The 57,671-nt window shown below is 71.2% G+C and carries 47 protein-coding genes and 1 pseudogene (2 of these 48 running past the window's edge); 26 read left to right on the forward strand and 22 right to left on the reverse strand.

The window, feature by feature from the left end; translation table 11 throughout:
* On the forward strand, window positions 1–488 hold the final stretch of the coding sequence (locus ACWCQ1_RS16180; protein ID WP_358600878.1) for a DMT family transporter. It extends 610 nt beyond the left edge of the window; the window shows 488 of its 1,098 coding nt (coding positions 611–1,098); the start codon falls outside the window, past its left edge; the stop codon is at window positions 486–488.
* Here ACWCQ1_RS16180 and ACWCQ1_RS16185 read toward each other — a convergent pair.
* Window positions 478–1,668, reverse strand: a complete 1,191-nt coding sequence (locus ACWCQ1_RS16185; protein WP_358600875.1) for a transglycosylase family protein — start codon at window positions 1,666–1,668, stop codon at window positions 478–480. The two genes, ACWCQ1_RS16180 and ACWCQ1_RS16185, sit on opposite strands and share 11 nt — an antisense overlap.
* Before the next feature lie 278 nt (window positions 1,669–1,946).
* Here ACWCQ1_RS16185 and gndA point away from each other — a divergent pair, with 278 nt between their 5' ends.
* A complete protein-coding gene (gene gndA / locus ACWCQ1_RS16190) occupies window positions 1,947–3,386 on the forward strand; it encodes an NADP-dependent phosphogluconate dehydrogenase (protein ID WP_451026730.1) in 1,440 nt (479 codons plus the stop codon).
* A gap of 1,029 nt (window positions 3,387–4,415) precedes the next feature.
* On the opposite strand, the gene ACWCQ1_RS16195 is transcribed toward gndA, so the two are convergent.
* The 14 genes from ACWCQ1_RS16195 to ACWCQ1_RS16260 form a co-directional block, all read right to left on the reverse strand.
* The gene (locus ACWCQ1_RS16195; protein WP_451026731.1) at window positions 4,416–5,048 is read right to left on the reverse strand and encodes an aspartate/glutamate racemase family protein; all 633 of its coding nucleotides are present in this window, start codon (window positions 5,046–5,048) and stop codon (window positions 4,416–4,418) included.
* Window positions 5,049–5,053: 5 nt separating this feature from the next.
* Window positions 5,054–5,407 (reverse strand): GNAT family N-acetyltransferase, encoded by a 354-nt coding sequence (locus ACWCQ1_RS16200; RefSeq protein WP_451026732.1) that lies wholly within the window; start codon window positions 5,405–5,407, stop codon window positions 5,054–5,056.
* 49 nt (window positions 5,408–5,456) lie between these two features.
* Window positions 5,457–5,876: an aspartate 1-decarboxylase gene (gene panD, locus ACWCQ1_RS16205; RefSeq protein ID WP_359017683.1), complete on the reverse strand. Its 420-nt coding sequence runs from the start codon at window positions 5,874–5,876 to the stop codon at window positions 5,457–5,459.
* Window positions 5,877–6,610: 734 nt separating this feature from the next.
* Complete coding sequence (locus ACWCQ1_RS16210; RefSeq protein WP_133046518.1) at window positions 6,611–8,425, reverse strand: FAD-dependent oxidoreductase; 1,815 nt, start codon at window positions 8,423–8,425, stop codon at window positions 6,611–6,613.
* Window positions 8,425–8,688: a UBP-type zinc finger domain-containing protein gene (locus ACWCQ1_RS16215; RefSeq protein ID WP_451026733.1), complete on the reverse strand. Its 264-nt coding sequence runs from the start codon at window positions 8,686–8,688 to the stop codon at window positions 8,425–8,427. Before ACWCQ1_RS16215 ends, ACWCQ1_RS16210 begins: the two co-directional genes overlap by 1 nt.
* 5 nt (window positions 8,689–8,693) lie before the next feature.
* Window positions 8,694–9,140: a thioredoxin gene (gene trxA, locus ACWCQ1_RS16220; protein WP_451026734.1), complete on the reverse strand. Its 447-nt coding sequence runs from the start codon at window positions 9,138–9,140 to the stop codon at window positions 8,694–8,696.
* On the reverse strand, window positions 9,137–11,776 hold the full coding sequence (gene clpB / locus ACWCQ1_RS16225) for an ATP-dependent chaperone ClpB (RefSeq protein ID WP_451026735.1): 2,640 nt from the start codon (window positions 11,774–11,776) through the stop codon (window positions 9,137–9,139). The genes trxA and clpB overlap by 4 nt, the downstream gene beginning before the upstream one ends.
* Window positions 11,767–12,141, reverse strand: a complete 375-nt coding sequence (locus ACWCQ1_RS16230) for a chaperone modulator CbpM (protein ID WP_451026736.1) — start codon at window positions 12,139–12,141, stop codon at window positions 11,767–11,769. Before ACWCQ1_RS16230 ends, clpB begins: the two co-directional genes overlap by 10 nt.
* Window positions 12,138–13,076, reverse strand: a complete 939-nt coding sequence (locus ACWCQ1_RS16235; protein WP_451026737.1) for a DnaJ C-terminal domain-containing protein — start codon at window positions 13,074–13,076, stop codon at window positions 12,138–12,140. The genes ACWCQ1_RS16230 and ACWCQ1_RS16235 overlap by 4 nt, the downstream gene beginning before the upstream one ends.
* 6 nt (window positions 13,077–13,082) lie before the next feature.
* Window positions 13,083–13,667 carry a nucleotide exchange factor GrpE gene (locus ACWCQ1_RS16240; protein ID WP_133046513.1) on the reverse strand — a complete coding sequence of 195 codons (585 nt, stop codon included), beginning with the start codon at window positions 13,665–13,667 and terminating at the stop codon, window positions 13,083–13,085.
* A 10-nt stretch (window positions 13,668–13,677) separates the two neighbouring features.
* Window positions 13,678–15,582: a molecular chaperone DnaK gene (gene dnaK, locus ACWCQ1_RS16245; protein ID WP_451026738.1), complete on the reverse strand. Its 1,905-nt coding sequence runs from the start codon at window positions 15,580–15,582 to the stop codon at window positions 13,678–13,680.
* 81 nt (window positions 15,583–15,663) lie between these two features.
* A complete protein-coding gene (locus ACWCQ1_RS16250; RefSeq protein ID WP_451026739.1) occupies window positions 15,664–16,191 on the reverse strand; it encodes a general stress protein in 528 nt (175 codons plus the stop codon).
* A 319-nt stretch (window positions 16,192–16,510) separates the two neighbouring features.
* Window positions 16,511–16,717: a DJ-1/PfpI family protein gene (locus ACWCQ1_RS16255; RefSeq protein WP_451026789.1), complete on the reverse strand. Its 207-nt coding sequence runs from the start codon at window positions 16,715–16,717 to the stop codon at window positions 16,511–16,513.
* Between the two features lie 125 nt (window positions 16,718–16,842).
* Window positions 16,843–17,292: a DUF1931 family protein gene (locus tag ACWCQ1_RS16260; protein WP_451026740.1), complete on the reverse strand. Its 450-nt coding sequence runs from the start codon at window positions 17,290–17,292 to the stop codon at window positions 16,843–16,845.
* Window positions 17,293–17,620: 328 nt separating this feature from the next.
* Here ACWCQ1_RS16260 and ACWCQ1_RS16265 point away from each other — a divergent pair, with 328 nt between their 5' ends.
* Window positions 17,621–19,045 (forward strand): NAD-dependent succinate-semialdehyde dehydrogenase, encoded by a 1,425-nt coding sequence (locus ACWCQ1_RS16265; RefSeq protein ID WP_451026741.1) that lies wholly within the window; start codon window positions 17,621–17,623, stop codon window positions 19,043–19,045.
* 26 nt (window positions 19,046–19,071) lie between these two features.
* On the opposite strand, the gene ACWCQ1_RS16270 is transcribed toward ACWCQ1_RS16265, so the two are convergent.
* The 5 genes from ACWCQ1_RS16270 to uvrA form a co-directional block, all read right to left on the reverse strand.
* Entirely contained in the window at window positions 19,072–20,853 is a 1,782-nt protein-coding gene (locus ACWCQ1_RS16270) for a PucR family transcriptional regulator (RefSeq protein ID WP_451026742.1), read from the reverse strand.
* 254 nt (window positions 20,854–21,107) lie between these two features.
* Window positions 21,108–21,272 (reverse strand): hypothetical protein, encoded by a 165-nt coding sequence (locus tag ACWCQ1_RS16275; RefSeq protein WP_165954985.1) that lies wholly within the window; start codon window positions 21,270–21,272, stop codon window positions 21,108–21,110.
* A 19-nt stretch (window positions 21,273–21,291) separates the two neighbouring features.
* Window positions 21,292–21,489: a hypothetical protein gene (locus tag ACWCQ1_RS16280; RefSeq protein WP_451026743.1), complete on the reverse strand. Its 198-nt coding sequence runs from the start codon at window positions 21,487–21,489 to the stop codon at window positions 21,292–21,294.
* A 32-nt stretch (window positions 21,490–21,521) separates the two neighbouring features.
* Complete coding sequence (locus tag ACWCQ1_RS16285; RefSeq protein WP_451026744.1) at window positions 21,522–22,184, reverse strand: SDR family oxidoreductase; 663 nt, start codon at window positions 22,182–22,184, stop codon at window positions 21,522–21,524.
* A 175-nt stretch (window positions 22,185–22,359) separates the two neighbouring features.
* Window positions 22,360–24,828, reverse strand: coding sequence for an excinuclease ABC subunit UvrA (gene uvrA, locus ACWCQ1_RS16290; protein ID WP_133046506.1), 2,469 nt, complete (start codon window positions 24,826–24,828; stop codon window positions 22,360–22,362).
* Between the two features lie 522 nt (window positions 24,829–25,350).
* Between uvrA and ACWCQ1_RS16295 the strand changes: the two genes are divergently transcribed.
* The 22 genes and pseudogenes from ACWCQ1_RS16295 to ACWCQ1_RS16400 form a co-directional block, all read left to right on the forward strand.
* Entirely contained in the window at window positions 25,351–27,501 is a 2,151-nt protein-coding gene (locus tag ACWCQ1_RS16295) for an FUSC family protein (RefSeq protein WP_451026790.1), read from the forward strand.
* Window positions 27,502–28,189: 688 nt separating this feature from the next.
* The gene (locus tag ACWCQ1_RS16300; protein WP_451026745.1) at window positions 28,190–29,668 is read left to right on the forward strand and encodes a sugar transferase; all 1,479 of its coding nucleotides are present in this window, start codon (window positions 28,190–28,192) and stop codon (window positions 29,666–29,668) included.
* 73 nt (window positions 29,669–29,741) lie between these two features.
* On the forward strand, window positions 29,742–31,058 hold the full coding sequence (locus ACWCQ1_RS16305) for a nucleotide sugar dehydrogenase (RefSeq protein ID WP_451026746.1): 1,317 nt from the start codon (window positions 29,742–29,744) through the stop codon (window positions 31,056–31,058).
* Entirely contained in the window at window positions 31,048–32,313 is a 1,266-nt protein-coding gene (locus ACWCQ1_RS16310; RefSeq protein WP_451026747.1) for a glycosyltransferase family 4 protein, read from the forward strand. The genes ACWCQ1_RS16305 and ACWCQ1_RS16310 overlap by 11 nt, the downstream gene beginning before the upstream one ends.
* On the forward strand, window positions 32,310–33,677 hold the full coding sequence (locus ACWCQ1_RS16315) for a YveK family protein (RefSeq protein ID WP_358600858.1): 1,368 nt from the start codon (window positions 32,310–32,312) through the stop codon (window positions 33,675–33,677). Before ACWCQ1_RS16310 ends, ACWCQ1_RS16315 begins: the two co-directional genes overlap by 4 nt.
* Window positions 33,674–35,194 carry a Wzz/FepE/Etk N-terminal domain-containing protein gene (locus tag ACWCQ1_RS16320; protein WP_133046501.1) on the forward strand — a complete coding sequence of 507 codons (1,521 nt, stop codon included), beginning with the start codon at window positions 33,674–33,676 and terminating at the stop codon, window positions 35,192–35,194. The genes ACWCQ1_RS16315 and ACWCQ1_RS16320 overlap by 4 nt, the downstream gene beginning before the upstream one ends.
* A gap of 2 nt (window positions 35,195–35,196) precedes the next feature.
* Entirely contained in the window at window positions 35,197–37,131 is a 1,935-nt protein-coding gene (gene asnB, locus ACWCQ1_RS16325; RefSeq protein ID WP_451026748.1) for an asparagine synthase (glutamine-hydrolyzing), read from the forward strand.
* An 18-nt stretch (window positions 37,132–37,149) separates the two neighbouring features.
* Entirely contained in the window at window positions 37,150–39,357 is a 2,208-nt protein-coding gene (locus ACWCQ1_RS16330) for a bi-domain-containing oxidoreductase (RefSeq protein ID WP_358600851.1), read from the forward strand.
* Window positions 39,354–41,309, forward strand: coding sequence for an alginate lyase family protein (locus ACWCQ1_RS16335; protein ID WP_451026749.1), 1,956 nt, complete (start codon window positions 39,354–39,356; stop codon window positions 41,307–41,309). The genes ACWCQ1_RS16330 and ACWCQ1_RS16335 overlap by 4 nt, the downstream gene beginning before the upstream one ends.
* Window positions 41,306–42,844, forward strand: coding sequence for a right-handed parallel beta-helix repeat-containing protein (locus tag ACWCQ1_RS16340; RefSeq protein WP_358600846.1), 1,539 nt, complete (start codon window positions 41,306–41,308; stop codon window positions 42,842–42,844). The genes ACWCQ1_RS16335 and ACWCQ1_RS16340 overlap by 4 nt, the downstream gene beginning before the upstream one ends.
* A gap of 1 nt (window position 42,845) precedes the next feature.
* The gene (locus ACWCQ1_RS16345; protein ID WP_358600843.1) at window positions 42,846–44,078 is read left to right on the forward strand and encodes an O-antigen ligase domain-containing protein; all 1,233 of its coding nucleotides are present in this window, start codon (window positions 42,846–42,848) and stop codon (window positions 44,076–44,078) included.
* 2 nt (window positions 44,079–44,080) lie between these two features.
* On the forward strand, window positions 44,081–45,325 hold the full coding sequence (locus ACWCQ1_RS16350) for a glycosyltransferase (RefSeq protein ID WP_358600840.1): 1,245 nt from the start codon (window positions 44,081–44,083) through the stop codon (window positions 45,323–45,325).
* Window positions 45,322–46,557 carry a class I SAM-dependent methyltransferase gene (locus ACWCQ1_RS16355; protein WP_133046494.1) on the forward strand — a complete coding sequence of 412 codons (1,236 nt, stop codon included), beginning with the start codon at window positions 45,322–45,324 and terminating at the stop codon, window positions 46,555–46,557. The genes ACWCQ1_RS16350 and ACWCQ1_RS16355 overlap by 4 nt, the downstream gene beginning before the upstream one ends.
* A complete protein-coding gene (locus tag ACWCQ1_RS16360) occupies window positions 46,554–47,348 on the forward strand; it encodes a glycosyltransferase family protein (protein ID WP_133046493.1) in 795 nt (264 codons plus the stop codon). The genes ACWCQ1_RS16355 and ACWCQ1_RS16360 overlap by 4 nt, the downstream gene beginning before the upstream one ends.
* Window positions 47,345–47,992, forward strand: a complete 648-nt coding sequence (locus tag ACWCQ1_RS16365) for a PIG-L deacetylase family protein (RefSeq protein ID WP_358600837.1) — start codon at window positions 47,345–47,347, stop codon at window positions 47,990–47,992. The genes ACWCQ1_RS16360 and ACWCQ1_RS16365 overlap by 4 nt, the downstream gene beginning before the upstream one ends.
* 3 nt (window positions 47,993–47,995) lie before the next feature.
* The gene (locus tag ACWCQ1_RS16370; protein ID WP_358600834.1) at window positions 47,996–49,021 is read left to right on the forward strand and encodes an NAD-dependent epimerase/dehydratase family protein; all 1,026 of its coding nucleotides are present in this window, start codon (window positions 47,996–47,998) and stop codon (window positions 49,019–49,021) included.
* A 32-nt stretch (window positions 49,022–49,053) separates the two neighbouring features.
* Window positions 49,054–50,313: a DUF4910 domain-containing protein gene (locus tag ACWCQ1_RS16375; RefSeq protein WP_358601007.1), complete on the forward strand. Its 1,260-nt coding sequence runs from the start codon at window positions 49,054–49,056 to the stop codon at window positions 50,311–50,313.
* A complete protein-coding gene (locus ACWCQ1_RS16380; protein WP_358600832.1) occupies window positions 50,310–51,617 on the forward strand; it encodes an MATE family efflux transporter in 1,308 nt (435 codons plus the stop codon). Before ACWCQ1_RS16375 ends, ACWCQ1_RS16380 begins: the two co-directional genes overlap by 4 nt.
* Complete coding sequence (locus tag ACWCQ1_RS16385; protein ID WP_451026750.1) at window positions 51,614–52,561, forward strand: glycosyltransferase family 2 protein; 948 nt, start codon at window positions 51,614–51,616, stop codon at window positions 52,559–52,561. Before ACWCQ1_RS16380 ends, ACWCQ1_RS16385 begins: the two co-directional genes overlap by 4 nt.
* On the forward strand, window positions 52,558–53,790 hold the full coding sequence (locus tag ACWCQ1_RS16390; protein WP_358600826.1) for a polysaccharide pyruvyl transferase family protein: 1,233 nt from the start codon (window positions 52,558–52,560) through the stop codon (window positions 53,788–53,790). Before ACWCQ1_RS16385 ends, ACWCQ1_RS16390 begins: the two co-directional genes overlap by 4 nt.
* On the forward strand, window positions 53,787–54,338 hold the full coding sequence (rfbC, locus tag ACWCQ1_RS16395; protein ID WP_133046487.1) for a dTDP-4-dehydrorhamnose 3,5-epimerase: 552 nt from the start codon (window positions 53,787–53,789) through the stop codon (window positions 54,336–54,338). The genes ACWCQ1_RS16390 and rfbC overlap by 4 nt, the downstream gene beginning before the upstream one ends.
* Before the next feature lie 44 nt (window positions 54,339–54,382).
* A pseudogene (locus ACWCQ1_RS16400) lies at window positions 54,383–54,625 on the forward strand (glutamate-1-semialdehyde 2,1-aminomutase); the annotation flags it as partial.
* A gap of 12 nt (window positions 54,626–54,637) precedes the next feature.
* Here ACWCQ1_RS16400 and ACWCQ1_RS16405 read toward each other — a convergent pair.
* Both ACWCQ1_RS16405 and ACWCQ1_RS16410 read right to left on the reverse strand, forming a co-directional pair.
* Window positions 54,638–55,336: a phosphatase PAP2 family protein gene (locus ACWCQ1_RS16405; protein WP_133046486.1), complete on the reverse strand. Its 699-nt coding sequence runs from the start codon at window positions 55,334–55,336 to the stop codon at window positions 54,638–54,640.
* A gap of 141 nt (window positions 55,337–55,477) precedes the next feature.
* Complete coding sequence (locus ACWCQ1_RS16410; RefSeq protein WP_358601004.1) at window positions 55,478–57,379, reverse strand: ABC transporter ATP-binding protein; 1,902 nt, start codon at window positions 57,377–57,379, stop codon at window positions 55,478–55,480.
* Window positions 57,380–57,553: 174 nt separating this feature from the next.
* Between ACWCQ1_RS16410 and ACWCQ1_RS16415 the strand changes: the two genes are divergently transcribed.
* Window positions 57,554–57,671, forward strand: the 5' end (the start) of a protein-coding gene (locus ACWCQ1_RS16415) for a lysylphosphatidylglycerol synthase transmembrane domain-containing protein (RefSeq protein ID WP_451026751.1). 863 nt of this gene lie beyond the right edge of the window; 118 of the gene's 981 nt are visible here — the first part of the coding sequence; it begins with the start codon at window positions 57,554–57,556; its stop codon lies off the right edge, out of view.

Consider the following 57,671-nt stretch of genomic DNA (forward strand, 5'->3'; position numbering starts at 1 on the left):
CCGGACTGCTGCTGTCGCAGGCCTCCTACCGGGGCGCCGGCCTCGCCGCCCCGCTGGCCACGCTCACCGTCGTCAACCCGGTGATAGCGGCCGCGGTCGGCATCACGATGTTCGGCGAGACCTTCCGCTACGGCAGCACCGGCACCGCCCTCGCGCTGAGCTGCGGCGTGGTGGCGGCGGGCGGCCTGATCCTGCTGACGACGGAGCGCATCGCCCGCACCGCCGCCGAGGAGTCCGCGCCGGCCCTGCCCGAGCAGACCGTCACCGGGCCGGTCCCCGCCGAGTTCCCCCAGGAGCCGGCGGCCGAACTCCCCGCCGGGATCGTGGTCCCCACCCAGGTGGGCCCCACGTTCCTGGCGGTGGCCTACGTCGAGAACGACGAGGAGACTCCCGACCCCGCCCGCTACCGCTTCTACGGCCCCTTCCACGGCGGCTCGTACGTCCCGGCGCCGGCCGTCGACCGGCACCGGGAGCGGGTCAAATCCTGACGCCGCCGGCCCTCAGATACCGCAGAGGGTCGATGTCCGAACCGAAACCGGGCCCCGTCCGCACCTCGAAGTGCAGATGCGGGCCCGTGGCGTTGCCGGTGGCCCCCGAGCGGCCGATGCGCTGGCCCTCGCTCACGCTCTGCCCGGCCCGCACGGAGATCGCCGACAGATGGCCGTACTGGGTGTAGCGGCCGTCCGCGTGCCGGATCACCACCTGGTAGCCGTACGAGCCGCCCCAGCCGGCGGTGACGACCCGGCCCGCCGCGACCGACCGCACCGAGGTGCCGGTGGGGACGGGGAAGTCGACGCCGGTGTGGTAGCCCTTCGACCACGAGGAGCCGGCCACGTGATAGCCGGTGCCGATCGGCCCGCCCACCGGGGCGATCAGGGAGTGGTGACGGGTGGTGGTCCGCTTCTCCTCGGTGGCCGGAGCGGCCTCCTTCGTCGACGACTTGGTCGACGCGGTGTGCGTCGTGGGCGTGTGCGAGGTGGGCGCCTTGGCCCGCAGGTCGAGCCGCTGGCCCGGCAGGATGAGGTCGGGGTCGGCCCCGATGGTCCGGCGATTCGCCGCGTACAGCCGCTGCCAACCGCCGCGCACGTGCTGGGTGTCGGCGATCTCGGAGAGGCTGTCGCCGTGCACCACGGTGTACATCTCGGCCGTGCCCGCCCTCGACTGGGGGGTGGACTGCGGCTGGACGTCCCGTACGGACGTCTTCTTCCTCTTCGACGTCTGCTCGGACGTCTGGTGGGCGGACGTCCGGTGGGTGGACGTGCCGTCGGTGTGCAGGTCCGGGGTGTCCCCGCCGCGCGTCAGCCCGGCCTGGACCGAACACACGGGCCAGGCGCGCGGCCCCTGTCCCCGAAGTACCTTCTCCGCGACGGCTATCTGCTGGTCCTTGGTGGCCAGATCCGCGCGCCCGGCGTACACCGTGCCGCCGTAGGCCGCCCAGGTGGACTGGGTGAACTGCAGCCCGCCGTAGAAGCCGTTGCCGGTGTTGATGCTCCAGTTGCCGGAGGACTCGCAGGCGGCGACCTTGTTCCAGGTGGACACGTCGGCCGCGTGCGCGGTGCCGGCGCCGATCAGCGGGATCGCCATGCCCGCGCTGGAGGCGGTGACGGTGAGTGAAGCTCGGTTGATCCTGTTCGGCTGATACCGGCGGTGCCGGCCGCGTACGGCCATGGAGATCCCCCTCGACATGCGTCAGGAGGGCCAAAAGTAAGCGTGCCGAACAGGCCATGACAAGACGGCAATCGGCCGCCCTGTCCCGCAAGGAATCAGGAATAGACGGCAGTTGCACAGTGGCTGAGACAGGCGGGGCCCGTCGTGCGTATCTGCCTGCGGCGCACCGGGCGACCCGGACATGCGCTCGGCGTACCGGCACGTCAGGATGGTCGGTGGGGCGATACTGACGGGCACGAACGGCACCACCGACACCGGATCCTCAAGGAGCCAACCGAATGAGCAAGACAGCCCAGATCGGCGTCACCGGACTCGCGGTCATGGGCCGCAATCTCGCCCGCAACTTCGCGCGCAACGGCTACACGGTCGCTCTGCACAACCGGACGGCGGCGCGTACGCACGCCCTGGTGGAGGAGTTCGGGAACGAGGGCGACTTCATCGCGGCCGAGACCGCCAAGGAGTTCGTGGCGGCGCTGGAGCGGCCGCGGCGGCTGGTCATCATGGTCAAGGCGGGCGAGCCGACCGACGCGGTGATCCATGAGTTCGCGCCGCTCCTGGAGCCCGGCGACATGATCATCGACGGCGGCAACGCGCACTTCGCGGACACCCGGCGCCGGGAGCGCGAACTGCGCGAGCAGGGCATCCACTTCGTCGGCATGGGCGTCTCCGGCGGCGAGGAGGGCGCGCTGAACGGCCCGAGCATCATGCCGGGCGGCCCGAAGGAGTCGTACGACTCGCTCGGCCCGATGCTGGAGAAGATCTCCGCGAAGGCCAAGGACGGCGCTCCCTGTGTGACCCACGTCGGTCCCGACGGCGCCGGGCACTTCGTGAAGATGGTCCACAACGGCATCGAGTACGCCGACATGCAGCTCATCGGTGAGGCCTACCAGTTGCTGCGCGACGTCGCCGGCTACTCCCCGGCGCAGATCGTGGAGATCTTCCGCACCTGGAACACCGGGCGCCTCGACTCCTACCTCATCGAGATCACGGCCGAGGTGCTGTCCCACGTGGACGCGGCGACGGGCAAGCCGTTCGTGGACGTGGTCGTCGACCAGGCCGAGCAGAAGGGCACGGGCCGCTGGACGGTCCAGATCGCCCTCGACCTCGGCGTGCCCGTGTCCGGCATCGCGGAGGCGGTCTTCGCCCGCTCCCTGTCCGGGCACGCGGCGCTGCGCGAGGCCTCGCGCGGTCTGGCCGGCCCGAAGGCGCAGACGCTGGGCGAGTCGGAGGCGGCGGCCTTCGCGGACCGGGTCGAGCAGGCGCTGTACGCCTCGAAGATCGTCTCGTACACCCAGGGCTTCCACGAGATCGCGGCGGCCCGCGAGGAGTACGACTGGGACATCGACCTGGGTGCCGTGTCGGCGATCTGGCGCGGCGGCTGCATCATCCGGGCGGCCTTCCTGGACCGCATCCGCGCCGCGTACGACGCCCGCGCGGACCTGCCGAGCCTGCTGTCGGACGAGACCTTCGCCCAGGAGATCGCGGCCGCCCAGGACGACTGGCGTGAGGTCCTGGTCGCCGCGACCCGCCAGGGCGTCCCGACCCCGGGCTTCGCCGCGGCCCTCGCCTACTACGACGCCCTGCGCGCCGAGCGCCTGCCCGCGGCTCTGACCCAGGGCCAGCGCGACTTCTTCGGCGCCCACACCTACCGGCGCACCGACCAGGACGGCTCGTTCCACACGCTGTGGGGCGGGGACCGCTCGGAGGTCTCCGCGTAACGGAGGACGGCACGAGGCGGCGGGCGGCCCGAGCGGCCGCCCGCCGTCGTTTGCGGACCCCCGGTTCAGGTCAACGGCGGTCCCGGCTCCGGACTCGGTACGGGTTCCGGGCCCGGGGGGAACGGGTCGGGTGGTGGGGTCGGAGTCGGCGGGGAGGGCGGCTGCGGGGGCGGGGTGGGTTCCGGACCCGGGGGTGGCTGTGGAGTGGGGACCGGGGAGGGATACGGGTCAGGGGGTTGCGGGTCCGGACCCGGCCCGGGGGTGGGCGGAGTGGGGTCGGGGTACGGCTCGGTCATGGCGCCCTCCGGCCAGTCGGTGACATCGGCTCTGGACTCTTCCCCGCCTACCCGACGGACGCCTCCCCACTCACTCCCCCGAGCGACCTCCCCGACCCACCCGGCCCCACCCACCGGACCCCGCTTCCGCGCCGGCTCCCTGAGCGCCGCCCCAGGTGCCCCACCTGTTCGGCACGTTCCCGACCCCGACCGACAAGCCGCTCACGACGCCCGGCACGCGTGAGGCCGTCGCCCTCGGACCGCACCGGTTCCTCGTCGCCGCCCCCGGTCCACGACCTCGTCACACCCGCCGCCAGTCCACGGCGCGGGTGGGGCTTGGGTCGTCGCCAAGGACTCCGCCGAGGCCATCGAGCCCTGGGCCAGGAAAACGCGTCAGCCTGAGCGACGAAGTCAACCGCGCCGACCACGAACCGGACGCCTGCCCATCACCGACTACCGGTCCCCCACCTTGTCAGACCCGCCGGTCCCGTCGGCCCCCGACCATCCGCCGCCGACTGCGTCAGCCTCGGCGACGTCACCCCCCAACCGCCCACGCAGCCATCGCCAGCCCCCGGCGCGGACTGCACACCACCGGGACCCAGGTCATCGCCAAGGACTCTGCCGGACCATCGAACCTGGGCCAGGACCATCGCCTCGGCCCGGCGACGCAGTCAACCGCGCCGACCACGAACCGGACGCCCGCCCATCACCGCCCCCCGGCCCACAACCAAGTCACACCCGCCGGCCCTGTCGGTCACCGAACCGCCCGCGCACCCGCCGCCAGTCCGCGGCGTGGGCTGGACAGGATCGGGATCGGGGTCGTCGACAGGTGCTTCGCGGGGGCCATCGAGCCCTGGGCCAGGACGATCGCGTCGGCCTCGGTGACGCGGTCGGCCGCGGTGGCGACGAGTGTCGCGCAGCCCTCGGTGTCGCCCGCCGCGAAGCGGTCCCAGGCGCCCTCGACCAGCCGCGTCCGCACCGCGGCGGTACGGCCGGAAAGTGCCGCCTCCTCCTCGATCAGGGACACCGTCGGGCCGAGCGTGCTCTCGACGGTGGCGAGGACGACGATCCGCGGTCCGGCCGCCACGGCGGCGGCCGCCATCGGACGGTCCGAGCGCAGGACCGGCACCCCGGCACCGGCCCCCGCCGCCTCCGCGACTCCGCCGATCGTCGAGCAGGTGCACAGCACGGCCCGGGCCCCGTAGGCGACCGCCCTGCCGACGGCCGCCCGCACCCCGTCCGCCACCGTCTCCGGGCCCTCGCGGCGGGCCCGGGCCAGCAGCTCCTCGTCGACCAGGTGCCGCAGCGCGAGACCGGGGTGGTGCTCGTCGCGCAGTGCCTCGAAGACGGGGACGTGGGCGGGCGAGGTGTGCAGGAGGGCGAGCATGCCGTTCAGAAGCGGCCCGGATGCGCGCGCAGCCAGTCCCGCGCCGCGCGCAGCAGCTCCGGGTCGGCCGCCGGGGCCTGGTCGGGGTGGCGCTCGGCCCACTTCACGACGTACGGGCACAGCGGGGCGACCACGACGCCCTCGCGCTTGGCGATGGCGTACAACTCGCGGGCGAGGGAGCCCGCGATGCCCTTCCCCTCGTGGGCCGGCTCCACGATCGTGTGGACGGGGACCAGGGCGCGCCCCGGCGATTCGAGGACGAAGTACTCGATGTGGCCGACGACTTCGCCGTCCGTCCCGTCACCGATCGCCTCCAGGCGGCCCGCCGCCCGGTCGTCGCGGATCTCGATGTCGCTCATGGGCACGCTCCTGGTCCGAAGGACGAGTGAAAGGACGAGTGATCGGCGATCAGGCCGGTACGGCCTGCGGGCTGCGCTCCTGGTCCGAGCCCGGCACCGGCTCGGACGGGTCGGCACCCAGGGCCACGATGCGGTTGTCGCGGTCCACGTGCACCACCCGGGGTTCGAAGGCACGTGCCTCGGCGTCGTCCAGCTGAGCGTAACTGATGATGATCACCAGGTCGCCGGGATGGACGAGATGGGCGGCGGCACCGTTGATCCCGATCACGCCCGAGCCGCGCTCGCCCTCGATGACGTACGTCTCCAGGCGCGCCCCGTTGGTGATGTCGACGATGTGAACGAGCTCGCCGGGCAACAGGTCGGCCGCGTCGAGCAGTTCGGCGTCGATGGTCACCGATCCCACGTAGTGCAGGTCGGCCTGCGTGACCGTGGCGCGGTGGATCTTGGACTTGAACAGGGTTCGAAGCATTCAGCACTCCCGAAATTCGCTCCCTGCCTGCTTTCTGCAGGTCAAGGGCTGTTATCCAAGGCTACAGCGGCTCACTCACCGGTTGGCACCGAGGAGCCGTCGTCCGATTCACGCTTACCGCATGCTGAATTTTCTGACACCTCGCCGGCCAAGGGCCCAAGGCCGCTCCAAGGCGGTTCCGCCGCACTCTCAACCAGCGATCGAGATCAGAATATGGATCGCGGTGCCGCAAGCGCAGCGAGATCTGCATCACGTCACACACCGGCGGAGCAGGGAGGGTCCGGTGCCTTCGTCCGGAGTGTCGGACACGGGGTGGGAGAGCGCGACCAGTACATGGTGGATCCCTGCTCTCGTACTCGTGGGGCGACCGAACCTGTGCATTCCTGACCTGCCAGACGCAGGTGTGGAGCCACCCGGTTCGCCACCCTGGCGAGTACTCGAGACTCCCCGTGTGCACCGGTGGAAAACCGGTGTGGGCCACCTGGTCCGGCCCCTGGTGCAGGCGGTGCCGGCCCTCCTCCTCGCACCGCGGCAGCACAGAACAGAACTTCGCCCGGCCATGGGAGCACCGCGCCGTCGGCCCGCGCTCACGCCTGCGCGTCTCGCACACCGAGGGGAGGGGTGGGTGCCCAGACGGGCCTTTCCTGCAGACCGCCACCGCGGTGGCGCCGGACGGGCATGGCCATGGCCATCGCCTCCTTCTTCCTTCTCGTGATCTCATCGCCCGCCATGTGTCATGCGAGCCATGCGGACTCCTTGTGACGTATGCGTGGGGAGACGTCCGAGCCACCCGCGACAGCCGACGTGCCCGTGGTGCCGGGTACGGCCGCGTGCCCCAGGTGCCGGTGCACGAAGTGGATGGCCATCGCGCCCTCGCCGGCCGCGGAGGCCACCCGCTTCACCGAGCCGCTGCGGACGTCCCCCACCGCGAAGACCCCGGGCAGGCCGGCCTCCAGGGTCATGCACGAGCGCCCGCGGCCGTGCCACACCTCGGGGTAGGCGCAGGCTTCCTGGGCCTCCGGCCCGGTGAGGACGAAGCCGCGGGAGTCGAGGGGGACGGTGCCGGCGAGCCACTCGGTGTGAGGTTCGGCGCCGGTGAAGACGAACAGACTCCGTGCCGCGAGACGGCGGTGTACGCCCGTGCGGTTGTCGACCACGTCGAGCTCCTCCAGCACTTCCTGGCCGATGACCTCGGTGACCTCGGTGTGCAGCATGACCTCCACCCGCGGATGACGCTCGACCTGGTCGACCAGGTAGCGGGACATGCTGGCCCCGAGGTCTGTTCCTCGGACCAGCAGGTACACCTTCGGCGCGTACCCGGCGAGGAACAACACCGCCTGGCCCGCCGAGTTGCCTCCGCCGACGACGGCCACCGGGTCGGTGCGGCACTGCTGGGCCTCGTAGACGGTCGCCGAGTAGTGCACGCTCGTTCCCTCCAGGCGGTCGATGCCGGGCACCTGGAGCCGGCGGTAGCGGGCGCCCATGGCCAGGACGACGGCGCGGGCGGCGATCTCACCGCCGTCGGCGAACGCCACCACGTAGTGGTCCTCGTCCTTGGCATGGAGACCGGTCGCCTCCAGCGGAAGGCTGATCCCGGCGCCGAACTTGTCGGCCTGGAGCACGGCGCGTTCGGTGAGTTCGGCGCCGGAGATGCCGGACGGGAAGCCGAGCAGATTCTCGATGCGGGACGACGTGCCGGCCTGGCCGCCGGTGGCCATCGCCTCCACCACCGTGGTGCTCAGGCCCTCGGAGGCGGCGTACACGGCGGCAGCGAGGCCGGCGGGTCCGGAGCCCACGATGAGGACGTCGTCGTGACGGTTTCCGGCGGGTAGTGACGGCAGGCCGATGAGCCGGGCCAGTTCCGCGTTGCTGGGGTTGCGCAACAGGGTGGTGTCCCGCCAGATGACGAGTGGTGTGTCCGCCGGGCCGACGCCGAAGCGGCGCAGCAGCTCCTCGGCCTCCTCATCGGTCTCCAGGTCGATCCAGCGGTGCGGCAGCCGGTTGCGGACGGCGAACTCGCGCAGCCGCCTGGTGTCGGGCGAGTAGCGCGAGCCGATGATGCGGAAGCCGGCGCCCTGTCCGACGAGCAGCGCGCGACGGCACAGACAGGCGCGCAGCACGGTGTCCCCGATGGTGGAGTCCTGGGACACCAGGCGGCGCAACTGGTCCAGGGAGACGACGAGGACCTCGCCGGGCTCCCTGGCGACAGCGGTGTAGAAGGCCACTTGTCCGTGCAGCAGGCCGAGTTCGCCGATGAAGCGACCGGGGCCGTGCACGCGCAGCACGTGCTCCTCGGGAGTGCCGTGGTTCTCGACGACGGCGACGGTACCGCTGAGGACGACGAAGAACGTCTCGCAGCGCTCCCCCTCCCGGATCAGCACGTCGTTCGGCGCCATGGTCCGGCGTTGCCCGTGCTCCGCCAGACGCGCTGTCTGGTCTTCCGTGAGGCGCGGATACGCGCCGTAGATGTCCGGGGTCTCCCAGAAGGCGGCCTCGTCCGCTTCCTTCGGCACCGGTTCTTCGCCCGGCGGCGACTGGTCACCGGACATCAGGCGAACGCCTCGTGAACGTAGCACCAGCGCCATTCCTCGCCGGGCTGGAAGGACTGCACGATCGGATGGGCGACGGCAGCCGCGTGCTTGCGCGCGTGCTTGTTCGGCGAGGAGTCGCAGCAGCCGACGTGCCCGCAGGTCAGGCAGAGCCTCAGGTGGACCCACGGGGAGCCGAGCATCAGACACTCCTGACACCCTTCCGGGGTGAGCGGCTGGACCGGCCGGACAAGCGCGAGGTGGGGATCTGCGTGCAGGGTCATCCGGATCATCCTTTCCGGGCGGTGATCGACTGTTCCACCCACTGGCGCAGAGCGGGGGCGGGCGCCGCCCCCGCCTGCCGGGCGACCGTCTCGCCCCGGTCGAGGATCAGCAGTGTCGGTACGGCCTGGACCTCGAAACGCTGCGACAGTTGTGGGTTCTTGTCGACGTCGACCTTGACGAGTTTGATGCGGCCGGCGAGATCGGTGGCGACCTTCTCCAGTGCGGGGCTGACCATGCGGCAGGGGCCGCACCAGGTGGCCCACAGGTCGACCACGACGGGGATGTCGGCCCGCTCGGCGACCTGGGTGAAGTCGTCGTCGCCCGCGTCCACCATCCACGGCAGGGGCTGCTTGCAGTGGCCGCACTTGGGGCGGCCCTCCGCGGCCACGGGCACCCGGTTGATGCGCCCGCAGTTCGGGCAACTGACGGTCCGCGCCTGCGTCGTGCTCATGCCGCCCGCGCTCCCTTCACGTCTTCGGGCTGGTCGTAGGTGACCACCAGCTCTCCGTGTTCGGCGTCGACGCGGACCGTCGCGCCGTCCTGGACGTCACCGCGCAGCAGGGCGCGCCCGACCATCGTCTCGACCTCATGGGAGATGTAGCGGCGCAGCGGCCGGGCCCCGTACACCGGGTCGTAGCACTGGTGGGCGATCAGCTCGCGGGCGGCTTCGGTGAGTTCGACGGTGATGCGGCGTTCGGCGAGCCGGCGGCGCAGTTCGTCGAACTGCAGCTCCACGATCCGCTCGATCTGCCGTTCACCGAGCGGCTTGAACAGCACGATGTCGTCGACGCGGTTGAGGAACTCCGGGCGGAAGTGCCCGCGCAGCTCGCCCGTCACCAGAGCGCGTGCGTCCGGTTTGATCTCGCCCTCGGCGGTGACGCCGTCGAGGAGGTGCTCGGAGCCGATGTTGGACGTCATGATGATCACGGTGTTGCGGAAGTCGACGGTGCGGCCCTGGGAGTCGGTGATGCGGCCGTCGTCTAGGACCTGCAGCAGGGTGTTGAAGACATCGGTGTGCGCCTTCTCGATCTCGTCGAACAGGACGACCGAGTACGGCTTGCGGCGTACGGCCTCGGTGAGCTGGCCGCCTTCCTCGTAGCCGACGTATCCGGGCGGTGCGCCCATGAGCCGGCTGACGGTGTGCCGCTCCTGGTACTCACTCATGTCGAGACGGACCATGTTCTCCTCGGAGTCGAACAGGGCCGCCGCGAGGGTCTTGGCCAGTTCGGTCTTCCCGACGCCGGTGGGGCCGAGGAAGATGAACGAGCCGATGGGACGTCGCGGGTCGCGGATGCCGGAGCGGGCGCGGATGATGGCGTCGGCGACGAGTTTGACGGCCTCGTCCTGGCCGATGACGCGCTCGCGCAGGATCTCGTCGAGACGCAGCAGCTTCTCGCGTTCACCCTCCTGGAGACGGGCGACGGGGATGCCGGTCCAGGCGGCGACGATCTCGGCGATCTCCTCCTCGGTGACGACCTCGCGCAGCAGCCGGTTCTGCCCTTGTTTGGCGGCCAGTTGCTCCTCCTCTGCCTTCAGCCGGCGCTCCAGGTCCTGGAGGCGGCCGTAGCGGAGTTCGGCGGCGCGGTTGAGGTCGTAGGCGCGTTCGGCCTCCTCCGCCTCGAGGCGGACCTGCTCCAGTTCCTGGCGCAGCTCCTGCACGCGGCGGATGGCCTGCCGTTCGGCCTCCCACTGGGCGTGTTTGGCGTCGGCCTCGCCGCGCAGGTCGGCCAGTTCCTTGCGCAGTTCCTCCAGGCGGGCCTTGCTGGCGGCGTCGGTTTCCTTGGACAGGGCCGCCTCCTCGATCTCCAGGCGGGTCACCCGGCGGGTGATCTCGTCGAGTTCGGCGGGCATCGAGTCGATCTCGGTGCGCAGCCGGGCGCACGCCTCGTCGACGAGGTCGATGGCCTTGTCGGGCAGGAACCGGTCGGTGATGTAGCGGTGGCTGAGGGTGGCCGCGGAGACCAGTGCGGTGTCCTGGATCTTCACCCCGTGGAAGACCTCCAGGCGTTCGCGCAGTCCGCGCAGGATGGAGATGGTGTCCTCCACGCTCGGCTCGTCGACCAGGACCTGTTGGAAGCGGCGTTCGAGGGCGGCGTCCTTCTCGATGTGCTTGCGGTACTCGTCGAGGGTGGTGGCGCCGATCATGTGGAGTTCGCCGCGGGCGAGCATCGGCTTGAGCATGTTGCCCGCGTCCATGGCCCCTTCGGCGGCGCCCGCGCCGACGACGGTGTGCAGTTCGTCGACGAAGAGCAGGATGCGCCCCTGGGCGGCCTTCACCTCGGCGAGGACGGCCTTGAGGCGCTCCTCGAACTCGCCGCGGTACTTGGCACCGGCGACCAGAGAGCCCATGTCGAGAGCGAACACCGTCTTGTCGCGCAGACCCTCGGGGACGTCACCGCGCACGATGCGCTGAGCCAGGCCCTCGACGATGGCGGTCTTGCCGACGCCGGGATCGCCGATGAGGACGGGGTTGTTCTTGGTCTTGCGGCTGAGGATCTGGGTGACGCGCCGGATCTCCGCGTCCCGGCCGATGACCGGGTCCAGCCGCCCGGACCGTGCCTCGAGGACGAGATCGCGGCCGTACTTCTCCAGAGCCTCATAGGCCACTTCGGGGTTGGCGGAGGTGACGCGCTGGTTGCCGCGGACCTGGGTGAGCACGCTCAGGAACGAATCCCGGGTCACGCCATGCGCTTTGAGCAGGCGTCCGGCGGCGGTCGCCGAGCCCTCCTCGGCCAGGGCGAGCAGGAGGTGCTCCACGGACACGTACTCGTCCTTGAGGCGTTTGGCCTCCCGCTCGGCGGCGTCGAGCAGGCGGGACAGGCGCTGGGTGACGAAGACCTGGCCGGGTGCGGCGCCGGGACCGGTGACCTTCGGGCGGCGGGAGAGCTCCTCGCGCACGGCCGTGCGCAGTTCCTTCGGCTCGGTGCCGGCCTGTTGCAGCAACCGCGGGATCAGACCGTCCTCCTGATCGAGAAGCGCGAGCAACAGGTGCTCCCCGTCGACCTCGGTCTGCCCCATGCCGACGGCCGCGCTCTGGGCCTCCTGGAGGGCTTCCTGGGACTTCTGGGTGAGACGGTTCATGTCCATGGGGGTGTTTCACTCCTCGTACCGGCGCGGCGCAGGGCGGCTTCGAGCAGGCTGATGCGGTCCAGCAGGTCGAGCACCAGGCCGATGGATGCGTAGTTGAGGCAGAGTCCGGTGCGCAGCCGCTGGACGCGGGCGAGGGCAGCCGGTGCCGTCAGTTCGAACACCAGCTCTCCGGAGGCGTCGCGCTCGGCCTCGACCAGGCCCAGAGCGACGAACCGGCGGACGAGGTCGGGATGGACGCCGGAGCGGCGGGCCACGGTCTGCAGGGAGAGCCTGGGCACCGGCACGATCGCGTACCGGACGCGTGCCGGCGCGGGAGCTGTCGGCCGAGACGCCTGGCGCGCCCCTCCTCGTGGGTCACTCATCGTGTCCTCCTGGGGTCGAACGAGGAGACGGCGGCGAGCTCCTCGAAGAGTGCGCGCTCCCGGTCGCTGAGCCTGGGCGGCACCATGATCCGGAGCTCGGCGTAGAGGTTGCCGTTCGTGCCGCGCGGATTCGGCATGCCCTCGCCGCGCAGCCGCAGCCGCCGCCCGCTGGACGAGCCCGCGGGCACGCTCACCTTCGCCGTCGCCCCGCTCGGCGTGGGCACCGGAACCGTCGCGCCCAGCGCGGCCTCCCACGGTGTGACCGGAAGCTCCACGTACACGTCCCGGCCGTCGAGGCGGAACTGGGGGTGCGGCTGGATGCGCACGCGCAGGTACAGGTCCCCCGCGGGGGCGTCACCGTTGCCCCGGCCGCCCTCGCCCACCAGCCGGATACGCTGCCCGTCGGTGACACCCGGCGGCACGTCGACCTCGTACCGCCGCGGCTGCCCCGTGGGACCGGCCAGCGTGACGGTGCGACGGCCTCCCCGGTAGGCCTCCTCGACGGTGAGCGGCAGTTCGGCCTCCTGGTCGGCTCCGGGGACACGCATCCGTCCGGCGCCCCCGAAGAGCGAGCCGAACAAGTCGTCGACGTCGACGCCCTCCGCGCCGAAACCGCTGGTTGCATACCGGACCCGGGGGCCGTCCCCGGTGGACCAGCGGAAGCCGCCGCCGGGTCCCGCGCCGGCACCGACCCGCTCCTCCCAGTCCTCGGGCACCTTCCGGAAGTCCTCGCCGAAGCGGTCGTAACGGGCCCGCTGGTCGGGGTCGGACAGGACACTGAAGGCCTCGTTGATCTCCTTGAACCGCTCCTCCGCCTCGGGGTCCTTGTTGACGTCCGGGTGGTACCTGCGGGCCAGCTTGCGAAACGCCCGCTGGATCTCGTCCTTGTCGGCGTCTCGCGGGACCCCGAGAACCTCGTAGAAGTCGCGTGCCATGGCCGCTCACTCCCGCTTGGAAACGGTCACGGCGGCCGGCCTCAGCTGCCGCTCGGCCTCGCCGTAGCCGGGGCGCAGCACCTGCGCCACGGTGTTCGGCTCGGCGTCGGGGTCCTGGACCACGCCGACGACCTCGTGCCGGGAGGGGTCGAACGGCACGCCGGTCTCGGCGTGACGCTCGTAACCAAGGCGTTCAAGGATGGACACGGCCTGGTCGCGCACGGCGCGCACCCCCTCGACGATCGCCCCGGGATCAGAACCCGCATGGCTCAGGGCCAGTTCGAGGTTGTCGATGACGGGAAGGAACGCCGCGGCCGTGCGGGCGCGTTCGACCGCGCGCTCCCGGTCCAGTTCCCTGGCGTGTCGCTTGCGCAGGTTGTCGAGGTCGGCGAGGGCACGCCGCCAGCGGTCCTCGACCTCTTTGAGCGCGGCCCCGTACGCGTCCTCGGCCCCGGCCGGACCGGTGGCGGCGTCGGGCCCCGGTTCGGCCTGCGTGGTCGGCCGCGCGGGCTCGGGCAGGTCGCCCCGCGGCGGTTGTGCGGCGCCTTCGGGCGGCAGGTCGGACGATCGGTCCTGGGGAGGGATCGGCATGGCGGGCACCTCAGCCCTTGTCGAACTCGGCATCGATCACGTCTTCGTCGGCGCCGGCACCGCCCTGCCCGGAGGCGTCCGGCCCGGTGGTGTCCGACGGACCACTCGCCGCCGCGGCTCCGGCCTGGTGGGCTGCGAGCCCGGCATAGACCTGCTGGAGTTCGGAGATCAGTGGCCTGACCTTGTCAACGCCGGCCTCGTTCTTGACCGCGTCACGGGCCTCGCCCACCAGCATCTCGGCACGGGCCTTCTCATGCGCGGGCGCGGCGTCGCCCAGTTCGTTCACGCGCTTTTCGACCTGGTAGGCGATCGCGTCGAGTTCGTTGCGGGCGTCGACGGCCTCGCGCAGTGCCTGGTCCTGGCCCCGGTTGCTCTCGGCCTCCTGGACCATGCGTTCGACCTCGCTCCGGTCCAGGTTGGAGCTCTCACTGATGGTGATGCCCTGTTCCTTGCCGGTGTCCTTGTCGCGCGCGCTGACGTTGAGGATGCCGTTGGCGTCGATGTCGAAGGTGACCTCGACCTGCGGTTCGCCCCGCGGCGCCGGCCGGATGTCGGTGAGCTGGAAGCGGCCGAGCACCCGGTTGTCGGCGGCCCGCTCGCGCTCGCCCTGCAGGACGACGATGTCGACGGCCGGCTGATTGTCCTCGGCGGTGGAGAAGGTCTCGCTGCGGCGCACCGGGATGGTGGTGTTCCGCTCGATGATCTTCGTCATCACTCCGCCGCGCGTCTCCACGCCCAGCGACAGAGGGGTGACGTCGAGCAGCAGGACGTCCTTGACCTCGCCCTTGAGCACCCCGGCCTGGATCGCGGCGCCCAGGGCCACGACCTCATCGGGGTTCACGCTCATGTTGGGGTCCTTGCCGCCGGTCAGCCGACGCACGAGGGCCTGGACGGCGGGGATGCGGGTGGAACCGCCGACGAGGATGACCTCGTCGATGTCGTTCTCGCCGACCTTGGCGTCGCCCATGGCCTGCTTTACCGGACCGAGGCAGCGCTCCACCAGGTCGCCGGTGATCTGCTCGAAAGTGGACCGCATGATCGAGTCGGTGAGGTGCTTGGGCCCGGAGGCGTCGGCGGTGATGAACGGCAGGCTGACCTGCGTCTGAGTGACGGAACTGAGTTCGGTCTTGGCCTTCTCCGCCGCCTCGAACAGGCGTTGCAGCGCCTGCGGGTCCTTGCGCAGGTCGATGCCGTTCTCCTTCTGGAAGTCGTCCGCGAGGTAGTCGACCAGACGCCGGTCGAAGTCGTCGCCGCCCAGATGGCTGTCACCCGCCGTGGAACGAACCTCGACCACGCCGTCGCCGACATCGAGGATGCTCACGTCGAAGGTGCCGCCGCCCAGGTCGAAGACGAGAACCGTCTCGTGCTGCTTCTTGTCCATGCCGTAGGCGAGGGCGGCCGCCGTCGGCTCGTTGATGATCCGCAGCACCTCCAGACCCGCGATCCGTCCGGCATCACGGGTCGCGGTGCGCTGGGCGTCGTTGAAGTAGGCGGGCACGGTGATGACCGCCTCCGTGACCCGTTCCCCCAGCTGCTTGGAGGCGTCGTCGGCGAGTTTGCGCAGCACCAGGGCGCTGATCTCCTCAGGCGCGTACAGCTTGTCACGCACCTTGAAGCGGGCCTCGCCGTTCTCTCCCGGGACGACGTCGTAGGCGACGGCCTTGGCCTCGTCGGGGATCTCGTCGAAGTGCCGGCCGATGAACCGCTTGGCCGAGTAGATGGTGCCCTTGGGGTTGAGGATCGCCTGGCGGCGGGCCAGCTGGCCCACCAGGCGCTCGCCGGTGTCGGTGAAGGCCACCACGGACGGTGTCGTCCGGTTGCCCTCGCTGTTGGGTACGACGGACGGCTCGCCGCCCTCCCACACGGCGATCACCGAGTTGGTGGTGCCCAGGTCGATGCCCACTGCCTTGGCCATGAGGAACTCCTTCCGCGGCGGTCGACGTCCGTCGGCGACCGTTCATCCTCCGGGCCCTGTCCGCCCGGCTTCGAGACTCGTTCAGCTGGGGGCGGGGTCGCTGCGCGGGCGCCGGCCCCTGGAGGAGGCGCTCTCCCTGGCCGCACCGGCCCTGCTGTCCAGCTCGGCGACAAGACGGGCGGCCTCATCGGCGACGTCCTCGTCCGCCACCACGTCGTACCGGCTGGGCTCCATCGAACGGACCGAGGCGAAGTCCCGGCGGCCGCCCTGGGCCGCGTGCAGGAACAGGGCGAGCAGCGCACCGACGACCGCTCCGAAGATCAGCCCGTACAGGGCGAGGAGCAGACCGGAGACGACCGGATTCACCCAGTTCAGCAGCCCGAAGATCCAGCCGACGAGTACGCCGGGCAGCGCTCCGGAGGCCGCACCGTGGAGGGCGGCCTCGCCGTACCCCATGCGACCGATCACCTGTTCGACCAGGCGCACGTCCTGACCGATGATGGCCACCTTCTGAACGGGAAATCCCTGGTCGGCGAGATGATCGACGGCGCGTTCGGCTTCCTGGTACGTCGCGTACGAGGCAATGGCACTGCGGGCCTGCTCGGCCATGATTTTCCTTTCGTCCGAGGACCGCCGAGCGGTCCCGACCATCCCCAGGGTGGTTGTTCGTCCGGTCACCCGCCTGCGCCCGGCGGGTCGAAAAGTGGCACCGGCGGTCGGTCTGCGAGGACAGGAGGCGGGACGGCGATTCGGACTCGGCTCGCGGCCGGGTACCTCATAGGACTCCTTCCTCCTCTCCGGGCTGTACGGCGCACCGCGGCGCTCCTGTCCCTGGGCATGGCGACGTTCGACTCAGCTGCGCGACGCCGGGCCCGGCGGCCGCGCGGAGCACGGGGGACGTGGGCACGCTCTCCACCCCCCGGGCCGGTCAGTGCGCCTGGGCGAACTGCTCCACGACTGCGGCGCAGAAGGCAGGCAGGTCGGCCGGGCCGCGGCTGGTGACCAACTGCCCGTCGACGACCACCTCCTGGTCGGCGACGACCGCCGCGCCGGCGTTTGTGCAGATCGGTGCGGATGCTGGGCCAGGAGTCAGGCGGCGGCCGCGCACCGCGTCGGCTTCCGCCAGGGGCCACAGGACACCCGTGACGGCCCGTCACGGCCGAAGATGCCCCGAGCGTGTGTGTGCGCGATCAGCCGGAGCTGCCGACGAGGACTTCGGTATGCCGGTTCAGATGGGTGACGTGCACCGGGGCGGGTCCGCTACAGGAGCCGGTCGAACACCGCGGTCGCGCCCTCCCAGTGGTTGGTCTGCGGGTTCTTGACGTCCGGGTACATGACTTTGAACGTCTCGGCGAGGGCGACGCTGAGACCGCCGATGATCTCGGGATAGCGCTCTTCGGTCTCCTGGGTGGGTGTCCTGTCGAGGGGAGGATGCGCAGCGAGCTGTTCCAGAATCGGCTTCAGGTCGACCTCCTCGTCGAGCCGCCGGAACCGGTGGATGCTCTCCTGGAGGCCCTTGGTGATCGGCAGGTCCCACGGTTCGACGGTGTCCCGGCCGTTGGCCTTGGCCGACGCCTGGCCGACGACCAGAAGGTCGTAGAGCTTGGCGTCGACGAAGTCGCCGTACCGCTTCAGGTCGTTCTTGTCCACATCGAGACCTGCGGCGGCGCGGAAGAACCTCTCGAACTTCGACACACCCATCACGGTCATGCCTCTCGCCTCCTCACCGGGAACCGGACGGCATCGTTGGCTCCCGCCGGCGCCTACATCGGCTGTTACCCGTCGAGATTCACAGAGCCCGCCTGCTGAGCGCCTCCGTACCCCAGGCCGAAAAAGAACGCCCCCTCCTACCCTGGCAGAGCAGCATCGAATGCCCGCGAGAGCGCGGACGTGGCCGAACTCGGGCGGCGGCTCTGCCGATTCGACGTGAACCACACAGGACCCGGGTGCCACAGCTTGCCGTGGCATGGGACGAGTCAGCACGTGTGAGCGGGTCCGGGCGTGGAAACCCGAGGTGCCCCGACTCCAGGGAGGCGTCATGGACGCCCATGTCACTGCCCAGGGAAGCCCCATCGCCACGGTCAACCCGTACACCGGTGAAAGGGTTCGTGAGTTCCCTCCGCTGAGCGAGGAGGACGTAGGGCGCGCGATCGACGCGGCGCACCGTAACTTTCCAAACTGGCGTGCCCGTTCGGCGGCCGACCGAGGGGCCCTCGTGCAGCGCGCCGCCCGGCTGATGAGGGAGCGCAAGGAGGAACTGGCGCACCTCCTGACCCTTGAGGTCGGCAAGCTGATCAACTCGAGCCGCGCAGAGGTCGACCTCGCGTGCGACATCCTCACCTACTACGGCGAGCACGGCCCCGAGCTGCTGGAAGAACGACCCCTGCCGGTGCCCGAGGGAACCGCCGTGCTGGTGAACGAGCCGCTCGGCGTCCTTCTCGGTGTGATGCCGTGGAACTTCCCGCTGTACCAGGTCGTCCGGTTCGCGGGTCCGAACCTCGTCCTCGGCAACACGATCCTGCTCAAGCACGCGAGCAGCTGCCCCCAGTCCGCACTGGCACTCGAGCAGCTGTTCACGGATGCGGGTGTGCCGGCCGGGGTCTATACCAATCTCTTCGTGCGGGGAAAGGACGTCGGGAAGATCATCGATGACTCCCGTGTGCAGGGGGCGTCACTGACCGGAAGCGAGCGGGCGGGCGTGAGCCTGGGCGAGATCGCCGGCCGCAACGTCAAGAAGTCCGTCCTCGAGCTGGGTGGCAGTGATCCCTTCGTCGTGCTGGACGGTCACAACCTCGAGCGCACCGTGTACGCCGCGTTCCTCGGCCGGATGGGCAACACCGGGCAGTGCTGCGTGGCGGCCAAGCGCTTCATCGCCCTTGCCGACGTCCACGACGCCTTCGTCACCGGGCTGCGTGACCGGATGAGCGAGGTGCGACCGGGAGATCCGGCCGACCCCGCCACCACGCTCGGCCCGCTGTCCTCCGAGGCCGCGGCCGAACTGCTGATCGAGCAGGTTCGGGACGCGGTGGACAAGGGAGCCACGGTGGTGCTGGGCGGCGGGCGGCCCGACCTGCCGGGCGCCTTCGTCGAGCCGACCCTTCTCACCGACGTCACACCGGACATGCGGGCCTACCGGGAAGAGCTCTTCGGCCCCGTCGCCACCGTCTACCGGGTCGCCGACGAGGACGAGGCCGTGGCACTGGCCAACTCCTCCCCCTATGGCCTGGGAGGCGCGGTCTTCGCCGCCGACCCGGAACGTGCTCGCGGAGTCGCGGACCGGCTGGAGGCGGGCATGGTATGGATCAACCACCCGACCGCGTCCCGACCTGAGCTGCCCTTCGGCGGCATCAAGCGCTCCGGCTACGGGCGCGAACTCGGCGACGTGGGCATCGTTGAATTCGCGAACCGCAAGCTCGTGCGCTACGTGGACGTCGACGCCCCGATCGAAGAAGTGCTGGGCTGACTGCGGATGAGGGTTCCGGCGAGGCGTCAGGATCCGCCCAGCACGATCTTCCACACTCGGGTCGCCACCTGGAGGTTCAGCCGGTCCTCGACGTTCGCGAGGTCGTTGCCGCTGATGTCGCGGATGCGCTGGAGTCGATAGCGCAGCGTGCTGCGGTGGATCGCGAGGGATTCTGCGGTCTCGTCGTAGTTGCCGCCGCAGTCGAAGTACCGGGACAGGGTCTCCACCATGGTCGCGTGGTGCCGGGAGTCGTAGTCGATGAGCTGCCCGAGCCACTCCTGGACGAACGTCTCCAGTTCCCGGTGACCGCTGCCGGGTCCCAGGATGCGATAGAGGCCGAGCTCGTCGAAGAACGACGTGCCGTAGCGCTCGCGGGAGTGGCGGCGCACTTCCAGGGCGCGCTGCGCCTCCTGGTAGCGGTGGGGGATGTCGTTCACGGAGTTGCAAGGGGCGCTCACCCCGATCGTCCCGGACCGTGTTCCGGTCTCCCGGGCGAGCGCCTCGTACAACGCGCGGGCGTGCGGCCTGTCGCCGGCGATGAGGACGACGTGGTCGGAGCGGCGGGTCAGCAGCGAGCGCATGCCCACCGCGGAGGCCGCACGACCCACGGTCTGCGCGAAGGAATCGTCCGCAGTCCGGTTCGACCACTGCACCACGACGATGTACTGGCTTCGGCGCAGGTCGTGTCCGACAGCCTCGGACCGGGCGTAGGCGCTCGTCTCATCCGTCCCTGCCAGGAGGTCGTCGGCCAGCTCACGGAGCAGCCTCAGCTCCACTTCGGCCAGATTGCGCAGGTGCACCAGCTCCAGGGCGAGCGACGTGGCGGCATGTCCGAGCGCGAACACGGTGTGCTCGTCGGTCTCGGCCCGGGTATCGACCAGCGCCAGCACGCCCAGGATCTCGCCGTGCCGACGGACGAGGGTGGTCAGCCGGTCCTTTATCCGCACCGGTCCGGCCTCTTTGCCGATGGCGCGCAGCATTTCTTCCTGGCGGACGGGGTCCGGTTCGGGATAGGGATCCGGGCAGCCGGGGCCGATCCAGAACCTCAGCCGACCGAAGCGGTCCTCGACCAGCGCGGGAAGCCCGGTGAGCCTGTGCAGTGCGCGGGTGACAGCTTCCTCGCCGCCACCCGAGGCGGCAACGTCGGCCATGAGGGCGTGAACGGCTCGCTCGTAGCCCAGCTCGGCCACCACGGAGATCAGCTGCCGCTGGAGGGCTGTGCGTTCCTCCCTCAGCCGGCGCAGATCCAGCGCGTCCTCGCGCCCGCGGCGCTGTGCGAAGGCGACCGACAGTGCAGCAGCGGTGTGCCGGACGAGCGTGGCGAGCAGAGATCGCTCGGCCTTGGTGGGCCGGGAGCGGGACGTCACCACGAGGTAGCCGTGGAGTCCCTCGGGTCCGCGCAGCCCCAGGGCCCGCCCCCAGGGCCTGCCGGGTACGGTCACGCTGCCGTCCCGCCCGGCCAGCTCCCGCACCCTCCGGCCCACGGACAAGGCATGCGTCTGCCCGTTCCTCGGGCTGGGGATTAGGTCGCCGCCCACCTTGAGGTATCCGGCCTCGGCGTTGTACGGCCCCGCCGCGGCCACGTGGTCCATGGCCAGGCGCAGGATCTGGCCTTCGTCCGGCGTGTCGAACAGGGCGTGGGAGAGCGCGACCAGTTCATGGAGGGCATGGTCGGCCGGGGTGCGGGCGGGCAGACGGAATCCTGTGCGCGCGGCGGCGGTGGTGTGCCGCCCGGCGCTGCCCCGCGAAAGGCTGCTCTTCCGGTCGGAGTAGCGGTTGTACAGGCTGTGCACCCGACTGCCGACCATGGGATCACTCCGTCCCCCGAAGCCTTCAGAGGCCGAGCGGCATGTCGCCGCGGGCCTCGGGCCACAGGGGTACCCCCTCCCGGGCGGCCTACCCGAGCTGTTTGGAACCGACGGGTCGTCCAGTGCGCTAAGCGCTCCGCTGGAAGCTCCGCGCTGTGCCGTCGGTCGTCCGCGGCGCCGTCGTGGCCGGTCGCGCAGTACCCCGCGCCCCTTCGGGGGCGCTACCGAACCGCTGCGGACTTCACCATGTCCGCCTAGGCGTCGTCGCCCCGCTCGCCCTCCGCCTGGGATGGCTCGCTCCGGGGGACGTCCGGGTGCTGTTCCGTTGCGGTACGCTCGCCCGTCTCGTCCCGCTCGCCCTCGGCCTGCGAAGGTGTGCGCGAGTACCAGGCGTCGTAATCAGGAGTTCCGGATTTCATGACGGGCCTCCTTCGTGGCTCACCTCCATCCTCCCAGCTTGTCCCGGACCTCCTCGAGGTGCCCCTTTTCCGACGTCGCCTCGACGTAACCGAAGGCGTAGCCGATCGACCTGTGCTCGAAGGGTGTACCGCTCGGCGCGGAGATGCCCCTCAGCTTGCGGAACACCGTGTCGTCCTCGCTGCGCAACGCCTTTGAAAACGCCCGGGTGTGCGTCATGACCCGCACCCGGGCGAGGGCGGAGTGCGGCGTCAGCCGCCGGCCACCGCGCGCGCCGCCTCCTCGACCGGGGTGGAGCCGCTGATCAGCTCGAGGATGCGCCCGGCGGTCCTGGGCTCATGGAGCAGGGCGGCGAGCACCGCAGCCACGTCGTCGCGCGGCACTTGGCCGCGGTCGGTGTGCTCGGCGAGCGTGACGCGGCCGCTGCCGGGGTCGTCGGTCAGCATCCCCGGGCGCAGAATCGTCCAGTCCAGTCCCGGACGGGAGGCGATGTCGGCGTCCGCCTCGCCCTTGGCCTTCAGGTAGGCGGCGAACACCGGGTCGGTGCCGGGCGGCGGCGGGCTGTCCACGCCCATCGCGGAGATCACCAGGAAGCGGCGCACCCCGGCGCGCTCGGCCGCGTCGGCGAGGAGGACGGCCGCGTTCCGGTCCACCGTCTGCTTGCGGGCCGCGCCGCTGCCCGGTCCGGCGCCCGCGGCGAACAGCGCCGCGTCGGCGCCGCCGAGGTGGCCGGCCACCTCGTCCACCGAGGCGTGCTCCAGATCGCACACCACCGGTTCCGCGCCGTCCGCGCGCAGGTCGTCGGCGTGGTCCGGGTTGCGGATCAGCCCTGTGACGTTGTCGCCGCGCGCCGAGAGCAGCCGGGTCAGCCGGCGCGCGATCTTTCCGTGTCCACCCGCGATCACCATGTGCATGGGATCATCCTTGCCACACGCGACCGCTCACGCCGGGCTGCGGGACAGCCGCGGCAGGTCGGGTCCCCCGGTTGCCGCAAAGTCGGCGTACTCGCGCACCGCGCCGACGCGCGAGACCACCCGGTCACCGGGTCGCGCCGCAGATGCCCGGGGATTCGCGATCGCGATTCTGTCGTCAGGACCGCGCGAGCCGGGCCGCGAGATAGGGCGCCGTGGCGCTGCGGCGGGCCCTCGCCACCTTGGTCGGCAGCCCGGCTGCGACCACCCGCCCGCCCGCGTCGCCGCCGCCCGGACCGAGGTCGATGACCCAGTCGGCGGTGGCGATCGTGTCCAGGTCGTGCTCGACGAGGACGACCGTGTTGCCGGCGTCGACGAGCCGGTGCAACTGGCGCAGCAGCAGCGCGATGTCCGCGGGGTGCAGCCCCGCGGTCGGCTCGTCGAGCAGGTACAGCGCGTGCCCGCGGCGGGCTCGCTGCAGTTCGGTCGCGAGTTTGATGCGTTGCGCCTCACCGCCGCTGAGTTCCGTCGCGGGCTGGCCCAGCCGCAGGTATCCCAGTCCCACCTCCCGCAACGTCTCCAGACTGCGGGAGGCGGCCGGGATGGCGGACAGGAACTTGGCGGCGGCGTCGACGGACAGCGCCAGTACTTCCGCGATGTTCTTGCCTTGGTAGGTGACTTCCAACGTCTCGGCGTTGTACCGGGCGCCGCCGCAGGTCGGGCACGGCGCGTAGGTGCCGGGCAGGAACAGCAGTTCCACCGCGACGAATCCTTCGCCCTGGCAGGTCTCGCACCGCCCTTCGGGCACGTTGAAGGAGAACCGCCCGGCCGAATAGCCGCGCGCCCTGGCCTCGTCCGTCCCGGTGTACAGCTTGCGCACCGCGTCGAACATCCCCGTGTACGTGGCCAGGTTGGACCGGGGAGTCCGGCCGATGGGCCGTTGGTCGACCCGGACCAGCCGGTCGAACGACTCGACCCCCGACGCGTCCTGGACGTCGACCTCCAACTGCGCCTCGTCCGGCTCCTCGGGCACGAGTCCGAGGTGGCCGCGGACGACCTCGGCGAGCACCTGCGTCACCAGCGTCGACTTTCCGGAACCGGACACGCCCGTCACCGCCGTCAGCACACAGAGCGGTACGTCGACGGACACGTCCTGCAGATTGTGGCGGGAGACGCCGCGCAGGTGCAGCCAGCCGTCCGGTGTGCGCGGGCGGTGATCGAGCCGCTGTGCGCGCCCGAACAGGTACCGGCTCGTGGCCGACTCCCCGACCCGCTCAAGACCGGCGACCGGACCGCTGTACAGCACGCGTCCGCCGCCCTCGCCCGCGCCGGGGCCGATGTCGACCACCCAGTCCGCCCGGCGCACGACGTCCATGTCGTGCTCCACGACGAACAGCGAGTTGCCCGCAGCCTTGAGGCGGTCCAGCACGTCCAGCAGTGGTTCCGCGTCAGCCGGGTGCAGGCCCGCGGAGGGTTCGTCGAGGACGTAGACGACGCCGAACAGTCCCGAGCGCAGCTGAGTGGCGATCCGCAGGCGCTGCGCCTCGCCGGGCGACAGGGTCGTCGAGCGGCGCCCGAGGCCGAGATATCCGAGGCCCAGGTCGAGCAGTACGTCGATCCGCGCGACCAGATCGCCGCAGATCCGGACCGCGACCTCGGTCGTCTCCCCGGATCGGGCGGTCGACGTGGTGGCGTCCGCCTCGGACCGCCCCGCGACGGGCCGCAGCAGCGCCACGACCTCGGTGAGCGGCATCGCGTTGATCTCGGCGATGGAACGTCCGGCGAAGGTCACGGCGAGCGCCTCGGGCCGCAGGCCGCTGCCGTGACACGCGGGGCAGGGCACACTCCTGACGAACCGGAGCGCCCGTTCGCGCATCTTCTCGCTCTTGGAATCGGCGAGGACGTGCATGACGTGCTTGCGGGCGCTCCAGAACCTGCCCTGGTAGCCGTAGTCGACGCGGTCCTCCTCCGGCTCGATGTACACGGAGGGCTGCTCGTCCGTGTACAGCAGCCAGTCCCGGTCCTTCTTCCTGAGCCTGCGCCACGGCCGGTCGATGTCGATGCCCAGGCCGTTCACGACACTGCGCAGGTTGGCGCCCTGCCAGGCGCCCGGCCAGGCGGCGATCGCCCCCTCGCGGATGCTCAGCGAGGGGTCCGGGACGAGCAGGTCCTCGGCGACGTCGTGCACGACGCCCAGTCCGTGGCACTCCGGGCAGGCGCCGGCCGCGGTGTTGGGTGAGAACGACTCGGCCTCCAGCCGTGCGGCACCGGGCGGATAGGTGCCGGCGCGGGAGTACAGCATGCGCAGCAGGTTGGACAGCGTGGTGAGGGTGCCGACCGTCGAGCGCGAGCTGGGCGACCCGCGTCGCTGCTGAAGGGCCACGGCCGGTGGCAGTCCGGTGATCTCCTGCACGTGCGGTGCGCCGACCTGCTGCAACAGCCTTCGGGCGTACGGCGCCACGGACTCGAAATAGCGGCGCTGGGCCTCGGCGTAGAGCGTGCCGAATGCGAGCGAGGACTTGCCCGAACCGGAGACGCCGGTGAAGGCGACCATCGCATCCCGCGGAACCTCGACATCGATGTTCCGCAGGTTGTTCTCACCGGCGCCCCGGACATGCACGAAGGGATCGGTCGCATCCTTGTCCATCGTCCCTGAGTACCCGATCGCGCCGGGAACCGCGCGACAGGCGCCGTCACCGACCCGCTCACACGTCAGGCGGCGTTGGCGTCACCTCGGTGCATCCCTCTCCCTTCCCAGATGTGCCCTCGGTTGGTGGGCGTGCGGGACCGGAGGTTCCGCTGATCGGTCGGTGCGTGGTTGTTTCGCCGCGGGGGCGAGGGGGACCCGCCCGGAACGCCGCCGAAGCGCCGGAGCTCCGCCTGGCGGGCCGGTGGCGAAACCACCGTCCACCTGATCGAGGTGGAGCGGTCCGCTGAGGCGGGCGGAGCCACGGACCCCGTCGCAGAACTTCCGAGGGTCAGGCTCTTTGCGCCCTCTCCCTCACCACCATGCCGCGACGTTCCCCCGTCCGCGGCGGCAGCACCCCGCGAAGCGACGGCGGCCGCCGGCCAGTCAGCGAGCCGCTTGGGAGGCCTCCTTGCCCGACGGCTGCCGCACCTCGACCAGGCCGACGCGACCCGGCAGGGCGTCCCGGCGGGGCGGACACCCGTGACGTGGCCGCGGGCCTTCCGGGAGGTCGTGCGATCCGGGCTCACGATCGAGGAGACCCGGCTGGAGCCCCTGCTCGCACTGCGCGCGGCCGCTGGGGTGGCGATCGTCATCGGGCCGACACTGTGGCTGGTCTCCCCCGCCTACGCCGCGTCCGCCGCCCTCGGCGCCTACTCCGCGGGCGGGGCCACCTTCCAACGCAGCTGGCGTCCACGCAAAGTGGTCGCGCTCGGCGCGGGCGCGGGTCTGGCGCTCAGCACCTTCGTGGGCTATCTGGCGGCGGGGCGACTCGTGACGTTCCTGCCGCTGCTGGCCGTATGGGCCTTCGCCGCGGGCATGGCGTGGGCCGTCGGATCGACCGCTGGGATCGTCGCAGCGACGACCGTGGGCAGCATGCTGGTGACCATCACCTTGCCCACGAGCGTCGGGCGAGCCCTGGAGCACGCCGGGATCATCGCGCTCGGGGGCGTGACGCAGGCCGTGCTGATCCTGCTGTTCCCGATCCGGCGTTGGGGAGCCCATCGTGACGCGCTCGCCGACGCCCTGGCCGCCGTGGCGGACTACGCCCGCCGGTTGCGGCACGACCCGACCGCCCCGTTCGACCCGGAGCCGTTGATGACGGCCCGGGACGCGGCTGCCGTGACGCCGTCGCAGGCCCGCACCCGTCCCCCTGTCCTGCACGGCCCCCGGGGACTCGCCGAGCGCATTCGGCCAGTGGTCGCGGCGCTAGCCGACCCGGACGTGGGTGCCCCGGCGGAGGGACCCGGGCGGGACCGCGCGCGGGAGTTGCTCGACGCGGCCGGCGACGTGCTGGATGCGGCCGCCCGTTCGATCCGCCGCGGCACTCCCGCCGAGGTGCGGCCCGAGAGCATGGACGTCCTGCGCGTCGACGAGGAGCACGAGGTGCTGGAGGGCCCCGCGCGGCAAGCCGCCGAGCGACTCGTGGAACTGCTCGGCGAGGCGTTGGAGATCGCCGGGAGCGGCTGCGCGCGGCGGACGACGTCCACGCCGCCCGGCCCCGCCGACGCCCGGTTCTTGGTACGCCCGACCATGCTCCGGCTGGTCCCGGTCGTCGTCCGGGCGGTTCGTCGTGAACTCCGGCGGGACTCACCTGTGTTCCGGCACGCCGTCCGCCTGGCGGCCGTGGCCACGCTCGGCTATCTGATCGCCGCCCGGCTGCCCCTGGGCCACGGCTACTGGGCGCCCATCGCCTCGGTGATGGTGATGCGGCCGGACTTCCACCGGACGTACGCGCGTGCGGTGGCCCGTCTCGCCGGGACGCTGGCGGGGGTCGCGCTCGCCACCGGCGTGGTGCGGGCCCTGGGCCCGGACGCCCATGTGTCCGGCGCGCTGGCGGTGGTCTCGGCGGGCCTGTCGTACACGCTGAACCGTACCGGCTACGCCTACTCCCAGTGCTTCACCGCCACGTACGTCGTCTTCCTGCTGGGCATGGGCGGTCAGGCATGGGAGCAGACGGTCCCGGAGCGGGTGGTGCTCACCCTGCTCGGCGGGGCCCTGGCGATGCTGGCGTACGTGGTGTTCCCCGCATGGGAGACCCCCCGGCTGCCGGGCCGGCTCGCGGACTGGCTCGCCGCCAACGGCCGCTACGCCGCCGCCGTGCTCCGCGACTACGCAGAACCGACCCGGGAGCATCACGCCGATATGCGCCGGGCGCTGCTGGAGAGCAGAAGGGCACGTGCCGCCTGGCAGGAGGCATACGACCGGGCACGGCAGGAACCGGTCCGCCCCAGGGGTCTGACGTCGCGGGAGGCGCAGGAGGCGCAGGAGGCGCTCAAGGGGTTCGGCCGCGCGGCGATGCTGATGGAGAGCCACGTCCCGCGAGCCGGCAGCCGGGTCGTTCCCGAGGCGGAGCGGTTCGCCGAGGCCCTGGAGGCGGACACCGCGAAGGCGGCGGTCGCCGTGCGCGAGCACAGGAATCCGTACTGGGGACGCCTGGCGGAGGCGCTCCACACGTGGGAGGACGCCGCCGACAAGGGGAGCCAGGTCGTGCGGCGCGAGGCGGAACTGGAAAAACGGGCCTTGGAGGACCTCGCGACAGCCGTGAGCCGCACCCCCTTGGAACGGGACCTCGGCTCTGCTCGTGAGGAGCAGCGGGTGCGGGCGACCCTGGCTGAGGAAAGCAACGGATGACGGCCCGCGCACTGAGGCGGGTGACGGTCGCTGTCCAGCCACGCATCACGCCTTCCGAGCAGGGCGATGAGCGGCGCAGGGCCCTGACCTGTGGAGAAACTCCCGATCTGTCTGCTCCCTGCCTGCTCAGCGCAGGTCAAGGGCGGTCCTCGGAGAGCACAACGAGTCACGCGTCCGGTCAGCCGCCGCTCATGTTCGCTGGAGCACACGGTGACATCAGGCCACGCGAGGCCGGTCACCACCGGAAGAAACAAGGCTCAAATGTTCAACACAAATTACACACATCCTCTCTTCACACCGGTTCCCATGGTCTAGATTGACCTTGCTTCGGCGGTTCGGACACGAGGCGACCACTAGTGGGTCCATTGGTCCAACGCTGCGCAAAGCCAGTCAACGCGTCCTCGGCGCCAGACGTGGGGGTGATCATTTCTCGGAACCCGGGGGGCTTGGGTTCCGAGAGCGGCCGAGGTTTCGGGGGGTCCGACGCGCCCCGAAAGGCTGGCAGGACATACGACTGCGCTGGCGCGAGGGCGAGTTGCCCGAGTAGCGCTGAAACAGCCGGATGTCATGCGTCTGGGGGGCGGGGGCCTCCCCAGGGGAGGAACAGCACGGGGGGTGTGGGGCCCTCCCGGCGGGAGGAACGGTGTTGGGCGAACACGTCGAACCAATGCGGAACCTGGGGGGTTCTGTGCGTCAAGGGGGAGTAGTCAACTCGTTTCCGTCGGCACCCCAGCATGTACCGAACGGGACCATGAAACAGCCCGCGATCGCCTGGGAGCAGCGGTACCGGCGTGCCGTGATCACCAGCGACACCGTGGCGACCGCCATCGTGGTGACGGCCATCGGCGAGTTCTTCGGGGCCCGGGACGCGGCCAACTGGCATGAGAAGTGGGACATTCTCGCCTTCGGCACCGAACTGCTCGTGCTGGGGGCGCTCGGGGTGGGGCGGGCGTGGGCTCCGGCCGTGCTCGGCCAGGGCGCCGAGGAATTCCGCCGGCTCGGCCGCTCGCTGTTCGCGGCGACCGTCGTCCTGGCCCTCGGCGGCATAGCCCTCACCTCACGCAACATCAAGCTCTGGATCTTCGTCGCGATCCCCGCGATCGCGGTCGTCACCATGATCGCGCGCTATCTGCTGCGCCTCTGGCTGCACAAACAGCGCAAGGAAGGCCGCTGCCTGAGACCGGTGCTCGCAGCCGGGAGCCCAGCCACCGTGCACGACCTGATCACCCGCACCCGCAAGTTCCCGCACCTCGGTTGGCGGGTGGACGGGGTGTGCACGACGGACGATTCCGAGATCGACGGCGACCACCTGGACGGAGTGCCGATCGTCGGCCGGCTGTCGGACGTGGCGCAGCGCGTCCGCCGCGACGGCTACCGCGTCGTCGCGGTCACGCCCGACGCTCACTGGTCACCGGACCGGCTGCAACGGCTGGCCTGGAACCTCGAGGGCAGCGACGCCGAGATGATCGTGGCCCCGGTGCTGATGGAGGTGGCCGGACCACGGCTGCACGTCGACGGCGTGCTCGGTATCCCGCTGCTGCGGGTCAGCATGCCGGCCTTCACCGGAGGCCGCAGGGCGGTCAAAGCGGTCGTGGACCGGGTCGGCGCAATGATTCTGCTCCTGCTGTTCGCACCCCTGATGGCGCTCGTCGCCCTGCTCGTGATGATGGACAGCCGGGGTGGGGCGTTTTACCGCCAGCGCAGAGTCGGCAAGGACGGACGCGAGTTCACCATCCTCAAGTTCCGCACGATGGTCACAGGGGCCCACGCAGCGCGTGCCGAACTGGCCGACCTCAACGAGGGCGCGGGAGTTCTGTTCAAGGTCCGCCGGGACCCGCGGGTCACCCGGGTGGGGTCGGTACTGCGCCGGTACTCGATCGACGAACTCCCGCAGCTGTTCAACGTGCTCACCGGATCGATGTCGCTCGTCGGTCCCAGGCCGCCGCTGCCGGAGGAGTCCGCCGCCTACGGTCCGGACATCCGGCGACGGCTGCTGGTCAAGCCCGGGCTCACCGGCCTGTGGCAGATCAGCGGACGCAGCGACCTGCCGTGGGAGGAGGCGGTCCGCCTCGACCTGCGGTACGTGGAGGACTGGTCGCTGGCCCTGGACACAGTGATCTTGTGGAAGACCCTGCGCGCGGTGATCCACGGGCAGGGAGCCTACTGATGCGCGGGGAGCATCGTCCGGCTGGTGTGCCGAACGCAGGCCACAAGGGCCTGCCCGGGGGGAGGAACGGGTCATGAAGGTCAGCGTTTTCGGGCTCGGCTACGTGGGCTGCGTGTCGGCCGCGTGCCTGGCCAGCATGGGCCACGAGGTCATCGGGGTGGACGTGAACCAGGTGAAGGTCGACCTGGTCAACGACGGCAAGGCGCCGGTGGTAGAGGAGCGGATCGGCGAACTGACCGCCGAGGTCGTACGGACGGGCGCGCTCCGCGCCACCACCGACGTCCGCGAGGCGATCATGGACAGCGAGATATCGCTGGTCTGTGTGGGCACGCCGTCGGAGCCCAACGGCAGCCTGTGCACCACGTACCTGGAGCGGGTCACCGAGGAGATCGGCGCCGCCCTGGCCGAGCGGGGCGGGCGGCACACCGTCGTGTTCCGCAGCACCATGCTCCCGGGCACCTGCCGGAACCTGCTGGTGCCGATCCTGGAGAAGTACGTCGGCGGCACGGCCGGGGTGGACGTCGGGGTCGCGGTCAACCCGGAGTTCCTGCGCGAGGGCACGAGCGTGCGGGACTTCTTCGACCCGCCCAAGACCGTCATCGGCGAGCTCGACACGGCGAGCGGCGACGCCGTGCTGGCGCTGTACGAGGGCCTGCCCGGCGAGGTGTTCCGGGTGCCGGTCCCGACGGCCGAGGCGATCAAGTACGCGGACAACGCCTTCCACGGCCTCAAGATCGGCTTCGCGAACGAGCTGGGCGCGGTGTGCCAGGCGCTCGGGGTCGACTCGCACCAGGTGATGGACGTGTTCCTGGCCGACCGCAAGCTGAACATCAGCCCCGCCTATCTGCGCCCCGGCTTCGCCTTCGGCGGTTCCTGCCTGCCCAAGGACCTGCGCAGCCTGGTGTACGCGGCGCAGCGGGCCGACGTGTCGGTGCCGATCCTCTCCCATGTGCTGCCCTCCAACTCCGATCATCTGCAGCGCGCGGTCGACATGGTCGAGCGGACCGGCAAGCGCCGGGTGGGCCTGTTCGGGCTGTCCTTCAAGCCCGGCACCGACGACCTCCGTGAGAGCCCGCTCGTCGAGCTGGCCGAGAGGCTCCACGGCAAGGGCTACGACCTGCGGATCCACGACGCCAACGTGAGCCTGTCCCGGCTGATCGGCGCCAACCGCGAGTACATCGAGACCCGGCTGCCGCACCTCGCGCAGCTGCTCGCCGACTCCGTCGACGACGTCCTCGAACACGCCGAGGTGTGCCTGGTCGGGACCAAGGACCCGGCCGTGCTGTCGGCACTCCCCCACGGTGACGGCCCGCTGATCGTCGACCTCGTCCGCCTTCCCGACGCCGACGTGCGCCGGACCGAACCGGGATACATGGGCCTTGCTTGGTAACGCAGTCGGCGGTGACGGGTCGAGCCCGCGCGCGCTGATCCTGGTGGAGAACCTGTCCGTGCCGTTCGACCGGCGGGTGTGGCAGGAGTGCACGACGCTGCGCGACGCCGGCTGGGAGGTGCACGTCATCTGCCCGCAGGGCAGCAAACGCGACACCGAGGCCGAGGCCGAGATCGACGGGGTGCGGATCCACCGCTACCCGTTGCGCGCGGCCACCGGAGGACCGGCCGGCTATCTGCGGGAGTACGGATCGGCGCTGTGGCACACGGCCCGGCTCGCCCGCAAGGTGGGCCCGGTCGACGTCGTCCACGCCTGCAACCCGCCCGACCTGCTCTTCCTGCCTGCGCTGTGGCTGAAGCGGCGCGGCGCGCGGTTCGTCTTCGACCAGCACGACCTGGTGCCCGAGCTGTACCTCTCCCGGTTCGACCGCGGCGAGGACCTGCTCTACCGCGCGGTGTGCGCGCTGGAGCGGCGGACCTACCGGACCGCGGACATCGTGCTGGCCACCAACGAGAGCTACCGGGACGTCGCGGTGCGCCGTGGCGGCAAGCGCCCGGAGGACGTCTTCGTGGTGCGCAGCGCGCCCCAGATCGAGCGGTTCCAACCGGTGCCGCCCGAGCCGGAGTTGAAGCGCGGCAAGCCTCATCTGCTCTGCTACCTCGGCGTGATGGGCCCGCAGGACGGCGTCGACTACGCCCTGCGCGCCCTCGCGAAGCTGCGCGACGAGTTCGGGCGGACCGACTGGCACGCGGTGTTCGTCGGCTCCGGCGACGCCTTCGACGCGATGGTGGAGCTGTCCCGGGAGCTCGGCCTGACCGAGCAGGTGCAGTTCACCGGACGCATTCCGGACGCCGACCTGGTGCGCTACCTGTCCACCGCGGACGTGTGCCTCTCCCCCGACCCGCGCAATCCGCTCAACGACGTGTCGACCATGAACAAGGTCCTGGAGTACATGGCGATGGGCCGGGCGATCGTCTCCTTCGACCTGAAGGAGGCGCGTGTGTCCGCCGGTGACGCCGCCGTCTATGCGCCCGCCAACGACGAGGCCGAGTTCGCCAAGCTGATCACGGTGTTGCTGGACGACCCGGAGAAGCGGGCCCGGATGGGCGGCATCGGCCAGGAGCGGATCAGCGGTCCGCTGTCGTGGCGCAACTCGCAAGCTTCGCTTCTCGCCGCCTACGCCGCCGCGAGCCGCGATCTAACCACGGAATCCGCGGGCGACCCGGTCCGCACGGGGAAGAGGCAGCGGCGTTGAATGAGGACACGATCCGCCTAGCCACCATCGGGCGGATACTGCGTTGGCGGTGGCGACTTCTGGTCGCCCTCGCCATGGTGGGCGCACTGGTCGGCTACGGCGCCTCGGTGGCGGTGTTCCCCACGCGATACACCGCGTCGGCACCAGTGCTGCTGTCGGGGCAGTGGGAAGACCGCCAGCTGCTGACCCAGGTGGACATCGCCACCAGTTCGGCGGTGCTCGACCGCACGGCCGCCGCCCTGCACTGGTCCGGCGTCAGCGGCACAAAGCTGCAGGACCGGGTGAGCGCCAAGGCGGCGGACGGGAACATCATCAAGATCTCGGGTACGGCTGACACCCCGGCGCGCGCACAGCAGCTCTCCGACCAGGTGGCACAGCAGTTCGTCGCCTTCGCGACGGGGATCTCAGCGAGCAGCACCGACCCGGCGGCCTCGGGGACGGAGGCACTGCGCAAGCAGGTGGCGGAGATCAACCGCCGCATCAGTGAGCTGGCCAAGGCGGCGGATCCTGGACAGACCGTGGAGAGCGTGCAAGCCCGCACCGAGCTCGAGCAGCTGCGCAGCTCGCTGGAGGACGCCGTGCAGAAGCTGGACCAGGCCGACCCTGCCACCGACAAAGCAGGCATGGTCGTCATGGGTCCGGCCCCCAGGCCGACCGGTGAGGCGCCACCCACAAGGCTGCAGCTCATCGTCGCCGGCGCGCTGCTGTTCTTCGTGGTCGCCCTCATCGGCCATCTCGTCGCCGCGCGGATGAACCGCCGGCTGCGCACCGAACCGGAGATCGCCGCGGCGCTGGGCTCGACGCTCCTCGGCACCGTCGACGTGCCCGCTGAAAAGCGGGCGCGCCGGCCGAAAGGCGGGGGGGCACGAGCCCTGTTCCGCCGCCTCCTCGGCACGGACACACGGTGGGACATGCCCGCTCCGCGGAAGTCCGGCGACCAGGCCGGCAGTCGGATCCGCTACCGGCGGGTGTGCACTCGCCTGAAGGAGCGACTGCCCGGAGCCCAGAAGCTGCTGGTCGTCGTACCGGACGGCGACGAGACCGCCCGCCGGGCCGCAGGGCAGCTCGCCGTCGAAGCCAAGAACGGTCTGCAGCTGCGCGTGGTGGTGGTCTCGGTGGACCAGCCGACAGTGCCGGACCGCGACACGGAGTCCGGCGCCCTGGTCGTCCTCAGCGCAGGCCGCTGGACCGCGGAGGAACTCGCCGGCATCGCCGAGGCGTGTGCGGACGCCAGGCTCGAGGTCGTCGGCATCGTCGTCGCCGGCCTGGTCCTGGCCCATCCCACGCGATCCGCCGGCCAGCTTCCGGACGACGCCACCCTGACGCTCGCGGTGCCCGGGCACGGAACGGGAGGTTCAGCGTGACGACGAGCACCACGTCGGAGTCGACGGCCGCCGCCCCGCTCCTTGACCTGCACACACTGGTGGTTGCGGTGCGCAGGCGCCGGCGCCTGTGGGGCGCCTTGGCGCTCATCGGCCTGCTGATCGGGGCCTCGGTGGCGATCCTGATGCCGGCGCCTCCGACCGCGGTGACCAAGGTGCTGGTCGCCCACGCGGAGGACCAGCCGACCGACCCCGGAACACTGATCCGCACCGACGCCGCGCTGCTGCATACCACGCGAATCGCCAATGCCGCCCTCAAGAGCCTCAAGTCCCCGGAAAAGCCGGAGACCTTCATGCGGGACTACAGCGGCATCGGCCTGACCAACAACCTGCTGCAGATCACCGCGACAGGTACCAGCGACGTCCAGGCGGAGAGGCGCGCCAAGGCCCTGGCCGACGCATTCGTCGCGGACCATGTACGGCGGATACAGGAGACCTCGAACGCCCAGGCCCAGGCCCTCCGCAGCCAGCGTGACCGGCTGCGGGACGAACTCGCCAAGGTCAACAAGGCGATCGGGGAAGGATCGACGGCGAGCGGGACGAAGACGGCGGCGGATCTGGAGACGCTGTTCGCCCGCCGCGCCGACCTCACCTCGAAGATCACCGATTTCGGCGAGCGGGCCGCGGAGGCCAGCGTCGGCACGCCCCAGCTCATCGCCGGCACACAGATCGTGGACGCCCCGCACGCCGTGCGGCACTCGCTGCCCAAGGCCGCCGCCACCGACGCCGCGATCGGTCTCGTCCTCGGACTCGTCCTGGGGCTTGCGGTGGCCTCGGTCAGCGCGGTGGTGGCGGACCGCCCCGTGCTGCGCCGGGAGATCTCGGCGAGCCTCGGTGCCTCCGTCATCGCGGAGCTGCCCGCCCGGTCGCCCAGGGTGTGGCACCGCCGACGGAACCGGGCAGCGGGCGAACGCCTCACCGGGTTCCTGGTGCGGACCGTGCGCGGCTCCGAGGAAGGGGTCTCGCTGCTGGAACTCGGCTGTGCGCGCACCACGGTGGTGATCGCTCTGGACCTCGCCCGGTCACTGGCGGCGGATGGGCCGGTCGTCGTCATCGACGGTCTGCCCGGATCGCAGCTCTCCGAGCGCCGCCAGAAGCCGGGAGACCCAACCGTGGTCAGCGGCGAGCGTGCCGGGGCCCGACCGCCTCAGGAGCGCGCGATCGGCGTCGGCTCCGTGGCGCCCGGCACCGCGTGGACCGACCTGCGGTACCTCGGCACGCAGACCGTGCTGGTCGTGCGGGCCGGGCACGGCAACGCCGCCTGGCTGCACACCGTGGCGCGGCAGCTCGCCGACCAGCGCATCGCGGTGATCGGCGTGGTGCTGATCGACCCCGATCGGCGCGACCGGACCGACGGCACGCTCTGGGACGGACTGCACACCGCCCTGCGCGGTCAGAACGACCGGTCCGCCCGGCAGAACGGGATCGGCCGGCACCGGCCGGACCGCCAGCCGACGTGGGCCGCACGGGTCCCGGACAGCGAGCAGGAGGCGCGGTAGGCATGTGTGGCATCGCAGGCACGTACCGGTGGCCGGACGGGAAGATCGTCACCGACCGGCTCACCGAGACCCTCGCCCACCGCGGCCCGGACGGGGCCGGCCGCTACGGCCACCCCGCCGGTGACGGCGAAGTGCAGCTCGGGCACCGCCGGCTGTCCATCATCGACCTGTCCGAGACCGGCGCCCAGCCGATGGTCTCGGGCGGTCTCGCCCTGACGTACAACGGAGAGCTGTACAACGCGCCCGAGCTGCGCGCCGAACTCGAGGCCGCCGGGGTGCGCTTCCGCGGCACCTCCGACACCGAGGTGCTCCTGGAGGCATGGCGGCGCTGGGGCACGGACTGTCTGCCCCGGCTGCGCGGCATGTTCGCGTTCGGCGTCTTCGACGAGCGGACCGGCGAGCTGGTGCTCGTCCGCGACCAGCTCGGCATCAAGCCGCTGTTCCTGCTCCGGCGCGGCGAGGGTCTGGCGTTCGCCTCCGAGCTCAAGGCGCTCGCCGGCGCGACCGGCGGATCGCTGGAGGTCGACCACGCGGCGCTGGTGGCCTCGCTGCTGTACTACTGGGTGCCCGACTCCCGCTGTGCGTTCCGTGAGGCGGAGAAGCTGCCGCCGGGGACCTGGCTGAAGTGCCGGCCGGACGGCAGCATCGAGCGGGGCCGGTTCTGGAACCTGAAGGACGTCGCCGCCGAGGGCCGGGAGCGGGCCCTGGCCGGCGAGCAGCCGGACCTGGCCGCCGTCGTCGAGGAGTCGACCCGGCGCCACCTGCTCTCCGACGTGCCCGTCGCGACCTTCCTGTCCGGAGGCCTCGACTCCAGCTATCTGACCGCGCTGGCGGCCCGCCACCAGCCGGGGATCTCGGCCTACACGATCGGGTTCCGCGCCGAGGACGCCAGATTCGAGGCGATGCCGGACGACCTGCGCTACGCCCGGCAGGTGGCCGAGCGGTTCGGCGTCGACCTGCACGAGATCGAGATCGCCCCGAACGTGCTCGACCTGCTGCCGCAGATGACGTACCACCTGGACGAGCCGATCGGCGATCCCGCCGCGATCAACACCTTCCTGATCTGCACGGCCGCCCGGGAGGCCGGGGTCAAGGTGATGCTCTCCGGGATGGGCGCCGACGAACTGTTCGCCGGGTACCGCAAGCACCTGGCCAACCTGCTCGCCCTGCGCTACCAGCGCGTCCCGCGGCCGGTTCGGCGCGGTGTCTCCGCGGCCGTGAACCGGCTGCCGGTCGCCACGTCCCGCCGGGGTCTGAGGTCGGTGCGCTTCGCCAAGCGGTTCCTCTCCTTCGCCGATCTGCCGGAGGAGACGGCGTTCCGGCGCAGCTACACCATGTACGGCCAGGACGAACTGCTCGGCCTGATCGATCCGGATCTCGCCGGGACGGTCGACGACGTGCTGACCGAGCATGCCGACGTCTACGCGGACAACGAGCTCGACGACTTCGTCAACCGCATGTGCCTGGCCGACGCCCGGCTGTTCCTGCCGGGCCTGAACCTCACCTACACGGACCGCTCCAGCATGGCCGCGTCGACCGAGGTGCGGGTTCCGTACGTGGACGTCGAGGTCGTCAAGGCGGCGTTCGCCGTGCCCGGCGACCGCAAGATCGCCGGACGGCAGGGCAAGGCGGTCCTGAAGGAGGCGGCCACCTCGATCCTGCCCCGGGAGATCGTCTACCGGCCCAAGGGCCTGTTCAGCGCCCCGCTGCGCGCCTGGATGAGCCGGGATCTGGCGCCGCTGGTGCGCGAGGTGGTCAACGACGGCGAGCTCGTCCGCTCCGGTTTCCTGCGCCGCGACGCGCTGGCCCGGATGGTCGCCGAGGACGCCGCCGGGCAGCAGGACTTCTCCAAGCATCTGTGGCATGTGCTGACCCTCGAGTACTGGTATCGCGACGCGACCTCTGGGTCCGGCCAGAGCACTCGGCAAACGGCTTAGGAATCAGGGGAGTTCCCGGTGAAACAGGTTGTACAGAACTACAAGAGCGGCGAGCTGGCGGTGCTCGACGTGCCGGTGCCGGGCTGCAAGCCGGGCGGTGTGCTGGTCCGCAGCGCCTTCTCGCTGATCTCCACGGGCACCGAGCTGATGAAGGTCTCCGAGGCCGGCATGTCGATGCTGGGCAAGGCCCGCTCCCGCCCCGACCAGGTGGCCAAGGTCATGCAGAGCGTGGCCACCAACGGCGTGCCCGCCACGTACCGCAAGGTGATGGGCAAGCTGGACTCCTACACGCCGCTGGGGTACTCGCTGTGCGGGGTCGTCGAGCAGGTCGGTGCCGGCATCGACGACGTGAAGGTCGGCGACCTGGTGGCCTGCGCGGGCAACGAGCACGCGCTGCACGCCGAGCTGAACTGGGTGCCGAAGAACCTCTACTCCCCCGTCCCCGACGGCCTCGCGCCGCGGCACGCGGCCTTCGGCACCGTGGGGTCGATCGCGCTGCAGGGCGTCCGCCAGGGCGAGCCCCAGCTCGGCGAGGTGGCGCTGGTCATCGGTCTCGGGCTGATCGGGCAGCTGGTGGTGCAGCTGCTCACCGCCGCGGGGGTCCGCGTCGTCGGCGCCGACCCCGACCCGTCACGCTGCGAACTCGCCGAGCGCCTGGGTGCGGCGGCCTGCGGCGACCCGGCGTCCACGGCCGTGGAGAACGCCGTCGCCGAACTCACCGACGGTCACGGCGTGGACCAGGTGTACCTGGCCGCGGGCGGTGGCAGCAACCAGCCGGTGGAGCTGGCCGCCAAGCTCTGCCGGGACCGCGGCCGGGTCGTCGACATCGGCAAGTGCCGCCTGGACCTGCCGTGGAACGCGTACTACGAGAAGGAACTCGACGTCCGGTTCTCGCGCTCGTACGGACCCGGGCGCTACGACCCGTCGTACGAGCTGGAGGGGCGCGACTACCCGATCGGCTACGTGCGCTGGACCGAGCGCCGCAACCTGGCGTGCTTCCTGGACCTCCTCGCCCGCGGCCGCGTGGACGTGGAACCCCTGATCTCCCACATCGCCGACTTCGACGACGCCGTCGAGACCTACCGGCGCCTGAAGGACGGCGAACTGAAGGCCGTGGCCGTGCTGTTCCGCTACCCCGAACTCACGGCGGAGGCGGAGGAGGGGGCTCAGCCGGCGGCCGTGTCGGTGGCGGTGCCCGCGGTGAAGGTGCAGTCCAGTCCGGCCCGGCTCGCCAAGTCGCCCGTGCGGCTCGCGTTCATCGGCGCGGGCAACTACGCGACGTCGATGCTGCTGCCGCATCTGGCGCAGCGCGAGGGCGTGGAGTTGTCGACGGTCGTCACCACGACGGCGCTGTCCGCGGCCAACGCGCAGCGGAAGTTCGGCTTCGCCGAGGCGACCACCGATCTCGACGCGGTGCTCGGCGACAAGTCCGTCGACGCGGTGTTCGTGGTCACCCGGCACAGCTCGCACGCCGAACTGACCCGCAAGGCGCTCCTGGCCGGCAAGACCGTTTTCGTGGAGAAGCCCCTCGCCCTCAGCGAGGACGAGCTGGCCGGTGTGCTCGCGGCGGTGGAGGAGTCCGGCAACGACCGGCTGCAGGTGGGCTTCAACCGCCGGTTTTCGCCGCTGCTGCACGAGGCCAGGGAGCGCTTCGGCGCCCGGACCGGCCCGGCCAACCTCCGCTACCTGGTCAACGCCGGTCGCCTCGACCACGGCAGCTGGTATCTCCAGCAGGGCTCCGAGGGCTCGCGGTTCGTGGGTGAGGGCGGGCACTTCGTCGACACGGCGAGCTGGCTGCTCGACGCCGACCCGGTGTCCGTGTACGCGACCGCCCCGTCCGGCAACGAGGACCTGCAGATCGTGCTGCGCTACCCGGACGGGTCCACCGCCACGATCAGCTACGTCACCTCCGGCCCGTCGGCCTTCCCGAAGGAGACGCTGGACCTGATCGCCGACGGGCGGGCGCTGCGGCTCGACGACTTCGTGCGTGCCTCGGTGTATTTCGAAAAAAGCACAGCCGGCCAGAAGCGCTGGGTCAGTTCGCGGCTGCCCAAGGCCCGGGACAAGGGCCAGAACGCCGAACTCGCCGCGTTCGTCAAAGCCGTGCGGACCGGCGGGCCGATGCCGGTGCCGCTCGAGTCGCTGGTCGCCACCACGGCGGCCACCCTCGCGGTGCAGACCGCTCTGGCGAGCGGCGCCCCGGTGACGCTGGCGAGGGCACTGTGACCATGAGCGCGGGCTGGTACCTGCGGCGGCTGTCCCGGATGGGACCGCAGGAGGTCGCGGGCCGGGTGGGCGACGCGGTGCGCCGACGGCGGTGGCGTGCGGCGCCGCCCGAGGGCCCGGGCGTCACCGGCGCGCGCTTCACCGCGGTCCTGCCGGCCGGGACGACCGCCGCTGTGCCTCCCGACGCCGTGAAGCGTCTCGTCGCCGACGCGGACCGGCTCATGGACGGGCACGCCGAGTTCTTCGGCGTGCTCCGCGACGACCTGACCGACCCGGACTGGTGGTTCGACCCGAAGACCGGGCGCCGGGCCCCCGCGGGCTACGCCTTCGACGTGCCGTACCGCAGCGAGGACGCGGTCGGGGACATCAAGCAGATCTGGGAGCCGTCCCGGCACCAGTACCTCACCCAGCTCGCCGCCGCCTACGCGGTCACCGGGGACGAGCGCTACGCCGAGCGCGTGGCCGCGCACCTGCGGTCCTGGTGGGCGGTCAACCCGCCGCTGCGCGGCGTCCACTGGATCAGCGGCATCGAGCTGGGCATCCGGCTGCTGTCCTGGGTGTGGATCCGCCGGCTGCTGGACGGCTGGTCCGGCGCGGGCGGGCTGTTCGAGGACAACCCGGTGGCGGTGCGGCAGATCTGGCATCACCAGCGCTGGCTGGCCGCCTTCCCCAGCCGGGGATCGTCGGCGAACAACCATGTCATCGCCGAGGCCGCCGGGCAGTTCGCCGCCGCCTGCGCCTTCGACTGGTTCCCCGCGTCGGCGCGCTGGCGGGCCGACGCGCTGCGGTCGCTGGACCGGCACCTGCGCGGCAACACCTACCTCTCCGGCATCAACCGGGAGCTGGCCACCGAGTACCACGGGCTCGTCCTCGAGCTCGGCCTGGCCGCGGTGGCGGAGGCGGACGCCGCCGACGTGCCCGTCCCCGCGTCGGTCCGCCTGGTGCTGCTGCGCATGACGGACGCGCTCGCCGCCATGGTGGACAACCGGCTGCGGCCGCCGCGTCAGGGCGACGCCGACGACGGCTACGGCCTGGTCGTGGACGGCGCGGGCACCGACCGCTGGGGCTCGCTGCTGGCCACCGGCGAAGCCGTGTTCGGCCGCCTCCCCTGGTGGCCGACGGTGACCGGCACCGACGTACGCACCCCGCTGCTGGCCGCGCTCGTCAAACCGGCGGAGCCGTCTGCGCGCCGTCCGGCGGAGCGGCCGGCGCACTTCGCGGACGCCGGGATGACGATCCTGCGCGGACCGGAGGAGATCTGGTGCCGCTGCGACGGTGGTCCGCACGGCTTCCTCTCCATCGCCGCGCACGCCCACGCGGACGCGCTGTCCGTGGAGGTCCGGCACGACGGTGTCGACGTGCTCGCCGACCCGGGGACGTACTGCTACCACGGGCAGCCCGAGTGGCGGCAGTACTTCCGCTCCACCCTCGGCCACAACACCCTGCAGTTGGACGGCGCCGACCAGTCCGTCTCCGGCGGACCGTTCCTGTGGACCCGGCACGCCGAGACCCGGGTCCTGCACGTGGACACCTCCGGCGAGGAGGTGGCCGCCTGGTCCGCCGAACACGAGGGCTACGAGGGCTCCGTGCACCGCCGCCGGGTGGAACTGACGTCCGCGCGCCGGGAGTTGCGGGTGATCGACGAGGTCCGCGGCCCGCGCCGGGCCGTACGCCTGGCGTTCCACCTCGGCCCGGCGATCACCGCGGACCTGGAGGGGAACCTGGCACGGCTCACCTGGACCAAGGACGGCGAGGACCGTTCCGCGGTGCTCGAGCTGCCCGGGCAGCTGTCCTGGCAGGCGCACCGCGGTGAGACGGATCCCGTGCTGGGCTGGTACTCGGCCGGCTTCGGACGCAAGGAGCCCGCCACCACCCTCGTCGGTTCCGGCTTCACCGACGGCACGGAGGGTTTCACCACCGTGCTCGGGTTCCGCGGCCAGGGGGGCGCGTGAGGATCGGGACGCGGCCCTGGGCACCGGCGGTGGCACCGCTGGTGCTGGCCCTGCTGCTGGTGAGCGGCTGTGACGGCACGCAGCACGCGACGCGTGAGAAGCCGACCGCCGTGCCCACCACGTCCGGGGCGCGGTCCGACTCCCTGACCCGGGTGTGCGCCCGTCCCCCGGCCGGGCCGACCAGAGCGCCTGAGGGCGCGGTGACGGTCGACCCCGCCGTGATCGGTGATCTGGCCGTGAAGACCCTGAACAGCCCCCCGCACACCACGTTCTGGCTCAAGCCGGGCAAGCACAGGCTCAGTCCCGATGACTACGACCAGGTGACCCCCAAGGAGGGGGACGTCTACCTCGGCGCACCGGGCGCGGTGGTCGACGGCCGGAAGGTCAACCAGTACGCGTTCGGCGGAACCGCCGAGGACGTCACCATCCGCTACCTGACCGTGCAGCATTTCGTCGCCCCGCAGAACGAGGGCGTGGTCAACCACGACTCGGCCGACGGGTGGGTGATCGAGCACTCGACGGTGCAGGACAACTCCGGCGCCGGTCTGATGGCCGGTTCGCGCCAGCATGTCCGCGCCAACTGCCTACGCGGCAACGGCCAGTACGGCATGAACGCGTACAAGGCCACCGGTGTCACCGGCCTGGTGGTCGAGGACAACGAGATCACGGGCAACAACACCGACGACTGGGAGCGGCGGCAGCAGGGCTGCGGATGTACCGGAGGCGTGAAGTTCTGGGCCGTCAACGGTGCGGACGTGCGCGGGAACTGGGTGCACGACAACCGAGGAACGGGGTTGTGGGTGGACACCAACAACAACGACTTCCGCATCGAGGACAACGTGATCGAGGCCAACGACGGTGCCGCGCTGATCTACGAGGCCAGCTACAACGCGGTCATCCGGTACAACACGATCCGGCGGAACAACTGGGTCGAGGGGCGTGCGGCGGCCGACCGTGGCGACAGTTTCCCGTTCGCAACCGTCTACCTGTCCGAGTCCGGCGGCGAACCACGTATCAGGGCCCGCACCAGCGAGATCGAGATCTACGGGAACATGCTGGAGAACAACTGGTCGGGGATCACCCTGTGGGAGAACGCCGACCGGTTCTGCAACAGCCCGGCCAACACCTCGTCCGGTGACTGCACGTTGCTGGTGAAGAATCCCAAGCGCTGCGTCCAGCCGGCGATCGCGAAGGCACCGCTCTACTCGGACTGCCGGTGGAAGACCCAGCGTGTGGACATCCACGACAACCGCTTCGTGCTGGACAAGTCCGTCGTCAAGTGCACGGTGAAGTGCGACCGCATGGCGCTGCTGTCCAACTACGGCACCTTTCCCGACTGGTCGCCGTACAAGGGTGAGCGGGTGGCCGACGCGATCACCACCCAGCAGCACAACCGCTGGCTGGACAACGTCTACGTCGGCCCATGGAAGTTCGTCACGCACGACGCGAGCCGCGTGCTCTCCCGCGCGCAGTGGCAGGGCACGCCGTACCGGCAGGACACGGGCAGCACCTTCCGCGCAGGGGACGGTGGCTGAGATGGAGACGGACCGCACATCGAAGATCATCGGGGCAGCCTGGGGGCTGCTGATCCTCAACACCCTCGGCTCCACCGGGGCGAAGACCATCATCCCGCTGCCCCGCTCTCTCATCCAGATGGTCACCATGGGCGCGCTGGTCGGCGCGTTCGTGCTGGCACTCGCGGTCAATCTCCGGCTGCGCATCCGACCCAGTGCGTACCTGTTCCTGCTGACCCTCCTCCTGGCGGCGAGCGTGGTCTCCAGCGCACGCCTGGAGTCCGGAAGCGGCTCGCTGTTCCGCTGCGCACGGCTGGCTCTCTTCGTCGCCACGCTGTGGCTGCTGAGCCGCTGGTGGGACGGCAGCGTGACGTTCGTTCGGCACCACATCCGGATGTACTTCGTGGTACTCGTGTCGGTGGCCGCCGGCCTGGTCGTCTCACCGGGGGCCGCCATGCCGGGTGAGTACGAGGGGCGGCTGGTCGGCGCGTTGTGGCCGCTCACCCCGCCGCAGATCGGACAGTACGCCGCGGTGATCATCGGTCTCACCGCGCTGCTCGCTGTGGGCCGACAGATCAAGAAGGGCGACGCGGCGATGGTCATCGTGCCGTCACTCGTCCTGCTCGTGCTGACCCATACCCGGACGGCCACGCTCGGCCTGATCGTCGGGCTGGCGTTGGCGATCAGCTCCCTGATCCTGACCAGCGGCGCCGCGCGCCGGTTCTTCTCCTGGGTGGTGCTGTCCGCAGCGGTGACCGCGGTGGCGTTCAGCTCCGCGGTGCAGGCGTGGTTTCTGCGCGGACAGAGCCAGGAGAACTTCGCAACCCTCACCGGACGGGCGAAGGTCTGGGACGCCCTGCGGGCAGCCCCCCGGACGCCCTCGGAGGACGTGTTCGGTGTGGGCCTCGGCGACAAGTCGTTCGGCGGCCTGCCGATCGACAACAGCTGGCTGGCCGTCTTCCACGAGCAGGGTCTGCTCGGCGTCGCCCTCGTGGCGGCGATCGTCATCGTGATGGGAGGCATCACGCTGCTGCGACCTCCGTCGCTGCCGAGGGCGTGCGCGATCTTCCTGATCAGTTACTGCGCGATCGCCTCGTACACCGAGGTCGGTCTGGGTGACGCCTCGCCGTACCTGCTGCATCTGGCCGTGGCAGCGTCGCTGCTGGCGGCACCTGCCGAGGCCACGTCCTTCCCGCCGCCGCCCGCGGGCCGCCGACGGCGTCTCATCCTGCCCCGGCTCCGGGAGGTGGTCTGAGCATGCACATCCTGGTGGTGCACAACCGCTACGCCTCGGCGCAGCCGAGCGGGGAGAACAAAGTCGTCGACCAGGAGGTGGCACTGCTGCGGGCGGGCGGCCATCGGGTCGAGGTATTCGAGCGGCGCAGCGACGACATCGGCGCCATGTCCCTCCTCGGCAAGGCAGCGGTGCCCCTGCGGGTGCCGTGGAACCCGGCGGTCCGCAAGGAGCTCGCGGCCCGGCTGCGCTGCGAGCGGCCGGACGTGGTCCACGTCCACAACGTCTTCCCGCTCCTGTCGCCCGCGGTGCTCGCCGCCTGCGCCGACGCCGGTGTGCCCGCCGTCGCCACGCTGCACAACTACACGCAGGTCTGTCCGCCCGGCACCCTGCAGCGGGACGGCCGCCCGTGCACGGAGTGCATCGGATCGAGTGTTCCGCTGCCCGCCGTCCGGCACGGCTGCTACCGCAACTCCCGTCTGGCGACGGTGCCGCTCGCGGTCGGCCTGTCGGTCAACCGGCGGCGGTGGTGGTCCGGCGTGGAACGGTTCCTCTGTATCTCCGCGGCGCAGCGCGACGTACTGGCGCGGGCCGGCATGCCGAGCGAGCGGCTGGCGGTGAAGCACAATTTCGTGCCCGATCCGGACGCCCGTCGATCGGGCGACGGTGAGCATCTGCTCTATCTCGGCCGACTGGCCGAGGCCAAGGGCGTACGGCTGCTCATGGCCGCGTGGGACGAGCTCGCAGCGAGCGGCGGGCTGGGCATCCCGCTCGTGATCGCCGGCACCGGACCGCTGGAGGCAGAGGTCACCGCCTGGGCGGCGGGCCGGGAAGACGTGCATTACGTCGGCCTGTACGACTCGGCGGAGTGCCAGAAGGCCATCGCGCGGTCCGTAGCCGTGGTGGCTCCCTCGACGTGGCTGGAGGCGTTCGGCCTGGTGGTCGTGGAGGCGATGGCGGCCGGGGTCCCGGTCGTCGCCGCCGGCCACGGCGCCTTCATCGAACTCGTCGAGGACGGCGTGACCGGGCTGCTGCACCGGCCGGGCGAGTCCGCCTCGCTCGCGTCCTGCATACGCCGGGTGGGGACCGATCCGGGCCTGGGCCGTGAGATGGGCCGGGCCGCCCGGCTCCGTTACGAACAGGGTTTCAGCCCGGCCGTCGGGCTGGAGCGCCTGGTGGAGGAGTACCGGACCGCGATCGCGGTCCGGTCAGCACGAACTCGCGCCGGGGACACCCCCGCGAGCGGGGGGGATGGGAACAACAGATGACACGATGCCGACTCTGCGGCTCGGCGACGCTGGCGAGCGTCGTCGATCTGGGGGCGACCCCGCCGTGCGAGAGCTTTCTCGCCGCGGACCAACTGGACCAGCCGGAACCGGCGTACCCGCTGCACCTGCGGGTCTGCACCGACTGCTGGCTGACGCAGATCCCTCCGCTGATCACACCGGAGGAGACCTTCAGCGAGTATGCCTACTTCTCCTCGTTCTCCACCTCCTGGGTGGAGCACGCACGGACCTTCGTCGCCGACGCCGTGGAGCGGGTGCGGCTCAACACCGACGCCTTCGTGGTCGAGGTGGCGAGCAACGACGGGTACCTGCTCCGGCACGTGGTGGACCGGGGGATCCGCTGCCTCGGCATCGAGCCGTCGGTGAACGTCGGCGCCGCGGCCCGCGAGGCGGGCGTGCCCACGCTCACGGAGTTCCTGAGCCCACAGACCGGCGCGGCCGTCCGCGCCGAGCACGGCCCGGCGGACCTGGTCGTCGCCAACAACGTCTACGCGCACATTCCCGACGTGGTCGGCTTCACCCAGGGACTGCGCGCCCTGGTCGCCGACGACGGCTGGGTCTCCATCGAAGTGCAGCACCTGCTGACCCTGATCGAGGAGAACCAGTACGACACGATCTACCACGAGCACTTCCAGTACTACACGGTCGCCTCCGCGATCCGGGCCCTCGCGAGCGGCGGACTCTCCCTCGTGGACGTCGAGTTGCTGCCCACGCACGGCGGCTCCATCCGGCTGTGGGCGCGGCCCACCGAGGTGGCCGAAGAGCCGACGCAGCGGGTGGCCGACGTGCTGGCCCGGGAGAAGGCCGCCGGGCTGCTGGAGCTGTCCGGGTACACCGAGTTCTCCGACCGGGTGGCCAAGGTGCGCCGGAACCTGCTGAAGTTCCTCATCGAGGCCGCCGAGCGCGGCGAGACGGTCGTCGGCTACGGCGCCCCGGGCAAGGGCAACACCCTGCTCAACCACTGCGGCATCCGGCCCGACCTGCTTGCGTACACCGTCGACCGTAACCCCTACAAGCACGGCAGGTTCACCCCGGGCACCCGCATCCCGATCCTGCCACCCGAGCAGATAGCCGCCGACAAGCCGGACTACGTCCTCGTCCTCCCCTGGAACCTGCGGGCCGAGCTGGTCGAGCAGCTGTCCTACGTCCACGACTGGGGCGGCCGGCTGGTCTTTCCCATCCCGGAACTGAGCGTTGTCGAGGTGACGTCATGAAGGTCGTTCTGTTCTGCGGCGGTTACGGGATGCGGATGCGCAACGGAGCCTCCGACGACGTGCCCAAGCCGATGGCGATGGTCGGCCCCAGACCGCTGATCTGGCACGTCATGCGCTACTACGCGCACTTCGGGCACACGGAGTTCATCCTGTGTCTCGGATACGGCGCGCACCACATCAAGGACTTCTTCCTCGGCTACAAGGAGACGACCTCCAACGACTTCGTGCTGCGCAACGGGCAGCCCGAGCTGCTGTCCACCGACATAGCCGACTGGACGGTCACCTTCGCGGATACCGGTATCGAGTCACCGATCGGGGAGCGACTGCGCAGGGTGCGGCACTTCCTGGACGGTGACGAGATGTTCCTCGCCAACTACGCCGACGTGCTGACCGACGCCCCGCTGCCGGAGATGATCGAGAACTTCGCCCGGCGCGACGCCGGGGCGTCGATGATGGTGGTGCCGCCACAGTCGTCGTTCCACTGCGTGGAGCTGGGCGAGGACGGTCTGGTGGGGGGCATCACCGCGGTGAGCGAACTGCCGCTGTGGGAGAACGGCGGCTATTTCGTGCTCCGGCAGGAGATCTTCGACAACATCCCGGAAAACGGGGACCTGGTCGCCGACGGCTGCGCCCAACTGGCCAAGCGCGGACGCCTGGTGGCATACCAGCACCGCGGCTTCTGGCAGCCGACGGACACCGTGAAGGAGCGGGCCGTGCTCGACGCCGCCTATGCCCGGGGCGACCGCCCGTGGGCCGTGTGGGAGCGGGACAGCGCCGGGATGAGCGCGTGATCGGGCTCGGGGCCGGGCGTGCGGAGCGGATCGTCGCGGTGGGCGCCCACTGCGACGACATCGCCATCGGCGCCGGTGGCACACTGCTGACGCTGTGCCGTGCGCGGCCGGGCATCCGCGTCGACGCGCTGGTGCTCTCCGGCGGCGGCGGCGAGCGGGAGCAGGAGGAGCGGGCCGCGCTCGCCGCGTTCTGCCCGGACGCCGACCTCAGGCTGACCGTGCACAAGCTGCCGGACGGCCGGCTGCCCGCGCACTGGGAGGAGGCCAAGGCCGCCGTCGAGGAACTGCGCGAGCAGACCGACCCGGACCTGATCCTGGCCCCGCGCACCGACGACGCCCACCAGGACCACCGGGGCCTGGCGCAGCTGATCCCCACCGCCTTCCGCGACCACCTGGTCCTCGGCTACGAGATCGTCAAGTGGGACGGCGACCTCGGCCGGATGGCGGCGTACCAGCCGCTGTCCGTGGAGATCGCCGAGGAGAAGGTGCGGCTGCTGCAGGAGCACTACGCCTCACAGCGCCACCGGCCCTGGTACGACCGGGAGGCCTTCCTCGGCCTCGCGCGGATCCGCGGCATCGAATGCCACGAGCGATACGCCGAAGCGTTCGCCGTCACCAAACTCACGCTCAACCTGGGGGGTTGAACCATGCGCGTACTGCTGACCGGACACCAGGGCTACCTGGGAACCGTCATGGCCCCGGTCCTCGCCGCCGCCGGGCACGAGGTCGTCGGCCTCGACTCCGGCCTGTTCGCCGACTGCGTGCTGGGCCCGAGGCCCGCCGACCCGCAGGGGCACCGGGTGGACCTGCGCGACGTCACGGCCGAGCACGTGGCCGGCGTCGACGCCGTGATCCACCTGGCCGCGCTCTCCAACGACCCTCTGGGATCGCTGGCGCCGGAACTGACCTACGACATCAACCACCACGCCTCCGTCCACCTGGCCCGGCTGGCCCGTGAGGCCGGAGTGGGGCGCTTCCTGTACGCGTCGACCTGCTCGGTCTACGGTGCCGCCGGCGGCGAGGACCTGGTGGGCGAGGACGCCCCCTTGCGCCCGGTGACCCCGTACGCGGAGTCCAAGGTGCGGGTCGAGGACGACCTGCATGAGCTCGCCGACGACCACTTCACCCCGGTGTACATGCGCAACGCCACGGCCTTCGGCTTCTCGCCCCGGCTGCGTGCCGACATCGTGCTGAACAACCTGGTCGGCCACGCGCTGCTGTCCGGCGAGGTGCTGGTGATGTCCGACGGCACGCCCTGGCGCCCGCTGGTGCACGCCGCCGACATCGCGCGGGCCTTCACGGCCGCCCTGACCGCGCCGCGCGAGGCGGTGCACGACAGGGCGTTCAACATCGGCAGCGAGACCAACAACGTCACCGTCGCCGAGATCGCCGGGCAGGTCGCCGAGGCGGTGCCCGGCTCCGAGGTGGTGATCACCGGCGAGACCGGCGCCGACCCGCGCTCCTACCGGGTGGACTTCTCCCGGTTCCGTGCCGCGATCCCCGGCTTCGACTGCGAGTGGACGGTCAAGCGGGGCGCGCTCGAACTCGCCGACGCCTACCGCGCGCACGGCCTGACCCAGGAGGCCTTCCAGCAGCGCTTCACCCGCCTCGCCGTGCTGCGCGCGGCCACCGACGCCGGCACGGTCGACGACACCCTGCGGCGGCGTCGGTGACCACGCATGGAGAAGTAGGTGCCGGCGACGAGATGTACGCCCTGGTGGAGCGGCTGTACCCGCTCTGCCGGAGCATCACCGGCGACGGCGTGCGCGCCACCCTGGACATCGTCGGCGAGTACATCCCGCTCGACGTGCACGAGGTGCCGACCGGAACCCAGGTGCTCGACTGGACGGTGCCGCAGGAGTGGAACATCCGGGACGCCTACATAGCCGACCCGGACGGCAACCGGGTCGTCGACTTCGCCGCGTCCAGCCTGCACGTGCTCGGCTACAGCCTGCCGGTGGCGAGGACCATGCCGCTGTCCGAGCTGCGCGCGCATCTGCACACGCTGCCGGACCAGCCGTCCTGGGTGCCGTACCGCACCAGCTACTACAAGCCGGACTGGGGGTTCTGCCTGGCCCAGGAGACCCTGGACGCGATGCCGGACGGCGAGTACGAGGTGCGCATCGACTCCACGCTCGCCGACGGCCATCTCACCTACGCCGAGCACGTGGTGCCCGGTCAGGTCGCCGACGAGGTGATCGTCTCCTGTCACGTCTGCCATCCGGCGCTGGCCAACGACAACATGGCCGGCGTGGCCGTGGCGACGTTCCTGGCCCGGGAGCTGGCGCGGGAAACGCCGTACTACACCTACCGGTTCATCTTCGCGCCCGGCACCATCGGCGCGATCACCTGGCTGGCCCGCAACGCCGAACGGGTCGAGCGGGTCAAGCACGGCCTGGTGCTGGCCTGCGCCGGTGACCCGGGCTCGCTCACGTACAAGCAGAGCAGGCGCGGTGACGCGGAGATCGACCGGGTGCTGCGGTACGTGCTGACCGCCTCCGAACGGCCGCACCGCGTCACGGAGTTCACCCCGTACGGCTACGACGAGCGGCAGTACTGCTCGCCCGGGTTCAACCTAGGCGTCGGCTCGCTCACCCGGACCCCGTACGCGGGCTATCCCGAGTACCACACCTCGGCGGACAACCTGGACTTCGTCTCCCCGGAGGCGATGGCGGACACCCTCGCGGTCTGCCGCGAGGCGTTCGCCGTCCTGGACGGCAACCGGCGCTACCTCAACCTCAGCCCCTACGGCGAACCGCAGTTGGGGCGGCGCGGGCTGTACGACGCGCTCGGCGGGCGCAGCGACACCAAGCAGGCCCAGATGGCCATGCTCTGGGTGCTCAGCCTCTCCGACGGCGAGCACGGTCTGCTCGACGTCGCCGAGCGGTCCGGGCTGCCGTTCGACACCGTCGCCGCCGCGGCCGGCGCCCTGCACGACGCCGGGCTGATCAAGGAAGACCGATGACCACCGAGAGCGAGAGGGCGGCCTCGCCGGCCGCGGCCGGCGAGGCCGGGCGGTCCGCCAAGCGGGCCATCGCCGGCCGGCTGTCGTGGGGACTCGCCGACCAGGCCGCCTCCAGCTTGAGCAACTTCCTGGTGGGGGCCTACGTGGCCCGCTCGCTCGGGCTGGCCTCGTTCGGCGTGTTCAGCCTGGTCTGGGTCACCTACGGCGTGCTGCTCAGCGTCTCACGCGGGCTGGCCACCGATCCGCTCATGGTGCGCTTCAGCGGCGTGCAGGCGGCGTCCTGGCGTACGGCGGTGGCCCGGTCGTCGGGCACCGCGCTTTGTGTCGGTGCCGTCACCGGAGCGGTGTGCCTGGTGGCCGGACTGGGGGCAGGCGGCCGGGTGGGAATCGCCTTCGCCTGCCTCGGCGTCACCCTGCCGGCGCTGCTGCTCCAGGACGCCTGGCGGTTCTCGTTCTTCGCCGCCGGTGTCGGACGGAAGGCGTTCGTCAACGATGTCGTGTGGGGCGTCGCACTCGTCCCGGCCATGGTGGTGGCGGCCCACGTGGGCGGCGTGGGCGCTTTCGTGCTCGCCTGGGGTGTGTCCGCCGCGGTGGCCGCGGGCTACGGCTGCTTCCAGTCCGGCATCAGGCCGAACCTGACCCGCACACGGGAGTGGCTCGGTGACCACCGAGACCTCGGCTACCGATATCTGGTCGAGAACGCGGCCCTCAGCGGCGCCCGCCAGCTACGAGCGTACGGACTCGGCGCGATCGTCGGGGTCGACGCGGTGGGTACGGTCCGGGGCGCCGAGCTCCTGCTCGGCCCGTTCCTCGCGGTCCTGATGGGGCTGGCGCTGGCCACCGTCGCGGAGGCGGCACGGGTGCTGCGGCGGGCCCCGGAGAGGCTGGGCCTGTTCTGCCTCATGATCGGCGGCGGGCAGGCCGTCGGCGCGCTGCTGTGGGGCGCGGCGCTGCTGCTTCTGCCGGAACGGGCCGGCGTCTTCGTGCTCGGCGTCGTCTGGCACTCCGCCTCGGCGATCATCGTGCCGGCCACGCTCGGCGTCGCCGGCTCCAGCCTGGGCGTCGGCGCGGCGGTGGGGCTGCGCGCACTCGGCGCGGCCCGGCGCAGCCTCCGCTGTCAGCTGATCACCTCCGTCCTCTACGTCAGCGGCGGACTCTGCGGGGCGGAGGTGGCCGGCACAGTCGGCTCGGCGTGGGGCGTCGCGGCCGCGACCGTCACCGGCTCAGCCCTGTGGTGGCTGCAACTCCGTTCCGGCCTGCGCGAACGCCGCAAGAACCCGATCCGCGAAGTGAGGACCGCATGACCGCCCATCCCAGGCTGAGCATCGGCCTGCCCGTCTACAACGGCGAGGAGTACCTCGCCGAGGCGCTCGACGCCCTGCTCGGCCAGACCTACGAGGACTTCGAACTCCTCGTCTCCGACAACGCCTCGACGGACGGGACCGCGGACATCTGCCGCCGGTACGCCGCACTGGACTCGCGCGTCCGGTACACCCGGCTGCCCCGGAACATCGGCGCCGCGCCGAACCACCACCTGGTGTTCACCGAGAGCCGCGGCGAGCTGTTCAAGTGGGCCTCGCACGACGACCTGTACGCCCGGGACCTGCTGCGGCGCTGTGTGGAGGCGCTCGACGAGCGGCCGGAAGTCGTCCTCGCACATGCCGGCGAAGCCGTCATCGACGGTGACGGCCAGGTCAGGGTCCCGTACGAGTACGGGCTCGCCACCGACTCCCCGCACGCGCCGGAGCGCTTCCGCAGCATGCTGTTCGAGCCCGGCGGCGACGACATGTACGGGGTGATGCGGGCCGAGGTCCTCCGCCGGGTCAAACCGCTCGACAGCTACCACCACGCGGATCGCACCTTCACCGCCGAGATCAGCCTCCACGGCCCCTTCCACCAGGTGCCGGAAGTGCTGTACTTCCGTCGCGACCACCCCACCCGCGCCGAGCGCGCGCACCCCGGCAAGCGGTCCCGGTGCATCAACCTGGACCCGCGCCGAGCGGGTCGGCTGCACCCGACGCCCCGGCTGCTGGCCGAGTACGTCTGGGGCTACGTCGCGGCGATCCGGCGGGCGCCGCTCTCCCCGGCCGACCGGCGCGCATGCTACCGCCACCTGCTCGCCTGGATGACCAGCCGGGTCAGGCCCGGAGCCGGCGAGCGGGTCGAGGACCGCGCACCCATCGACCCGGTCCGGATCACCGTCTCCGTCGACGCCCTCGTCGCCGGCCGTGAAGGAAGGCAGTCATGACGTCTGCGAACAGGACCGCGGTGCGCGTCGGGGTGTGCGGCGTGCTCGGTTCCGGCAACCTCGGCAACGACGGGTCGCTGGAGGCCCTGCTCGGATACCTCCGCTCCGAGCATCCGGAGGCGGCCGTGGACGCCTTGTGCGGCGGGCCCGAGGTGGTCACGGCCCGGTACGGGATCCCCGCGAGGCGGCTCCACTGGAACCGCGGGGAGTACCGCACCGCGTCGCGGGCGGGCGCGATCGCGGTGAAGGGCCTGGGCAAAGTCATCGACGTCTTTCGCGTCGCCGCCTGGGTGCGCCGGCACGATGTCGTGATCGTGCCGGGCGCCGGCGTCCTGGAGACCACGCTGCCGCTGAGGGCCTGGGGCTTCCCGTACTCGATGTTCCTGCTCAGCACGACCGGACGGCTGTTCGGCACCAAGGTCGCGCTGGTCGGTGTCGGCGCCGACAGGATCGGCCACCGGCCGACCCGCGCCCTGGTCCGCTGGTCGGCGCGGCTCGCCGCCTACCGGTCCTACCGGGACGCCCTGTCCCGCGACGCGATCCGTGCGATGGGCGTCGACACCGCGCGGGACAAGGTGTACTCGGACCTCGTGTTCTCACTGCCGACGCCGCCGGCGGGCGCACCCGAGGACCGGCAAGGCCCGGTCTGCGTCGGCGTCATGGCCTACTACGGAAGCAACGACGACCGGGCCCGGGCCGAGGAGATCAACCGGCGCTACATCGACGGGATGACCCGCTTCGTCCGCGCGCTGGTCGAGGACGGCAGGCAGGTCCGGTTGCTCATCGGCGACGAGGTCGACAGGCCGGCGGTCGACGCGGTCCTCGACGCGGTGGACTCGCCGCTGGCCACCGCGTCCGAGGCGTCGTCGCTGGCCGACCTGATGAAGGAGATGGCGGCTGCCGACGCCGTGGTGGCGGCCCGCTACCACAACCTGATCTGTGCGCTGAAGGTCGGCACGCCGACGCTCGCACTCAGCTATGCGGCGAAGAGCGACGCACTCATGGCCGAGATGGGACTGGGCGCATACTGCCACCCCGCTCGCGAGGTCGACGCCGACCGGCTGCTCGAACAGTTCCGGGCGCTGGAGAAGCGATCGTCGGAGCTGCGGCGGACCCTCACCGAGCGGAACGAGGCCGCGAGTCGGCGGCTCAACGACCAGTTCACCGAATTGACCGCGGTCCTGTTCCCGGCGACGGACCACACCCAGACCCTGCGGGAGACTCCATGAAGGCGACCGAGGTCCCGGCGATCGCCGGCGCGTATCTGTTCGAGCCGACGCCGTACGCCGACGAACGCGGCTTCTTCTGCCGCACGTTCGACGCCGACGTGGTCCGCTCGGTGGGCCTCGACCCGCACGCCTTCGTCCAGGACAGCGTCTCCCGCTCGGTCCGGGGCGTGCTGCGCGGTCTGCACCTGCGCTCCGGCGCCGGCGAGGCCAAGCTGGTGCGGTGCTCGTACGGGAAGATCTTCGACGTCGTCGTGGACCTGCGTACGGACTCGCCGACCTACCGCAACCGGGCCTTCTTCGAACTGTCCGGCGAGACACAGGCGACCCTGTACATCCCGGCGGGGTGCGCGCACGGCTTCCAGGCGCTCACCGAAACGGCCGACACCTCGTACCGGATCGACCGCCCGCACGATCCGTCCGAGGACGTGACGATCGCCTTCGACGACCCGGAGCTCGCCATTCCCTGGCCGCTGCCGGTCACCTCGATGTCCCAGCGGGACCGGGAGGCGCCGAGCCTCGCAGAGGTGCTGAAGCACCGAGAGAACTGAGGTAGTACGCCGAGGACTTCGGCGTCACCGACCGGCTGCACGTCCTCGACGAGAACGGCCGGCCGTCGCAGGAGTACCGCACCCTGTTCCTGCGCCGGCTCCTCGCGGGCGGGGTGCTGGCCCCGTCGTTCGTGGTGAGCAGCGCGCTCAGCGACGAGGACATCGAGCACACCGTCGACGTGGTGGCCCAGGCGTGTGCGGTGTACCGCAAGGCACTGGACGCCGGTGATCCGACCCCCTGGCTGGGCGGACGTCCGGTGAAGCCCGTCTTCCGCCGCCTGGCGTGACGTGATGTGACCTCAGCGGGGCTCCCGCCGACCGGCGTCCGCCATCCGCTCCACCGGATGGCCGGACGGCCGGTCGGCGATCCGGTCGACCAGCCACGCGATCGCCGGGATCACCGCCAGCGCGGTGCACCAGCCGCCGAGGGCGTCGGTCGGGTAGTGCGCGCCCAACGCCACCTCCGCCCATCCCATGACCGCGCCGCCGACCAGCGACGCGGCGAGCACGAGTGACATGCCGGCCGTCCTGCCGAGGCCGAGCCGGCCGGTCGCGAGCAGCGCCAGGACGAGGGCGAGCGCGGTGAAGAAGGTGGTGTGCCCGCTCGGGTAGGACAGGTTGCCGGGGCCGTGGATGGTGCGCCCCACCACGTGCTTGAGCAGGGTCGTCGTCCCCACGGCCACGACGGCACCGACGACGAAGAGCGCCGCCGCGCGGGGACGCCGCAGCAGCAGACAGCACACCACGATGGCCGCGACCAGCATCGTCGATCCGGCCGGCTCCCCCAGGAGGTCCAGGACCAGGGCGACGCGCCGCAAGGGCCCCTGGACACTGTCCTCGGTCGGCAGCACGAACCACCTGTCCACCCTGCCGGGCTCGCTGTGCCCGGCGAACAGGACCCCGAGCGCACCGACCACCACGGCGGCCACGACCGCGACCGCCCCGAGCCACGCGCGCAGCGAATGAGGCAGCACCGCGGGCTCCGACCGGCCCGTCACCCGCCCCTCCGGCAGCTGCGACGCATCTCCCCCGCCTCCCGTCCCCCCTGGTCAAAGGCACCGGAAGCAGACTCTATGTCACCCCCTGCCAAGCCCAGGTAAACGGATCCCCCACGGCACTCCAGACTCCCGGCCGTCACTTCACGCCGCCGCGCCGTCCTCCTCCGCGATCCGCGCCGGCGCGCCGTCCCGCTCCTCGAACTGCGTCCGGTACAGCTCCGCGTAGCGTCCGTCCGCCGCCAGCAGTTCCTCGTGGGTGCCGCGTTCCACGACCAGTCCGCCCTCGACGACCAGGATCAGATCGGCCGAGCGCACGGTGGAGAGGCGGTGGGCGATCACGACGGCGGTGCGGCCCTCCAGGGCCTCGGCCAGGGCCTCCTGGACCGCGGCCTCGGAGGTGTTGTCGAGGTGCGCGGTGGCCTCGTCGAGGATCACGACCCGCTGACGGGCCAGCAGGAGGCGGGCGATGGTCATGCGCTGGCGTTCGCCGCCCGAGAGGCGGTAGCCGCGTTCGCCGACGACGGTGTCCAGCCCGTCGGGCAGGGAGCGGACCAGGTCGTCGAGGCGGGAGCGGCGCAGCGCGTCCCACAGTTCGGGCTCGGTCGCCTCCGGGCGGGCGAGGAGGAGGTTGGCGCGGACGCTGTCGTGGAAGAGGTGGCCGTCCTGGGTGACCATGCCCAGGGTCGCGCGCAGGGAGCCGGCGCTCAGGTCGCGCACGTCCACCCCGCCGACCCTGACGGCGCCCCCGTCGACGTCGTACAGCCGCGGCAGGAGCTGCGCGATGGTCGACTTGCCGGCGCCGGAGGAGCCGACGAGGGCGACGGTCCGGCCGGGTTCGGCGCGGAAGGAGATGCCGTGCAGGACCTCGTCGCCGCCACGGGTGTCGAGGGAGGCTACCTCCTCCAGGGAGGCGAGGGAGACCTTGTCGGCGGACGGATAGCCGAAGCGGACGTCGTCGAACTCGACGGCGACCGGGCCCTCGGGGACCTCGCGGGCGTCCGGTTTCTCCTCGATGAGCGGCTCGAGGTCGAGCACCTCGAAGACGCGCTCGAAGCTGACCAGCGCGCTCATCACCTCGACGCGGGCGCCGGCGAGCGCGGTGAGCGGGGCGTACATCCGGGTCAGCAGGAGGGCCAGGGAGACGACGGCGCCCGGCTCCAGGGTGCCGCGCAGGGCGAACCAGCCGCCGAGGCCGTAGACCAGGGCGAGGGCCAGGGAGGAGACCAGGGTCAGCGCGGTCATGAACACCGACTGGGCCGTGGCCGTGCGCACTCCGATGTCGGCGACGCGGCGGGCGCGGGCCGCGAACTCCGCCGACTCCTCCTCCGGGCGCCCGAACAGCTTGACCAGCGTGGCGCCCGGCGCGGAGAAGCGCTCGGTCATCCGGGTGCCCATCGCCGCGTTGAGGGTCGCGGCCTCCCGCTGCATCCGCGCCATCCGGCTGCCCATGCGCCGGGCGGGGACGACGAACAGCGGGAGCAGGACCAGCGCGAGCAGGGTGATCTGCCAGGACAGGGTGACCATGACGGCGAGCGTGAGCACCAGAGTGACGACGTTGCTGACCACTCCGGACAGGGTGTTGCTGAAGGCGCGCTGGGCGCCGATGACGTCGTTGTTGAGTCGGGAGACCAGCGCTCCCGTACGAGTGCGTGTGAAGAACGCGACCGGCATCCGCTGCACATGATCGAACACAGCCGTGCGCAGATCGAGGATGAGTCCCTCCCCGAGCGTCGCCGAGAGTCTTCTGCCCAGGATGCCCAGCGCCGCCTCGGCCACCGCGATCAGCGCGATGAGCAGCGCGAGGCGGACGACCGTGCCCTGGTCACCCCGCGACACGATCGCGTCGACGACATGTCCGGCGAGCACGGGGGTCGCCACGGCGAGCAGGGCGGTCACCACCCCGAGGAGCACGAACTGCGCGATACGGGCGCGGTGCGGTCGGGCGAACGCGGCGATGCGGCGCAGCGTGGCGCGCGCCACGGGTCGCCGTTCCTGCTGGGCGGTCATGACACTGTGCAGCTGTGTCCACGCTGTGGTCTCCATGCTCATGGGAGAGAACGTAGAACCTCGAGCGTTGTTGAGGTCAACACTTCCGTCGCATCGTCCCCTGCCCCGAAGGACCCCATGGCCCTGCCTCCCCAGCCGCTTTCCGTCCGTAAGACGCTGTCCGCGATTCCGCAACCCGCAGTTGGCGCGGTGCGGAGACCCTCTTCGGATGTGACTGCGGTTCAACTTCCCCAAGGCCCCCTCTCTCCGGGACGGTTCCCCCGTCGCGTCCCGGTCCGCCAGATCCTGTGCCTTCTTCCGCTCCTGCTGGTCACCGTCGTCGCCGTGC

The organism is Streptomyces sp. NPDC002144 (assembly GCF_053593695.1).

Excerpts from the sequence above, each read along its gene's own strand:
- ACWCQ1_RS16185 (WP_358600875.1), bottom strand. The coding sequence starts at position 1,668 with ATGGCCGTACGCGGCCGGCACCGCCGGTATCAGCCGAACAGGATCAAC.
- gndA (WP_451026730.1), top strand. The coding sequence starts at position 1,947 with ATGAGCAAGACAGCCCAGATCGGCGTCACCGGACTCGCGGTCATGGGC.
- ACWCQ1_RS16195 (WP_451026731.1), bottom strand. The coding sequence starts at position 5,048 with ATGCTCGCCCTCCTGCACACCTCGCCCGCCCACGTCCCCGTCTTCGAG.
- ACWCQ1_RS16200 (WP_451026732.1), bottom strand. The coding sequence starts at position 5,407 with ATGAGCGACATCGAGATCCGCGACGACCGGGCGGCGGGCCGCCTGGAG.
- panD (WP_359017683.1), bottom strand. The coding sequence starts at position 5,876 with ATGCTTCGAACCCTGTTCAAGTCCAAGATCCACCGCGCCACGGTCACG.
- ACWCQ1_RS16210 (WP_133046518.1), bottom strand. The coding sequence starts at position 8,425 with ATGTCCGGTGACCAGTCGCCGCCGGGCGAAGAACCGGTGCCGAAGGAA.
- ACWCQ1_RS16215 (WP_451026733.1), bottom strand. The coding sequence starts at position 8,688 with ATGACCCTGCACGCAGATCCCCACCTCGCGCTTGTCCGGCCGGTCCAG.
- trxA (WP_451026734.1), bottom strand. The coding sequence starts at position 9,140 with ATGAGCACGACGCAGGCGCGGACCGTCAGTTGCCCGAACTGCGGGCGC.
- clpB (WP_451026735.1), bottom strand. The coding sequence starts at position 11,776 with ATGGACATGAACCGTCTCACCCAGAAGTCCCAGGAAGCCCTCCAGGAG.
- ACWCQ1_RS16230 (WP_451026736.1), bottom strand. The coding sequence starts at position 12,141 with ATGAGTGACCCACGAGGAGGGGCGCGCCAGGCGTCTCGGCCGACAGCT.
- ACWCQ1_RS16235 (WP_451026737.1), bottom strand. The coding sequence starts at position 13,076 with ATGGCACGCGACTTCTACGAGGTTCTCGGGGTCCCGCGAGACGCCGAC.
- ACWCQ1_RS16240 (WP_133046513.1), bottom strand. The coding sequence starts at position 13,667 with ATGCCGATCCCTCCCCAGGACCGATCGTCCGACCTGCCGCCCGAAGGC.
- dnaK (WP_451026738.1), bottom strand. The coding sequence starts at position 15,582 with ATGGCCAAGGCAGTGGGCATCGACCTGGGCACCACCAACTCGGTGATC.
- ACWCQ1_RS16250 (WP_451026739.1), bottom strand. The coding sequence starts at position 16,191 with ATGGCCGAGCAGGCCCGCAGTGCCATTGCCTCGTACGCGACGTACCAG.
- ACWCQ1_RS16260 (WP_451026740.1), bottom strand. The coding sequence starts at position 17,292 with ATGACCGTGATGGGTGTGTCGAAGTTCGAGAGGTTCTTCCGCGCCGCC.
- ACWCQ1_RS16265 (WP_451026741.1), top strand. The coding sequence starts at position 17,621 with ATGGACGCCCATGTCACTGCCCAGGGAAGCCCCATCGCCACGGTCAAC.
- ACWCQ1_RS16270 (WP_451026742.1), bottom strand. The coding sequence starts at position 20,853 with ATGGTCGGCAGTCGGGTGCACAGCCTGTACAACCGCTACTCCGACCGG.
- ACWCQ1_RS16275 (WP_165954985.1), bottom strand. The coding sequence starts at position 21,272 with ATGAAATCCGGAACTCCTGATTACGACGCCTGGTACTCGCGCACACCT.
- ACWCQ1_RS16280 (WP_451026743.1), bottom strand. The coding sequence starts at position 21,489 with ATGACGCACACCCGGGCGTTTTCAAAGGCGTTGCGCAGCGAGGACGAC.
- ACWCQ1_RS16285 (WP_451026744.1), bottom strand. The coding sequence starts at position 22,184 with ATGCACATGGTGATCGCGGGTGGACACGGAAAGATCGCGCGCCGGCTG.
- uvrA (WP_133046506.1), bottom strand. The coding sequence starts at position 24,828 with ATGGACAAGGATGCGACCGATCCCTTCGTGCATGTCCGGGGCGCCGGT.
- ACWCQ1_RS16305 (WP_451026746.1), top strand. The coding sequence starts at position 29,742 with ATGAAGGTCAGCGTTTTCGGGCTCGGCTACGTGGGCTGCGTGTCGGCC.
- asnB (WP_451026748.1), top strand. The coding sequence starts at position 35,197 with ATGTGTGGCATCGCAGGCACGTACCGGTGGCCGGACGGGAAGATCGTC.
- ACWCQ1_RS16345 (WP_358600843.1), top strand. The coding sequence starts at position 42,846 with ATGGAGACGGACCGCACATCGAAGATCATCGGGGCAGCCTGGGGGCTG.
- ACWCQ1_RS16350 (WP_358600840.1), top strand. The coding sequence starts at position 44,081 with ATGCACATCCTGGTGGTGCACAACCGCTACGCCTCGGCGCAGCCGAGC.
- ACWCQ1_RS16355 (WP_133046494.1), top strand. The coding sequence starts at position 45,322 with ATGACACGATGCCGACTCTGCGGCTCGGCGACGCTGGCGAGCGTCGTC.
- ACWCQ1_RS16360 (WP_133046493.1), top strand. The coding sequence starts at position 46,554 with ATGAAGGTCGTTCTGTTCTGCGGCGGTTACGGGATGCGGATGCGCAAC.
- ACWCQ1_RS16370 (WP_358600834.1), top strand. The coding sequence starts at position 47,996 with ATGCGCGTACTGCTGACCGGACACCAGGGCTACCTGGGAACCGTCATG.
- ACWCQ1_RS16375 (WP_358601007.1), top strand. The coding sequence starts at position 49,054 with ATGTACGCCCTGGTGGAGCGGCTGTACCCGCTCTGCCGGAGCATCACC.
- ACWCQ1_RS16380 (WP_358600832.1), top strand. The coding sequence starts at position 50,310 with ATGACCACCGAGAGCGAGAGGGCGGCCTCGCCGGCCGCGGCCGGCGAG.
- ACWCQ1_RS16385 (WP_451026750.1), top strand. The coding sequence starts at position 51,614 with ATGACCGCCCATCCCAGGCTGAGCATCGGCCTGCCCGTCTACAACGGC.
- ACWCQ1_RS16390 (WP_358600826.1), top strand. The coding sequence starts at position 52,558 with ATGACGTCTGCGAACAGGACCGCGGTGCGCGTCGGGGTGTGCGGCGTG.
- rfbC (WP_133046487.1), top strand. The coding sequence starts at position 53,787 with ATGAAGGCGACCGAGGTCCCGGCGATCGCCGGCGCGTATCTGTTCGAG.
- ACWCQ1_RS16410 (WP_358601004.1), bottom strand. The coding sequence starts at position 57,379 with ATGGAGACCACAGCGTGGACACAGCTGCACAGTGTCATGACCGCCCAG.